The sequence below is a fragment of the Bacteroides xylanisolvens XB1A genome (genome assembly GCF_000210075.1).
GTDB classification, from domain to species: Bacteria; Bacteroidota; Bacteroidia; order Bacteroidales; family Bacteroidaceae; genus Bacteroides; species Bacteroides xylanisolvens.
Genome location: NC_021017.1, coordinates 3,124,967 through 3,182,637, shown reverse-complemented (window position 1 = coordinate 3,182,637; position 57,671 = coordinate 3,124,967). Strand labels below are relative to the sequence as shown.

General features: G+C 42.9%; 36 protein-coding genes (1 of these 36 cut by a window edge). 28 read left to right on the top strand and 8 right to left on the bottom strand.

The window, feature by feature from the left end; all coding sequences use genetic code 11:
• The 17 genes from BXY_RS12520 to BXY_RS12445 form a co-directional block, all read left to right on the top strand.
• On the top strand, positions 1-85 hold the final stretch of the coding sequence (locus tag BXY_RS12520; protein WP_015532090.1) for a glycoside hydrolase family 36 protein. Its footprint begins 2,015 nt before the window's first position; the window shows 85 of its 2,100 coding nt (coding positions 2,016-2,100); the start codon falls outside the window, past its left edge; the stop codon is at positions 83-85.
• Complete coding sequence (locus BXY_RS12515) at positions 82-3,591, top strand: alpha-galactosidase (protein WP_015532089.1); 3,510 nt, start codon at positions 82-84, stop codon at positions 3,589-3,591. The genes BXY_RS12520 and BXY_RS12515 overlap by 4 nt, the downstream gene beginning before the upstream one ends.
• A gap of 37 nt (positions 3,592-3,628) precedes the next feature.
• Positions 3,629-4,942, top strand: a complete 1,314-nt coding sequence (locus BXY_RS12510; RefSeq protein WP_243442491.1) for a leucine-rich repeat domain-containing protein — start codon at positions 3,629-3,631, stop codon at positions 4,940-4,942.
• Between the two features lie 71 nt (positions 4,943-5,013).
• On the top strand, positions 5,014-5,376 hold the full coding sequence (locus tag BXY_RS23585) for a hypothetical protein (RefSeq protein ID WP_015532087.1): 363 nt from the start codon (positions 5,014-5,016) through the stop codon (positions 5,374-5,376).
• 28 nt (positions 5,377-5,404) lie between these two features.
• A complete protein-coding gene (locus BXY_RS12505) occupies positions 5,405-8,644 on the top strand; it encodes a SusC/RagA family TonB-linked outer membrane protein (RefSeq protein WP_008776109.1) in 3,240 nt (1,079 codons plus the stop codon).
• Between the two features lie 19 nt (positions 8,645-8,663).
• A complete protein-coding gene (locus BXY_RS12500; protein ID WP_004310363.1) occupies positions 8,664-10,502 on the top strand; it encodes a RagB/SusD family nutrient uptake outer membrane protein in 1,839 nt (612 codons plus the stop codon).
• Between the two features lie 12 nt (positions 10,503-10,514).
• Positions 10,515-13,547 (top strand): SusC/RagA family TonB-linked outer membrane protein, encoded by a 3,033-nt coding sequence (locus BXY_RS12495; RefSeq protein ID WP_015532086.1) that lies wholly within the window; start codon positions 10,515-10,517, stop codon positions 13,545-13,547.
• Between the two features lie 11 nt (positions 13,548-13,558).
• Positions 13,559-15,331: a RagB/SusD family nutrient uptake outer membrane protein gene (locus BXY_RS12490; RefSeq protein WP_004310361.1), complete on the top strand. Its 1,773-nt coding sequence runs from the start codon at positions 13,559-13,561 to the stop codon at positions 15,329-15,331.
• A gap of 22 nt (positions 15,332-15,353) precedes the next feature.
• Entirely contained in the window at positions 15,354-16,424 is a 1,071-nt protein-coding gene (locus BXY_RS12485) for an endonuclease/exonuclease/phosphatase family protein (RefSeq protein ID WP_004310360.1), read from the top strand.
• A gap of 5 nt (positions 16,425-16,429) precedes the next feature.
• Positions 16,430-17,725, top strand: a complete 1,296-nt coding sequence (locus BXY_RS12480; protein WP_004310359.1) for an acetylxylan esterase — start codon at positions 16,430-16,432, stop codon at positions 17,723-17,725.
• 195 nt (positions 17,726-17,920) lie between these two features.
• The gene (locus BXY_RS12475; RefSeq protein WP_208946814.1) at positions 17,921-21,979 is read left to right on the top strand and encodes a hybrid sensor histidine kinase/response regulator transcription factor; all 4,059 of its coding nucleotides are present in this window, start codon (positions 17,921-17,923) and stop codon (positions 21,977-21,979) included.
• Positions 21,980-22,271: 292 nt separating this feature from the next.
• The gene (locus tag BXY_RS12470; protein ID WP_008776115.1) at positions 22,272-23,807 is read left to right on the top strand and encodes a sulfatase-like hydrolase/transferase; all 1,536 of its coding nucleotides are present in this window, start codon (positions 22,272-22,274) and stop codon (positions 23,805-23,807) included.
• Between the two features lie 159 nt (positions 23,808-23,966).
• Positions 23,967-27,125 (top strand): SusC/RagA family TonB-linked outer membrane protein, encoded by a 3,159-nt coding sequence (locus BXY_RS12465; protein ID WP_008023920.1) that lies wholly within the window; start codon positions 23,967-23,969, stop codon positions 27,123-27,125.
• A 27-nt stretch (positions 27,126-27,152) separates the two neighbouring features.
• Complete coding sequence (locus BXY_RS12460; RefSeq protein WP_004324280.1) at positions 27,153-28,925, top strand: RagB/SusD family nutrient uptake outer membrane protein; 1,773 nt, start codon at positions 27,153-27,155, stop codon at positions 28,923-28,925.
• A 30-nt stretch (positions 28,926-28,955) separates the two neighbouring features.
• Positions 28,956-30,068, top strand: a complete 1,113-nt coding sequence (locus BXY_RS12455) for a DUF5017 domain-containing protein (protein WP_008023918.1) — start codon at positions 28,956-28,958, stop codon at positions 30,066-30,068.
• 227 nt (positions 30,069-30,295) lie between these two features.
• Positions 30,296-31,243 carry a tRNA-dihydrouridine synthase family protein gene (locus BXY_RS12450; RefSeq protein ID WP_008641729.1) on the top strand — a complete coding sequence of 316 codons (948 nt, stop codon included), beginning with the start codon at positions 30,296-30,298 and terminating at the stop codon, positions 31,241-31,243.
• A 54-nt stretch (positions 31,244-31,297) separates the two neighbouring features.
• Positions 31,298-32,557 (top strand): DcaP family trimeric outer membrane transporter, encoded by a 1,260-nt coding sequence (locus BXY_RS12445; protein ID WP_182019691.1) that lies wholly within the window; start codon positions 31,298-31,300, stop codon positions 32,555-32,557.
• Positions 32,558-32,996: 439 nt separating this feature from the next.
• Here BXY_RS12445 and BXY_RS12440 read toward each other — a convergent pair whose 3' ends face one another.
• The 3 genes from BXY_RS12440 to BXY_RS12430 all read right to left on the bottom strand — a co-directional run bounded on the left by BXY_RS12440 (position 32,997) and on the right by BXY_RS12430 (position 38,259).
• The gene (locus BXY_RS12440; RefSeq protein WP_004310350.1) at positions 32,997-36,071 is read right to left on the bottom strand and encodes a chondroitinase family polysaccharide lyase; all 3,075 of its coding nucleotides are present in this window, start codon (positions 36,069-36,071) and stop codon (positions 32,997-32,999) included.
• 36 nt (positions 36,072-36,107) lie between these two features.
• Positions 36,108-36,800 carry a DUF6250 domain-containing protein gene (locus BXY_RS12435; protein ID WP_008641726.1) on the bottom strand — a complete coding sequence of 231 codons (693 nt, stop codon included), beginning with the start codon at positions 36,798-36,800 and terminating at the stop codon, positions 36,108-36,110.
• 115 nt (positions 36,801-36,915) lie between these two features.
• Positions 36,916-38,259 carry an LruC domain-containing protein gene (locus BXY_RS12430; protein WP_008641725.1) on the bottom strand — a complete coding sequence of 448 codons (1,344 nt, stop codon included), beginning with the start codon at positions 38,257-38,259 and terminating at the stop codon, positions 36,916-36,918.
• A 325-nt stretch (positions 38,260-38,584) separates the two neighbouring features.
• Here BXY_RS12430 and BXY_RS12425 point away from each other — a divergent pair, with 325 nt between their 5' ends.
• The 5 genes from BXY_RS12425 to BXY_RS12405 are packed head-to-tail and all read left to right on the top strand — an operon-like array spanning position 38,585 to position 46,917.
• On the top strand, positions 38,585-39,757 hold the full coding sequence (locus BXY_RS12425; RefSeq protein WP_008023907.1) for a HEAT repeat domain-containing protein: 1,173 nt from the start codon (positions 38,585-38,587) through the stop codon (positions 39,755-39,757).
• 5 nt (positions 39,758-39,762) lie between these two features.
• A complete protein-coding gene (locus tag BXY_RS12420; protein WP_015532082.1) occupies positions 39,763-41,238 on the top strand; it encodes a glycosyltransferase family 2 protein in 1,476 nt (491 codons plus the stop codon).
• A 30-nt stretch (positions 41,239-41,268) separates the two neighbouring features.
• Positions 41,269-44,235, top strand: coding sequence for a hypothetical protein (locus BXY_RS12415; RefSeq protein ID WP_015532081.1), 2,967 nt, complete (start codon positions 41,269-41,271; stop codon positions 44,233-44,235).
• On the top strand, positions 44,210-46,363 hold the full coding sequence (locus tag BXY_RS12410; protein WP_134993482.1) for a DUF4838 domain-containing protein: 2,154 nt from the start codon (positions 44,210-44,212) through the stop codon (positions 46,361-46,363). The genes BXY_RS12415 and BXY_RS12410 overlap by 26 nt, the downstream gene beginning before the upstream one ends.
• A gap of 38 nt (positions 46,364-46,401) precedes the next feature.
• On the top strand, positions 46,402-46,917 hold the full coding sequence (locus BXY_RS12405) for a DUF1573 domain-containing protein (RefSeq protein WP_004324271.1): 516 nt from the start codon (positions 46,402-46,404) through the stop codon (positions 46,915-46,917).
• Positions 46,918-46,986: 69 nt separating this feature from the next.
• On the opposite strand, the gene BXY_RS12400 is transcribed toward BXY_RS12405, so the two are convergent.
• Both BXY_RS12400 and BXY_RS12395 read right to left on the bottom strand, forming a co-directional pair.
• Entirely contained in the window at positions 46,987-47,547 is a 561-nt protein-coding gene (locus tag BXY_RS12400) for a hypothetical protein (protein WP_015532079.1), read from the bottom strand.
• Between the two features lie 111 nt (positions 47,548-47,658).
• A complete protein-coding gene (locus BXY_RS12395) occupies positions 47,659-48,942 on the bottom strand; it encodes a DUF2851 family protein (RefSeq protein ID WP_015532078.1) in 1,284 nt (427 codons plus the stop codon).
• 83 nt (positions 48,943-49,025) lie between these two features.
• Between BXY_RS12395 and dapB the strand changes: the two genes are divergently transcribed.
• The 6 genes from dapB to BXY_RS12365 all read left to right on the top strand — a co-directional run bounded on the left by dapB (position 49,026) and on the right by BXY_RS12365 (position 53,847).
• A complete protein-coding gene (gene dapB / locus BXY_RS12390) occupies positions 49,026-49,790 on the top strand; it encodes a 4-hydroxy-tetrahydrodipicolinate reductase (protein WP_015532077.1) in 765 nt (254 codons plus the stop codon).
• 35 nt (positions 49,791-49,825) lie between these two features.
• Complete coding sequence (gene lepB, locus BXY_RS12385; RefSeq protein WP_008023887.1) at positions 49,826-51,310, top strand: signal peptidase I; 1,485 nt, start codon at positions 49,826-49,828, stop codon at positions 51,308-51,310.
• Between the two features lie 42 nt (positions 51,311-51,352).
• Positions 51,353-52,294 carry a signal peptidase I gene (gene lepB / locus BXY_RS12380; RefSeq protein WP_015532076.1) on the top strand — a complete coding sequence of 314 codons (942 nt, stop codon included), beginning with the start codon at positions 51,353-51,355 and terminating at the stop codon, positions 52,292-52,294.
• An 80-nt stretch (positions 52,295-52,374) separates the two neighbouring features.
• On the top strand, positions 52,375-53,013 hold the full coding sequence (locus tag BXY_RS12375; RefSeq protein WP_015532075.1) for a WbqC family protein: 639 nt from the start codon (positions 52,375-52,377) through the stop codon (positions 53,011-53,013).
• Positions 53,014-53,188: 175 nt separating this feature from the next.
• Positions 53,189-53,344, top strand: a complete 156-nt coding sequence (locus tag BXY_RS12370; protein WP_015532074.1) for a hypothetical protein — start codon at positions 53,189-53,191, stop codon at positions 53,342-53,344.
• Positions 53,344-53,847, top strand: a complete 504-nt coding sequence (locus tag BXY_RS12365) for a DUF6169 family protein (RefSeq protein ID WP_015532073.1) — start codon at positions 53,344-53,346, stop codon at positions 53,845-53,847. The genes BXY_RS12370 and BXY_RS12365 overlap by 1 nt, the downstream gene beginning before the upstream one ends.
• A gap of 113 nt (positions 53,848-53,960) precedes the next feature.
• On the opposite strand, the gene BXY_RS12360 is transcribed toward BXY_RS12365, so the two are convergent.
• The 3 genes from BXY_RS12360 to tnpC all read right to left on the bottom strand — a co-directional run.
• Complete coding sequence (locus tag BXY_RS12360) at positions 53,961-54,449, bottom strand: hypothetical protein (RefSeq protein ID WP_015532072.1); 489 nt, start codon at positions 54,447-54,449, stop codon at positions 53,961-53,963.
• A 793-nt stretch (positions 54,450-55,242) separates the two neighbouring features.
• Positions 55,243-56,052 carry a Fic family protein gene (locus BXY_RS12355; protein WP_134993487.1) on the bottom strand — a complete coding sequence of 270 codons (810 nt, stop codon included), beginning with the start codon at positions 56,050-56,052 and terminating at the stop codon, positions 55,243-55,245.
• A 717-nt stretch (positions 56,053-56,769) separates the two neighbouring features.
• On the bottom strand, positions 56,770-57,671 hold a 902-nt coding region (tnpC, locus tag BXY_RS23580), incomplete at its 5' end, for an IS66 family transposase (protein WP_151936888.1).

The window sequence follows — 57,671 nt, the reverse complement described above, 5'->3', positions numbered from 1 at the left end:
TCAGTTGCCACTGATCCTCGAAAAGCCACATAGTTCCTTATTACTAAAATATAAAGTTACCAACGAAAAACCGAATAAAGAATGAAAAAAAGAATACTATATTATCTATTCATTCTGCTTCTGTTCCCTCATAATGGAACAGGACAGACGGTAGCCCGCATGAGCGACCGCCCGGTAAACACCAGCCAATGGATAACCACCCACTTTGCCCGCGGTGTGGTCCCTCCTTTCTCTTTCGAATATGGAGGTAAACCTTCACAGGAATTTATCAAAAGCTGGTCTTATACGGCTACGCGTCAGAAAAGTGACGATCCCAAGGTTCTGAAATACCTTTATACTTATCGTGAACCATCCGGAGGATTAAAAGTCGAATGTGAAGTGAAAGGCTTTACCGACTTCAATACGGTGGAATGGGTACTCCGTTTCACCAACCAGGGAAAGAAAAATACGCCGGAGATTGCCAACATAAAAGTGTCTGATATCACATTCCGCTACCAGCATCCGGGAGCATTCAACCTTCATCATTCCGAAGGCAGCCATGCATCCAAATCAGATTTCAGCCAGCAACTTACAATCTTGTCTCCGGGTGATAATCTTTATATGAGACCGGAAGGTGGACGCTCTTCACAAATGCGTATGCCATTCTTCAATATTGAATCTCCGGCTAATCAAGGAGTTATCGTAGCCATCGGATGGACAGGAACCTGGTTTGCCGATGTGCGCTGTGCAGACCAGCAAAGCGTAGCGCTTACCTCCGGAATTGAACGTTTGAAAACCTATCTGTATCCGGAAGAGAGCATCCGCACTTCCAGTGTATGCCTGTCATTCTGGAACGGTTCCGACCGGATGAAAGGACACAACCAGTTCCGCCGTTTCGTGCAAGCCCACCACACTTGGAAAGTAGGTGGTAAACCGACCGTATATCCAATATCGACCAGTTTCAACTACGGTGATCCTACTCCCTGTAATGAATATACCTGCCTGACTACAGATTATGCCATTGCTATGGTGAAACGGTATGAACAATTCAAATTAGTACCCGAAGTATTCTGGCTGGATGCCGGATGGTACAATCACTCTGCAGATGTAGCCAATCATAAGAATTGGGCGAACACCGTAGGAAACTGGACCGTCGACTCTATTCGTTTCCCCGAAGGATTACGCCCCATCGCCGACGAAGTGCATAGAGTTGGTTCCAAGTTCATGGTATGGTTTGAACCGGAGCGTGTTATGAAAGGCTCAGCTTGGGCACTGCAACACCCTCAATGGATGTTGGATGCCAGAGGAAAAGCCAAACAGGAAGACTGGACAAAAGATGGTGAGCACGACTCTTATCTATTCAATCTCGGAAATCCGGAGGCATGTCGATGGATGAGTAAATATATCGGAGACTTCCTCGAAGAAAATGGCATAGACTACTACCGCCAGGATTTCAATATAGAGCCGGAAGGTTTCTGGGCTGCCAATGATGAACCTGGCAGACAAGGTATCTGCGAAATCCGATACATTGAAGGACTTTATTCTTTCTGGGAATATCTGCTGAACCGCTTTCCGGGCTTGCTGGTTGATAATTGTGCCAGTGGCGGACGCCGTATTGACCTCGAAAGTATCTCACGCAGTGCACCGATGTGGAGAACAGATTACAGTTATGGAGAACCAATCGGCTATCAATGCCATACTTACGGATTGAACTTATACCTTCCCCTGCATGGTACAGGAACTGTGAGTGCCGATAAATTCACTTTCCGTTCCAGCCTCGGAACCTCTATTATCTACAACTGGAAAATAACCGAAGCTGGACAATCCATCTATGATATGCGCGACCGCCAGGCAGAGTTCAAAGAACTCCGCCCCTATTTCTATGAAGATTACTATCCGTTGAGTGGAATAAACAACATTACTTCGGAAAATATCTGGCTAGCATACCAACTTTATCGTCCGTCGGATGACAGCGGATACATCGTAGCTTTCCGCCGCAAAGACAATCCGGACAAGAGCTATACTGTCAATTTATCAGGGCTACACCCTGACCACACTTATATACTCACCAATAAAGATACAGGAGAAGCTATAAAGAAAACCGGTAAAGAACTGGCTAACGGCTTCACGCTGACACTGGATAACCCGCAAAGTAGTCTGATAATCAAATACCAAAGTTCAACAACTGCCATACAGAAACTTTCTGTAGGAAAGAAAACCGGTGTAAAGCTCCGTGCTATAGGTGCAGAACTAGATCCCCACTTTCTCTCACAAAATGTGACCCGCAATGATGGAGCTAAAGCTGAAGACTGGGATCGCATCGTTGTGAAACGTGTCAAAGAAATGGGACTGCAAAGCTTACGGGTGATGGTGATGCCACAATGGTATGAGCCAAAGAATGACAATCCGGATGCATCCAAAATCGACTGGCATAATTTCACTTTCAACTCTGTAGAAATGCAATCACTCTACAAAGTATTGGATATGGCACAAGAACAGAAAATGGAAGTCACCCTTGTACTTTGGGGAGCCCCTCCGGGACATTTCCTGACCGAAGGGAATTATGGTAACTGGGTAGTAGCCCCGACTAACTATGAAGAATGGAGCGAAAACTTTTCCGCACTTGTACAACACCTGCTCAACAACAAAAAATACACGTGCGTCAAAGAGATTACTCCGATCAACGAACCAGATTGGTCATATATCATCAAAGGTAAAGCTGCTCCCACCGCCGACTATATTGAAATGTGTAAAGTACTCGACAGACGTTTCAAAGAGGATGGAATAAGAAATAAAGTACATTTCAGCCTTTCTGACAATTCAGACGGAGGTACAGGAACGCATAAATATCTGGCAGCCTGCACGAAAGGACTGGCGAACGTTGCTGACGTATTCAACTCCCACACCTATATCTTCGGCTACGAAACTCCGAACTCCACAATTCTGGATTGGGAAAAACAAAACTCTCAATTGGCCTCTTCAGTTGGGAAAGCCCATTTCATCGGTGAATTCGGAGGTAATCAATGCGTAGGTGCCACCAGACAAAAAGATATCGACTTGTATGAACGAGGAGTACTCATGACACGCATAGCCATCAATCTACTCAATGCAGGAGCAAGCGGTGTTAGCTATTGGAGCCTGATAGACCAATACTATGGTAAGGATGCAGACTACGGAGCAATGCAGCAACTGGGTTTATGGAAGTATGTAAAGAAAACATACGCTTCGGAACCATACTACAACGATATCAAAAGTGATTACGAGGTACGCCCACAGTACTATGCCTATTCTCTGTTGACACGTTTCATACGCCCGGGAGCTGAAATCTATCCGATAGCAACACCGGAAGAATGGTATGCAGGAACTGCTGTTCGAAACACAAATGGCAAATGGGTATATGTTTTCGCCAATGGAATGGACCAGGAGAAAGCAATAAGCCTCATCAACCAACATACGCAAACCAAAGGGAATTATCAGGTTTACCGTTATATCAAAGACGGTTTACCTACCACAGACCAAATGTTGGCTCCGGACGCCCAGCCTCTCAAAGTGAACGATAAAATTCTATGTTTACTTCCGGCTCATTCTGTGATCGTCTTAAAACAAGAATAACTATGTACTCTATTTATTCATTAAACAAATAGTATTTATGAAAACACATTTCTACATTTTATTAATGCTTGGAATGGTATTCCTTTTGGGATGTGAAGACGAAAAGTTAGGCACAGACCTAGGAGTAACCAATGTAGTGCTTCCGGATATTTCGGAAGAATCCCTGGGCACAGAGATTACCATTCAGGGAAATGGCTTTATCGACTGTGATGTACTGGCTCTTTCTCCCCTTTCAGGAGGAACCGAACAGCCCATCTACATGGAAACCAGAGAAGTACAATCCGATCATATCACGGTACTTTACCCCTCTACGGCCACCAAAGATTCTTATGGACTTGTATTGGTACGCGGTAGCAAAATGCGAACATTAGGCGTCATCAACAGTACTGTTGGAGTTATGCCCGACGAAAACCTGCGTAATGCCTTGTCTGCTCTTTTCCCTGATATATTTAAAGGAGAAAAGATATCTTCCAGTGCTAAATATGTCACTTTCACTGATGGCACACTAAATATCAGCGATAAAAATATCACTTCTCTGGAGGGACTCGAATATTTCAGCAACATTCGGAAACTGATCTGCAACAATAATGATATCAGTGAAATTCCTGCAGAAGTACTATCCAGACTGTCTGAACTGACTGCACAAAACACTGGTCTGACCAAACTGGAACTAGCCACTTCGGAACAGCCGAACACGACATTGGTATCTCTCAACATAGATGGAAGTACCAAACTAGAATCTGTCGACCTGTATTATTGTTATAACATTGAGAAGTTCTCTGCTCTAAACTGTAAACTGGTATATCTGGATGTACGCAATTACCACAGTATCTATGGCGGATGTCTGAACTACAACAGCACAGACTTCAAATTTACTTTCAGCGATGACGCAAGTAAAGAACGACTCCTGAAAATGGAATCCTGGTGGATGGACTCATACTACAGCAATAGCGGTTCTATCGTAGATGCCATCAATAATGGAGTGACAGTGGAAGGGTACGACTGGATGCACGACTATCCCGATGGAAACAACAACTATTATTACAGTTACGGAAAATATCAGAAGACAATGAAAAAGTACGGAGAAATTCCTGATATCAATCTGCGAAACGCACTCAAAGCATTGGTTCCGGATGTATTCGATGGAGATAAAGTTCTGACAGTGGCTGCTCTGAATACTGAATACTTCAGGAATAACAGACCCTTGATCTTAGCAATAAGGGAATCACTAATCTGGAAGGACTACAATACTTCTGCGGATACAAAAACCTCATTCTGGATGGAAATAATCTGGGAGAAATCGATCTTAGTAAATACGCAATCAGTACCAGCTACACGGCAGGTCCGGTAGATGAGAAAGGAATTCAGACTTTCAGTGCCAAGAATGCAGGATTAACCAAATTCATTTCTGGCGATCAGTATATGATAACCTCTATAGATGTGAGCAACAATCCGGGATTAGCATATCTGGATATAAACCGGTGCAAATCCATCACATCACTAAATGCATCCGGTTGTCCGCTCACTTATGTTGATCTGCGTAATCTGGCAGGTACTTATTCCGTACTAGGTTACTCCGGTGGAGCTGTAGATGCCTCAAAAGTTCAGTTCTCATTTACCGACAGCTCTTCAACTCAAAGGAAGCTACTAGTAGAAGAATGGTGGATGGATAGCCCATGGAATGGCACAAGCCCATGTATTACCGCAAAGAATCAAGGTGTCCGGATAGAACGCTATGAATACATAGGATACGACAAGGATAAAATGTTGAGTTCATTTAATTAGACAGAAAACAATCTTAAACGTTATAGTTATGAAAAAAAGTTATTGGCTATACAAAATGTGCCTGTTGCTTGGGTTGGGAATCTGTATTCCCGTTACAGGAAATGCATCGGATATCGGAGATGCTACCCTGACACAGCAACAGTCTAAAATAACAGCCTCTGGAGTCGTCGTAGACGAGTCCGGTGAAAGCCTGATCGGAGCTTCCGTCATAGAAAAAGGAGCAGCAACGAATGGTACTATTACAGACATAGACGGTCGTTTCTCTTTATCGGTTGCCCCCAACGCTATACTGGAAATCAGTTATGTAGGTTATCAAAAGCAGGACATTCCTGCTAAAAAAGACATGCGTATCATCATGCATCCGGACGTAGCGAACCTGGAGGAAGTTGTAGTGGTAGCTTACGGTACCCAGAAAAAGGTTTCTGTCATCGGTTCCGTAGCTTCCATTGATCGAAAAGATTTGATGAAATCCTCATCGCCCAACCTAAGTTCCGCTTTATCCGGAAAACTCCCAGGATTGACAACTATCCAGACCTCCGGTGAACCGGGACGTGACGAAGTCACCATGTTCCTGCGTGGTGCTGCCACTACAAACGGAACAAACCCATTAATTATGGTAGATGGAGTAGCTGTAGACGATATGCGATCTATCGACCCGAACGAGATTGCTAATATCTCCGTATTGAAAGATGCTTCCGCAACAGCAGTATTCGGAGTACGTGGTGCCAACGGAGTGATAATGATTACCACTCGTAGAGGTGAAAAAGGAACTGCCCGTATCAGTGCCAATGTAGAATTCAGCATGCAGGAAATCGCTTTCAAGCCCGAACGTCTGGATTCATGGGACTGGGTCAGACTTCGCAATGAAGCACTCGTGAACGACGGAAATTCCGCTGAATTCCTCGGGCCGGACATTGATAAGTTCGACTCATGGAAAACAGGTAATCCTGTAGACCCGGATTTTTATCCGAATAATAACTGGCAAGATATCTTGTTCAGAGATTATGCTCCCATGACCAGAGCCAACATGAACGTTTCGGGAGGTTCGGACAAACTTCAATACTTTGTAAGTGCAGGCTATCTGCATCAGGGAGGTATGTTCAACGTAGAACCTAAATCCAGGTTGGGATACAATGCCCAGTCTTCATTAGACCGCTACAACTTCCGCTCAAATATCGACTACAAAGTCAATAAGTCGGTAAAGATTAACTTAAACGCTTCCTCTTATCTGGAACGGATCAACGGAACTTCCGCAAGTATGTCAAGTGTATTCAACAGCGCTTTGACCTCACGCCCTACTTCCATGTATCTCACCCCGGAAGGTGCATACGCTACTGATGCTATACGTACTTTCCCTATTGGTGCCGGATTATCCGTAGAAGATCCCGCCAACAATTCATTGAGTGCATATCCGCTAATCAACCGTTCGGGCTATCAACTGGAAACCAGATCGGGAATCAATGTTATCGGAGGAGTAGAAATAGATTTGGGATTTATCACTAAAGGGCTCTCTGTCAAAGGCCAGGTATCTTTCGACTCCAAAGGATTTGGGAAAACAATCGGAAAACGTTCCTATACCTGGTATACGTATCAGACATTAGCTTCAGGAGAGCATTTGTTTATCAATCGCCATCCTAGCCTGGAGGACGAAGACGGCCCGATTGAACTCACAAAGTCTTCCGAATCTTATTGGGTTATGAACTTACAGGGACAAATCAACTATAACCAGACCTTCGCCGGAAAGCATAATGTCACTGCTATGTTTCTAGCTCAACGGGACATCAAAGAATCCAAAGAAACATCCGGTGACCTACTGCTTCCTTACAACGTCATCGGTATTGCCGGACGTGCAACTTATGACTATGACAGACGTTATTTTGCAGAGGTCAACGTAGGTTATAACGGCTCTGAACAATTTTCACCGGACAAACGATTTGGTCTCTTCCCGGCTGCCTCTTTCGGTTGGCTGATTACTAATGAGGGCTTCCTTCAGGATAATCCGGTTTTGACCAATCTGAAGTTAAGAGCTTCTTGGGGAAAAGTTGGTAACGACGCCTTCGGTTCAGCCCGTTTCCTTTATCTGGATAATATCAGTCAATATTCCGTAGTCACCGACAGTAAAGGAGATCATTGGTTATCCCCAAGCTTGGGATATGCTTCCAATGGTTCCGGTTGGGGACAAGGTTACAAGATAGCCGAAAACTACATAGGAAACAAAAGCATCACATGGGAAACAGCTGAAAAACAGAATTATGGTATAGACATATCCTTGTATCATGATCTTTCCTTCTCATTTGACTACTTTGTTGAAAAAAGAAAAAATATTCTGATTATCCCGCAGACTACTCCTATGATTCAAGGTCTTCCCTCATCCGCTCTTCCACTGATGAACGATGGTGAAGTAAAGAATCAGGGATTCGAAATGGTCCTCGGATATCAGAAACAATTCAAAAACGGGCTATCTGTTTCTGCTAATGCAAACTTCAGTTATGCCAAAAACAAAGTATTGGAATATGACGAGCCACTATTAGGTAAGGATTATGCTTATCGCACCCGCACCACCGGCTTCTCATTAGGACAAAACTGGGGATATATCATCGACCACAGCTATGATCCTGAAAAAGGGCGTGACGGCACAGGATTCTTCTATAGCGACGAGAGTATTGCCAAGAGCGGACTGACTTATGAAGGTGTAGGAACACCGGAACCCGGAGACTTTATTTATAAAGATCTCAACGGAGACGGTGTCATCAATGACCGTGACAAGGCTCCCATTGGCTATTCCTCCCTATTGCCTCGCATCAACTACGGTTTCTCTTTATCTGCCAACTGGAAAGGATTCGATGTTTCTATCATGTTGCAGGGAGTAGGCCAATACAGCAAGACTTATTCAGGAGCCGGTATTTATGAAAGCAGCGGCAACTTTTACAAGATGCACATGGAACGTTGGAGCGAAGAACGCTATAATAATCACGAAAAGATTACGTATCCTCGTCTGTCCAGCAGTGGCGGCCCGAGCTTGCAGCCCAACGACTTCTTTATCATGGATGCCTCATATATACGTCTGAAAAATGCAGAAGTAGGATATACATTACCGGAAAGCATCAGCAAGAAAATCGGTGCTTCCAATGTACGTTTCTATTTAAGTGGTAACAACTTGTATACATGGACTCACCTGAAGACTGACAGCTTCGATCCCGAACAAAACAGTCCGGCAGCCTATCCAACAATGCGTACGTACAATGTAGGTTTAAATATTACATTTTAACGGCTAAAACAAAACCGATATGAAAAAAAGATTGATTTATATATGCATGTTTGCTTCCTTGCTCACATTCAGTTCTTGTAATGAAGCGTTGGATGTAGCTCCCGACGGAAGATTATCACTGGACGAAGTATTCCAAGATCCCGATCTGACTAAAGCTTATTTCAGTACTTGCTTTGACTATCTGCCTAAAAAGAGTTTACGATATCATTTCTGGAGCAACTATCCCGTAGCACTTAGTGATGAAGCGTGGGATTGCACGGATGGTTCCGGTGCCGGCTTTGCACATGCCGCATCCGGCAACTGTACCACCACCGACTTCTATCTCGACGTTCGCAGAGATATGGGTGACACCTACTCAGAAGGAGGATACTGGCAGTTATACTGGGGGCAAATCCGTATTATCAACACATTCCTCCAACGGGCAGCCACCGCCGCCATACCAAGAGAAAGCGACCGTGACCGTTGGGTAGCAGAGGCTCATGTACTCCGTGCTTATTTCTATATGGAGTTACTGAAATGGTATGGTCCTGTGCCTATTGAGAAAGAGCCATACGGTTTAGACTATGATTATTCAACTCTATCACGTCCTACTTTCGAAGACTGTGCCCGATTCATTGTAGATGATTGCGAAATAGCTTTGCAATCCAGCAACCTCCCTTGGCGACTGACAACACTCAACGAGAAGATCAGAATGACCAAAGGTATCGCAATGGCTATCCGTTCCGAAGCATGTCTATTCGCAGCCAGCACTTACAACAATGGCGGCAAAGATCTTTGGGAATGGGCTTACACAATCAACAAAGACTGTCTGGAACAGCTGAAAGCCAATGGATATGAATTGTATACTAAATGTGCGGATACTGAAAAGTACTATAACAATGCTTATATGGAGTACTTTACGCTCAATAACTATATCGGAACAGATCCCAGTGATAAAGAAACAATCTGGCAAAGTACCGAAGGCTATTGGCCCGACCCATACACCAATCCTTTGTATGACGTTATCGGAGCTCCGGTATTGGGAAACGCTCAATTAACTATTGTTCCTTCCCAAGAATTAGTAGACGCCTATGATATGCTAGCAACAGGAAAGCCTGTACTGGATTTATCGAAACCTTATAACGATGAGAAGCATCTGTCACCTAATTATAACCCTAATAGCGGTTATGACCCAGCCAACCCTTATAAGGGACGTGATCCTCGTTTCCAGGCTACAATTTTTTATAATAACAGTCCTGTGCTGTTAGGAAAGGAACCGGCAGTAGTAGAAACGTACGTGGGAGGAAATAGCGAAATCCGTACAAGTGGAAATACGAATACACGTACCGGTTATTATTGGAGAAAAAGAATGGTAAACGGTAACTGTAAGGCAGCCGGAGTGGCTGGATATGATGGCCGTTTCCGTTTTTACCGATTAGGCAAAATTTATCTGAATGCCGCCGAAGCCGCTATTGAAAGCGGACACCTTACCGAAGGCCTGGAATGGATCAATGAAATCCGTCATCGCGCAGGTTTTGATCCTTCGGTTGATCTGTCGACAAACGACAAGAACGAAGCTCGTTTATTGGTACGCCACGAACGCCAGATAGAGCTGGCTTGTGAAGAAGACAGATATTTCGATATCCGCCGTTGGACACCCGCCAATGAGAATATGGAAAATGAGAAGTTTACCACAGGTATGAGAATCACCAAAAATGGAAACTCATTCTCTTATGAAAGAATCAATCTAGGAACAGACGGCAGCAAACCGAGCAAAATGAGTTATGAAAAGAAATGGCACGTATATCCTATCCCTGCCAATGAAGCAGCCGTATTGGAAGGCACGACAGGACAGACGTGGCAAAATGCAGGATGGTAATCATAAAACAGAATGTATATGAAAAACAGAATAATCACACTTTTGTGCATCGTATGCCTGTTCACAGGCAATGAAGTATGCCGGGCACAAGTGCAAGAAGTTATATCCGGTGTGGTGCGGAATGAGAGCAACGAACCTTTAGACGGCGCAATCATTTCTGTCCCGGACAATCCCGAATACACCACAAGCAGTGATAAAGACGGAAAATTCATCATGGAGATTCCGTCGGGAGCCAGTATGGTCATTTGTAAGATTCCGGGATATCGGAACCAGACAATGAAATTCACTCTGAATAAACCGGTAGAGTTTTGTCTGATATCAGACATCGCCGGTCAGGATACATCTCTCGAAGTAGCCATGCTGCAGAAAGAGAGAAAAGGAGGTTATACAGGAGCAATCTCTACCGTTCAGGGAGAAGAGTTAGTTAAAACACCTAATAGCGGATTTTCAGCTACGCTGACCGGACGCTTGGCAGGATTGACTTCTATCCAATCCACCAGCACACCAGCCGATGATGCAACAACGATGTATATACGTGGTCTGAATTCCATAAACGGTAATTCACCTTTGGTTGTACTCGATGGAATTCCGGCTCCATTATTCGATATGAATACACTCGATGCCAACACTGTAGAATCTGTCAGTATTCTGAAAGATGCCGCAGCTAAAGCATTATATGGTCCGCGAGCTTCTTCCGGAGTAATTCTTATTACTACAAAAAGAGGCGAAATAGGACGTACTAAAGTAAATGTGAACATGGACTTCTCCATACAACAGGCTACCCAGCGTCCTAAAATAGTAAGTACCGGTGAATACGCACAAATGCGTAACCAGGCCTTACTCAATGACGGTGGCACTCCACTCTATTCTTTATATGAAATAGCCGGGTTTACAGATGGAACTATGCCGGGACACGACTGGTATGACACTTTTATGAATGATGCAGCCAGTATGCAACGTTACAACGTAAATATCAGCGGAGGTAACAACCGGGTTAAATACCTTGTTAATGCCGGTTATCTTCACCAAAACAGCCTGATTGATGCAGAGAAGAATGATAATTATAATCCTGCACTCAAATTGCATCGCTTCAACATTTTAGCTAATGTGGACGTCACTCTGCATCGTTATCTAAACTGTTTCCTTAACACAAATGTCACTATCGACCGGATGAATCAAGGATACAACGGGACAGGAGATATCATGAATTCGATCTATCAGATGGCCCCCACCGTACCTGGACCTATCACCGAAGACGGAAAAGTGATTACTGCAGAATACAATGAATATCCTACTTACGGACTTATCAACCGCTCCGGATATAGCCATCAAACAGGTATCAATCTGAACGTCGCTTATGGAATGAATCTGGATCTGGGATTCCTGACTAAAGGATTGAGCGTAAAAGGAATAGTAGGTTATGAAGCAAACTATGACGGAACAATCTATGGTTCTACTGACTACGCACGTTATGCAGCCAATGGCAGCGGACTTTTCGGTACTCACACCACTCTTCCTCTAAGTTTAAGTAAGACCGCTAATATGCGCTACTTTATCAACTTCCAAGGATTCATCAACTATAATCGTATTTTTGGAGGCAAACATGAAGTAGATGCATTTGTCAGCTATTTCAATGAGAATATGATGAAAAACGGTGATCTCCCATACGATCGTTTGTCATTAATGGGACATGTGAAATACGGCTATGATTCACGGTACTATATACAGGGAGACTTTACCTATGATGGCACAGAACAGTTCAAACCAGGTAACCGTTTTAAATTCTTCCCGACAGTATCTGCCGCTTGGGTGGTATCCAACGAAAGTTTCCTGAAAGACACAGATTGGTTGTCCTTCCTCAAAATACGCGCATCTGCCGGCTGGCTGGGTAATGACCAGATATCTGACACCCGTTTCCTGTATGCTACAGATGTACGTTATAAAGATGCAGGTTACTTACTAAGCAACTACTATGGCTTTCATACTGTAGAAGGTATGCAAGGTAATCCGTATATCCATTATGAAGAATCTTTCCAGCAAAATTACGGAATAGATGTTACCTTATTCAACTCACTAGGTATCACATTTGATTATTGGAACGTGAAACAGACCCAAATGGCTATCCAAAATAACAGTGTATCTTCTGCACAAGGTATCGCCAGTGAAAATCTGCCATTTGAAAATCTGGGTAAGATGAACAACAAAGGATTTGATCTTGAACTATCTTATATCAAGAATCTGAAATGTGGATTAAGAATGACTATCAGAGGGAATATGGGATACAATAAAAATGAAGTAACTGACATAAAAGAGTTGAACCGTACCGCCAGCGGATATTACTATCCATATCGTAAAACCGGCTATTCTGCAGGACAACAGTTCGGATATCTGATTGACTATTCCAACGGAAACGGCTACTATAATAGCCAGGAGGAAATAGATAAAAGCGGTCTGCGATTCTCTGGTGCTTCTCCGCGCCCAGGTGATTTCATTTACAAAGACTTAAATAACGACGGAAATATAGATGAGCGTGACCAGGCACCGATGGACAAAGCCCAGACACTACCTACACTTTCTTATGGTGGTTCTATTCAACTGGAATACAAAAACTTTGACTTGTATGTTCAGTTACAAGGTGTATCAGGTACAGCAGCCTATTACAGTGGATGCGGTATCTTCGATAATGCTTACCAAGGAGTGTACACAGACCTGCACCGTAATGCCTGGACAGCAGATCGCTATGCGGCAAATGAAAAAATCAGCTATCCGGCTTTGACCACAGGAAGCTCTTCAAGTCTCCAATCGAATGAATTCTTCTATTCCAAAAATAACTATATGAGATTGAAGAATGTAGTATTAGGTTATACACTTCCTAAACGTTGGAGCAGTAAGCTGAAACTGGAGAAAATGAGATTCTATATCAGCGGAGCCAATTTGTTGACCACCTCATCTCTCAAGTTCGATAATCTGGACCCGGAACAATATTCCTACTCTGTATACCCCATTTACAGAACATTTAACATAGGACTTAACCTGAATTTCTAAAGACTGAAGTTATGAAAATAAATAAAATCATATCAGGAGTATTCTCCTTGCTCATATTATCCTCATTCATAGGATGTACTGAAATTGAAGATCATCCGGACGGCCGTACGGATTACAGCGATTTGTTTACCACGAACCGTAAAACGTATACTTATATGAATCAATGTTATGGATGGATTCTGAATTACGGAATGAACTATAACTATACCATGCTAGCTGGTTGTACGGATGAAGCCAAAGATTCCTGGGAACTACAGAACGGAGTTACCCGCAAATGGAATGAAGGACAATTATCTCCCTTCAGCAATCCGCTGGAGGGCATCGAAGGAAATCCGGAAAACTACAATTATTATTATCAAGGGATTCGTGCCTGCAACATCTTTCTTGCCAATATCCCTACTGCCAGTGTCTACTCGGAAGATATACGTAACAGTTTCAAGGCACAGGTACTTACATTACGCGCTTTCTATTATCTTCAATTGGTGAAACGTTATGGAGGTGTTCCCATCATAACAACTCCCGACTACGATTATACCAAGGTTAAAAGAGGTACATTTGGCGAGTGTGCCCGCCAAATATTAGCTGATTGTCAGGCTGCTATTGATATTCCCACTGTTGAAGAATGGGGATGGCGTTCCTTAGATAAGGAGAATTACCGTCACGTTATGACAAAAGCCATCTGTGCAGCCATCCGTTCACAGATATCACTCTATGCAGCCAGTCCTCTGTACAATGACGGAACAATCACTTGGACAGAAGCCGCAGAAATTACTAAAAAGTCTCTGGATGACTGTCTGGCGAACAATTATGAACTTTATAAGAAACAGCCGAATGCTACAGCTGGTTATTCTCCTTATGATGTGTATTTCTATTCGCGCACTGACTTGCCGGTAGTTAATGACAAAGAAACCATTATGGAAGTTGGACAAATGTATATGTGGAATTATGCTGGCCTGCCAACTACCGACGGCCAGACAGATGCCGGTGCGTGTCCGTCGCAAGAGCTACTTGATGCCTATGAAGTTGTGAACGGTGACATGACAGAATCTTATCCTCTGCTCAATTTAGAGAGCCCTTATCTAGATGCCAATCATCTGCAGCCTAACTTGAATTCGGCTGTTGAAGGTCTCTACAATCGAGCCAAACCGTATGAGAACCGTGATCCGCGTCTTAAAGCTTCTATTTATTACGATGGTTCCAAACTAAACCTGGAAACCGGTGCACTACTCTCAACCAAGACAGGAGGAAACTGTGCACTTGATCCCAGTAACGCACGTTACACCTGTACCGGCTATTATACGCGTAAGTTCTCACATTATAAATCCGGACGTTCCGGCAATCTGGATGGTTACTTCAAAGAGTTCCGCCTGGCTGAATTATATTTGAATTATGCAGAGGCAGCTAATGAAGCATCTACTACCGGAACTGTACCCAATGATGCCGTAGACGCAGTCAATGCAGTACGTTCCAGAGTAGGTATGCCAGGCATTCCTTACGGATTATCCTGTGATCAATTTCGTCTGCGAATCAGGAACGAAAGACGCGTAGAACTTGCTTTTGAAGAACACCGTTTCTTTGATGTACGCCGTTGGAAGATGCTGGATCAAACAGATAAAGTAATTACCGGAATGAAGGCAAACTCAGATGGAAGTTACTCCCGTTTTGTAGTAGATAATAACCGAAAAGCATATAGTGAAAAATTCCTATTATATCCAATACCGGGTGACGAAGCGATCCGGTTACAGAATGCTTCAGGAACTAACTGTCAGAATCCGGGCTGGTAATCAAATCTAAAAAATACAGATTATGCAAAAGTGGTTATTAACTATTATTATTGCCATACTTCCTGTTATCACTGCATGTTCTAAAACCGATACGGAAGTATCTGTACCGGAAGAAGAAACAGGAAAGAAAACAGAGATTAAGTTCCTTCAACTCAACTTATGGGTGGAGTGTACCAAGGTGGAGCATGCTCCGGAATATCTGATAGAACAGATTGCTACCCTACAGCCAGACATTGCTACATTTTGCGAATTATATAAAGGTCCACAAGACGATCCCGTGATGCCTAAACTAATGCAAGGGCTTAAAGATAAGGGACTCATCTATTACGATGCACGAATAGACGGAAGAGCGGTCATATCAAAATATCCGATCAAAGAGACAGAACGCATCAACAAATGGATGTTCAAAGCGATTCTGGATGTCAATGGGAAACGAGTGGCCGTTTACCCGGCACATTCAGAGTATCGTTACTACACCTGTTACTATCCCCGGGGATACAATGACGGTAGCGTTAATTGGGATAAACTTCCGGCTCCTATCACTGATGTAAACAAGATACTTGCTGTCTGCGAAGAATCAGACCGTATAGAATCCGCCCAAGCTTTTATCAACAACGCTGCCAAAGAGCTAGAGCAAGGAGCACTCGTATTTTTTGCCGGAGATCTGAATGAGCCTTCTTATCTGGATTGGCAGGCCGATACAAAAGATCTATTCGATCATCGCGGATGTATCGTCAATTGGGGAACTTCCAAATTGTTGGTTCAACGGGGATATAAAGATGCCTACCGGGTAATTCATCCCGATCCGGTGAAATGTCCGGGATTCACTTTTCCAGCAGACAATAAATCAGTCATTCCAGAGAATCTCTCATGGGCACCGGAGGCAGATGAACGCGAACGAATTGATTTCGTTTACTATTATCCAAATAAAAATCTACAAATAAAAAGTGCCCAGATAGTAGGTCCAACAGGCTCTATTGTACGCGGACAAAGAATAGAAGAACAAACCAAAGATCCAATCATTCCGCCCGTAAACAATCAGTGGCCAAGCGATCATAAAGGAGTGCTGATTACGTTTTATATCAAAGAGTAATTACAATGATTAACAGGATGCAAAAGTGGATATACGTCATTATACTCCTGACCGGATACTCAATAAGAAGTTATACACAGAAGACCATAAATCTCAATATTCCTGTTGAGCAAAACTGGATGTTCGATAACGAACATCCAGTACGCTTCATGCTGGAATTGACATCTGCACAGTCAGGTTTTTCGGATAGGATACGCATGGACATTGCAACAGATTTCGGCAATGCTGTATCGTCTACCTTTATAACCTACTCTTTCGGAACAGATTCGATAGCTCCCGGTGGAGGCTTTCGCAGTCGTGCATCAGTCACTCTCACGAATCTCACTCCCGGATTTTACCAGGTTTGTTTCATTGCCGGCACCGACACTCTGAAACATTTCTTCTTTGGATACGAAGCCGAACAGATTTTATCCAAACCGGATGGTCCCCCTAACTTAAAAAGATTTTGGAATAAAACCATCACCGAACTTAAACGTGTACACCCTGCCTATAAAATGACACGTCTACCTGAATCTTCGAAGCCAGAGCGTGATGTTTACGAAGTAGAAATGCGCTCGCTTGAAGGAGAAATCTTACGGGGGTATTGGGCAGTCCCTACAGATGGTCAGAGTCATCCGGCCGTAGTGGTTTATCAAGGTTATGATGCCGTCACCTGGATTCCCAGTCCCGACGACTATCCCGGTTGGTGTATCTTGGTCATTCCACCCCGTGGACAAGGCCTCAACAAACCTTATAACCGCTTTGGTGAGTGGATTGCTTTCGGACTGGATTCACCCAAACATTACTATTACAGAGGTGCTTTTGCTGATACAGTCCGCAGTATTGATTTTATTTTTGCTCAGCCATGCTTTGACGGACAAAACCTTTTTGCTACAGGTATTTCGCAAGGTGGAGCGCTCACATTAGCAGCAGCGTCACTCGACCATCGTATTTCCGCAGCTGCGCCTATCGTACCCTTTCTGTCAGACTATCCCGATTATTTCCGTTTGGTTCACTGGCCTGCCAACTTGGTATTCGAAGGAGCTGCCCGGCAGAATATTGACAAAGATAAAATATTCTCATTACTAACTTACTTTGACTTGAAGAATCTGACCGGATGGATCAAATGCCCAGTATTAATGGGATTCGGACTTCAGGACAACATTACACCACCACATACAAATTTTGCAGCATACAATCACATCCGTACACCTAAACGCTGGATATGTTACCCTACATCAGGACACTTTGCAGCTTATGAGAACATGGACTCATGGATTGCTGAAAGTACTCGTTTTTTCAATCAGTATGTAGTGTGGTAATAATCTGAACTGATAAAAACGAAACAGGCACAAACACTATAACAAGAGGTTAGTTAGGTTAGAAACCGGAAGAGTAATTCTGTTAAATAGAATTCTCTTCCGGTGTTTTATAGTTACTTTCTTCTAATAAGATTCACTGAAATCGAATAAAAACAATATATTTGCATAGATGTAAACACCTTAAAAAATAAATTAGTGAGAAAAGTAATTCTTTTATTTCTGCTATTTTTAAGCGTAGCTGGAGTCCGCACACAAGGTCAAAACATCACTTTTAGCCACTTGACCACGGACGACGGACTCTCCCAATTTTCTGTCAATAGCCTTTATATTGATGAACGGGGGATTATATGGATTGGCACGCGTGAAGGACTGAACCGGTATAACGGTAACGATATCAAAAGTTTCAAACTTAATAAAAACGATCCGAACAGTTTGTTCAGCAATACAGTGCTGCGTATCACCGGAAACAAAAACGGGAAGGTATACCTGCTCTGTACGGACGGGGTAGCAGAGTTCGATCTGACCACACAAAGATTCAAAACGTTGCTGCAAGGCAATGTGGATGCTATTTATTTCAACGAGAAATTATATATCGGGAAAAGAGAAGAAGTGTTTGTATATAATGAAAGTACCGGAAACTTCGATCTCTACTATCATCTTGCCGGAAAAGATATCACCCTCTCCTGCCTCCACCTGGACGAAAAGAAAAATCTGTGGATGGGAACTACCAGTAACGGACTTTACTGTTTATCGGGAGACAAAAAGATTTCCCAACCTGTCACAAGAGGTAATATTGCGAGTATTTACGAAGATTCGTCTAAAGAATTATGGATCTGTACTTGGGAAGAAGGACTCTACCGGATAAAAACAGACGGTACCATCGAGAACTTCCGTCATGATCCCAAAAATCCAAACAGTATTTGTGCCGACTTCGTAAGGAGTTGCTGTGAAGATAATGCAGGAAATCTGTGGATAGGAACCTTTCACGGGTTAAATCGCTATGAAAAGAGCACAGGTAAATTCCAACTTTACACTGCCAACGCGAACAAACCCGACGGACTTACCCACTCCTCCATCTGGTGCATCGTCAAAGATGAACAAGGAACAATTTGGCTGGGTACTTATTTCGGAGGTGTCAACTATTTCAATCCGGAATATGAAATCTATACCCGCTACAAGACAGGAGATACAGAGAAAGAAGGTCTAAGTAGCCCGATTGTCGGCAGAATGACTGAAGATAAAGACGGAAACTTATGGATTTGTACCGAAGGCGGTGGCGTGAATGTGTACAACCGGAAAAATAACACCTATCGGTGGTATCGCCACGAAGAGGGCAAAAATAGTATTTCCCATAACAACGTCAAAGCAATCTATTACGACCGGACTAATGAAATCATGTGGATAGGTACACACTTGGGAGGATTGAACAAACTCGACCTGCGTACCAACCGTTTCACAGTCTACCGGATGAAAGCCGGAGATCCAACCTCGCTACCTTCGGATATCGTCCGAGACATTGTACCTTATAAAGACAAGCTGGTTGTTGCCACACAAAACGGTGTTTGTCTTTTCAATCCGGCAACAGGCGCTTGCCAACAACTCTTCAAAGAGACGAAAGAAGGAAGAGGTATTGGCATGGTAGCCAGTCTTTATATTGATAAAGACGGTACACTGTGGATTGCGGCTACCGGGGAGGGTGTTTATTCTTATCGGTTCGACAGCGGTAAACTTACTAATTATCCACACAATCCCGCTAATCCGAACAGCCTTAGCAACAATAATATCAACAGTATCATGCAGGACAGTAATGGTAATCTATGGTTCTGCACCTCCGGAAGTGGTCTCGACCGTTACCGCAAGGAAAGTGATGACTTCGAGAACTTTGACGTACAGACAGATGGTTTATCCAGCGACTGCATCTACGAAGTATGCGAATCGTCCATACAGAAAGGAGACTTATTGCTGATTACCAATCAGGGATTCTCACAGTTCAACTATCCAAGCAAGAAATTCTATAATTACGGTACGGAGAATGGATTCCCGTTGACTGCCGTCAATGAAAACGCACTATTTGTGACACATGACGGAGAAGTATTCCTTGGCGGTATTCAGGGAATGATTTCTTTCTGGGAGAAAAAATTACATTTCACTCCCAAATCATATAATATCATTCTTTCCCGCCTGTTTGTCAACGGAAAAGAAGTAGTTCCGGGAGATGAAAGCGGCATCCTGGAACAGTCGATCTGTCATACTCCGGAAATCAGTCTGAAAGCGAATCAATCGATGTTTAGCATCGAATATGCCACTTCCAACTTCATCCCTGCCAACAGAGATGAAATTCTCTATCGCCTGGAGGGTTTCTCAGACGAATGGAACCATACTTACCGGAAGCAAACGCTGATTACTTATACAAACCTGAATCCGGGTAAATATACCCTTGTCATCAAATCACAGAGGGAAGGAATAAAAGAGGCCAGACTGCTGATTATCGTACTCCCTTCATGGTATGAGACATGGTGGGCTTACCTGATTTATACCATTGTCACTATCAGCCTGTTATGGTATCTTATTCAGAACTATAATTCGCGCATCAAACTCCGTGAGTCTTTGAAGTACGAAAAGAAGCATATTGAAGACCTCGAAGCATTGAACCAGTCGAAACTCCGTTTCTTCACTAACATCTCGCACGAATTCCGCACACCGTTAACGCTGATCGTGGGACAAGTGGAAACTTTGTTGCAGGTGCAGACATTTACGCCTAATATATATAATAAGGTATTGGGAATCTACAAGAACAGTCTCCAATTACGGGAACTGATTACGGAACTACTTGATTTCCGTAAACAGGAACAGGGTCACATGAAGATCAAAGTTAGCCAGCACAATCTGGTTAACTTCCTGTATGAGAATTATTTGCTCTTCCTCGAATATGCGAGCAGTAAACAAATCAACTTCAAGTTCAACAAACAGAAGGATGACATTGAAGTATGGTATGACCAAAAGCAGATGCAGAAAGTGATAAACAACCTGCTGTCTAATGCAGTGAAGCATACCAAGGCCGAAGATACAATTTCGATTAATGTATCGCAGGAGAAAGACCATGTCATCATTGAAATAAAAGATACAGGTACAGGTATCGCCGCTGCCGAAATTGATAAGATATTCGACCGTTTCTATCAGACCGAGCATCTCAACTCGCTGAATACCGGAGCCGGTACAGGCATCGGACTGGCACTGACGAAAGGTATTGTGGAACTTCATCACGGCACAATCCGGGTAGAAAGCGAACCGGGCAAAGGAAGCAGTTTCATTATCACCCTCAAACTAGGCAAGGAACACTTCACAGAAGAGCAAATAGCGAAAGATGATACGGAAACCATCCAGCAAACAGAGACTATTGTTCCTTCAGTAGAAATAATCCCTGATTCGGAATGGAAAGAAGAAGATAACAAGCGCATCGAAGACGCCAAAATGCTGATAGTGGAAGACAATGAATCTATCAAACAGATGTTAGTCGGTATTTTCGAAACATTCTATCAAGTCAGTACGGCTTCCGACGGAGTAGAAGCATTAGAGATGATACAGAAGGATATGCCGAGCATCATTTTAAGTGATGTCGTAATGCCACGCATGTCGGGTACGGAACTTTGCAAACAGATCAAGACGGACTTTAACACTTGCCATATTCCGGTGGTATTATTAACCGCACGTACTGCTATAGAGCACAATATCGAAGGTTTGAAGATTGGTGCGGATGATTATATCACGAAACCGTTTAATACCAATCTTCTGATTTCCCGCTGCAATAACCTAGTTAATTCCCGCCGGCTATTGCAAGAGAAGTTCAGCAAACAACCACAGGCTTTTGCCCAAATGTTGGCTACCAACCCGATGGATAAGGAGATGCTCGACCGCGCGATGGCCATTATCGAACGTCATCTGGACAATACGGATTTCAACGTTAATATCTTCGCCCGCGAAATGGGTATGGCACGTACGAACCTATTCACTAAACTGAAAGCAGTTACAGGCCAGACCCCGAATGATTTCATCCTAAGCATACGTCTCAAAAAAGGCGCTGTCATGTTAAGGAATAACCCGGAGCTGAATATCACGGAGATCTCTGACCGGATTGGGTTCTCCTCCTCCCGCTATTTCAGTAAATGTTTCAAGGAGATTTATCACGTCAGTCCGCTGGCTTATCGTAAAGGAGAAGAGAGCGAAGAAGAAGGGGACGGAGAAGAAACAGATTAGCAGGCAACTATACAAGCACTCTTGCAAAATAATCTTATATTATTAGGCACGGATCACACGGACTTCACGGATTAAAAAACGATGAGTATGAAAACAACAGCGTTAATCCGTGTAATCCGTGCCTAAATTTATGATATAAACGGTTTCTTAGTCCGGACATCTTCGCCCGAATAAAGAAGGTAACCTCTTAAGTGTACTATTTTGTACTTCACTTGTACATTCCTACTCATTCTTTTTCTTCCATTCGCTTATCTTTGTGTTCATTACATTATTTCCTAAAACATTCAGCATTATGAAAAACGTTTCGCGTCTACTTCCCCTATTGTCCGGCATCGTCACGCTGTCAGGATGCAATCATGCACCCCAAAAGAACAATGGGCAGAATAGCCAAAAGCCTAACATTATTTATATATTTGCAGATGATCTCGGCATTGGTGATTTAAGTTGTTATGGAGCAACAAAAGTGAGCACTCCCAACATCGACCGGTTGGCAGGACAAGGAGTACAATTCACCAATGCTTATGCAACTTCTGCCACCAGCACCCCTTCCCGTTTCGGACTCCTGACAGGTATGTATCCTTGGAGACAGGAAAACACAGGAATCGCTCCCGGCAACTCTGAACTCATTATCGACACTACCTGCATCACCATGGCAGATATGCTGAAAGATGCAGGATACGCAACCGGTGCAGTAGGCAAATGGCATCTGGGACTCGGTCCGAAAGGTGGAACCGACTTTAACAACCGGATTACCCCTAACGCACAAAGCATCGGGTTCGACTACGAATTTATTATTCCGGCTACCGTAGACCGTGTACCTTGTGTATTTGTAGAAAACGGACATGTCGTAGGACTTGACCCCAATGATCCTATCACCGTAAACTACGACCACAAAGTAGGCGACTGGCCTACGGGAGAAGAGAACCCAGAGCTCGTCACTTTAAAACCCAGCCAGGGACACAACAATACAATTATCAACGGCATTCCCCGTATCGGCTGGATGACCGGAGGAAAATCCGCCCTTTGGAAAGATGAAGACATAGCCGATATCATCACCAACAAGGCCAAGAATTTCATTGCATCCCATCAGGAAGAACCCTTCTTCTTATATATGGGTACGCAAGACGTACATGTACCACGCATCCCCCACCCACGTTTCGCAGGCAAAAGCGGACTCGGCACTCGTGGCGACGTCATCCTGCAACTGGACTGGACCATCGGTGAAATCATGCACACACTGGACAGCCTCCACATCGCAGACAACACCATCCTGATCTTTACCAGCGATAACGGTCCTGTTATCGACGACGGCTATCAAGACCAAGCTTACGAACTTCTCAACGGGCATACTCCGATGGGGATCTACCGTGGTGGGAAATACAGTGCTTACGAAGCGGGGACACGCGTTCCATTTATCGTCCGCTGGCCTGCCCGAGTAAAGCCGAACAAGCAACAAGCTCTTTTCTCTCAAATAGATGTGTATGCATCGCTCGCCTCCCTTTTGGACCAACCTTTACGTAAAGGAGCTGCTCCCGATAGTCAAGAACATCTGAACGTACTCCTCGGCAAAAATAATACAAACCGTGAGTATGTCGTTCAACAGAATCTCAATAACACACTTGCCATCATAAAAGGTCAATGGAAATACATCGAACCGAGCGACGGCCCCGCTATCGAGTATTGGACGAAAATGGAGTTAGGCAACGACAAACAGCCTCAACTTTACGATTTATCCTCCGATCCATCGGAGAAAACGAATGTATCAAAACAATACCCCGACATAGTGAAAGAATTATCTGAATTACTAGAATCCGTAAAAGAAAAATAGTTTATGAGAACAGGAAAATTGTATGATTTTGCACCAATCTTGAATAATTCTATCCATATTAGAATATTCAATCCATCTATCTTTGCAAGCGTAGATTCAATAAAATCACTTAATTTTTAATATATGAAAAAACATTTATCCACTCAAACTAGAAAAAGGATGCTCTCCTCCATCGGACTGATCCTGTTTTCTGTTTCTTTTGTACTTGCACAGGTACTTGTTAAAGGTACAGTGAAGGATAACTTAGGAGAAGGAGTGCCGGGAGCCAGTGTCCAGGTAAAAGGTACTTCGCAAGGAACAATCACTGACCTTGACGGTAAATTTGCTTTTAACGTGCCCAATAAAAATTCGATATTGGTTATTTCTTTCATTGGTTATGTCACAGTAGAAATGAAGGTGGACACTCAAAAGCCAATGGTTATCACATTAAAGGAAGACACAAAGACATTGGACGAAGTGGTAGTAGTCGGCTATCAGGAGATACGCAAGAAGGATCTGACTGGCTCTGTTGCCAAAGCCAGTATGGCGGAACTACTTAGCACTCCGACTGCTTCTTTCGGCGAGACATTGGGCGGACGTATTGCCGGTGTCAACGTAAGTTCGGGCGAAGGTATGCCGGGCGGACAGATGAACATCGTCATCCGTGGTAACAACTCTTTGACACAGGACAACTCTCCTCTTTATGTCATTGACGGTTTCCCGGTGGAAGACCCCTCCATAGCCGCAGCCATTAATCAGAACGATATCGAGTCACTCGACTTCCTGAAGGATGCCTCTGCTACCGCTATCTACGGTGCCCGTGGTGCCAACGGTGTCGTGATGATTACAACCAAGAAAGGAACAATCGGCCAACCTAAAATTAAATACGACGGAAGTTTCGGTATTCAGCATATCACCAAAACGATCCCGATGATGGATGCCTATGAATTCGTCAAACTACAGGCAGAACGTAGTCCCAAAGATATGGAAACTACCTACTTCATGAATTATGACGGTAAGAAATGGGGACTGGAAGATTATAGAAATATCCCGCAATATAACTGGCAGGATGAAATCTTCCGCAGCGCATGGATGCAAAGCCACAATGTCAGCCTGACCGGTGGTTCGGAAGGAGTTCGCTACAATGCTTCTTTATCTTATTATGACCAGGACGGTATCTTGTTGGAATCAAACTACAAACGTGTACAAGGCCGTATGGGTACTACCATCCAAAAGAAGAAACTGAAAATCTATCTGACGACCAACTATTCCAGTACTACAACTACCGGTGGTTCTCCTTCCCAGAACTCATACAGTGGTATGAATAACCTGTTCTATAGTGTATGGGGATATCGCCCTGTGACCGAACCGGACAGACCATTAAACTCGTTGATGGATAACATCATGGACGACGCGATAAACAATACCAACGACTATCGTTTCAACCCTATCATGTCTTTGAAAAATGAATATCGCAAGACGTACGCGAACTATATCCAGTTCAACGGATTTGCAGAATATGAATTTATCAAAGGATTGAAGTTGAAAGTTTCCGGCGGTTACACATTCGATACCCGCAAAGGGGAAACATTCAACAACTCGAAAACTCGTTATGGTAATCCGAAATCATCCGATAAGGTGAATGCAGAAATCTACCATTCTCAACGTGCAACGTGGTTGAACGAAAATATTCTAACCTATCAGACCAATATCAAACGGAAGCATTTCTTTAATAGTATGGTAGGTGTAACTCTGCAAAATTCTGACTATGAATACTATTCATACAAGACAGTGCAAATTCCAAACGAAGCACTCGGGATGGCAGGAATGAGTGAAGGAACTCCCAGTACGACCAAATCATTAAAGAGTTCCTGGTCTATGCTCTCTTTCCTGGGACGTTTGAACTATAACTACAAATCATTGTATTATGCAACGGTTTCTTTCCGTTCCGACGGTTCTTCCAAATTCCGTGGTGATAACCGTTTCGGCTATTTCCCTTCCGGTTCATTGGCATGGGGATTCATGGAGGAAGATTTCATGAAACCATTGAAGTCTGTTGTTTCTTCCGGTAAATTAAGAGCAAGCTGGGGATTGACCGGTAACAACCGTGTAGGCGAGTATGATACGTATGCTTTATATCAGATATTAAAAGATAAAGTTGGAGATTTTATTTCGATCGGTAGCCTACCGAGTGGTGTATATCCGTTCGAAAACAGCCTGACAAGTGTAGGTACAGTGCCCACTTCCTTAAGAAACAGAAAACTGAAATGGGAGACTACCGAACAGTGGAACCTAGGCCTGGACTTAGGCTTCCTGGACGAACGCATCGGATTAACCGTAGACTGGTATCGTAAAACGACTCGTGATTTGTTGCTGAATACTGCACTTCCCACCTCTTCCGGTTATTTCAGTGCCATGAAGAATGTAGGAAAGGTACGCAACCAAGGTATCGAGCTCACATTGAACACAACCAATATCAAGAACCGTCATTTCTCATGGACTACTAACTTTAATATCGCATTCAACAAGAACAAAGTATTAGAATTGGCCGAAAACCAATCTTCTCTGTTGAGTGCAGCCAAATTTGACCAGAACTATAACTCTCAATACAGCTACATTGCCAAAGTGGGTTATCCGATGGGAATGATGTACGGATTCATCTACGAAGGTACATACAAATACGAAGATTTCGACAAAGTAGGTGATACATATACACTGAAACGCAATGTTCCGTATTTCTCTTCCGAAAGTAATACACAACCGGGTATGCCGAAATACGCAGACCTGAATGGTGACGGTATCATCGACGATAACGACCGCACTATGATCGGTAACGGTATGCCGAAACATACGGGCGGATTTACCAACAATTTCGAATACAAAGGATTTGACTTGAGCATCTTCTTCCAATGGTCGTATGGAAACGATGTATTGAATGCCAACCGCCTGTTCTTCGAGAACAGCAATAAAACACGTGACTTGAACCAATACGCAAGTTACGCAGACCGCTGGACACCGGAAAATCCGGAAAGTAATATTCCGAGAGCTACCGACTCCGGTTCTAACAAAGTGTTCTCTACACGTATTATCGAAGATGGTTCGTTCCTTCGTCTGAAGACCGTGTCTTTAGGATATACACTGCCGAAACAACTGACCAAGAAATGGAAGATAGACAATGCACGCGTATTCGTTGCCGGTCAGAATCTATGGACATGTACAGGGTATTCCGGTTACGACCCGGAAGTATCTATCCGTGAAGGCGCACTGACTCCGGGACTGGACTTCTCCGCTTATCCGAGAGCCTACTCTATCAGTTTTGGTATAAACTTAGGTTTCTAATCAATCATCCTTCAAACAATTACGTATATGAAAACAATAAAAATAATCATCATATCACTTCTTGTCGGACTTAACCTGACTTCCTGCGATTTCTTGGAAAAAGACCCGACATACACCACTCCTGAAAACTTCTTCAAAAATGAAGCGGACGCTACCTCTTGGCTGACAGGAACCTATGCCATTCTGGGACAAAGTTCCTTCTACGGAAATGAGTTCTTATACCTTGTAGGAGGTGACGATCTGGGACACTATGGTGGTGCCAACCGCGGACCTAACAAAAGTGGGTTGATCTGTAACAATGCCAACACAAGTGATCCGGCCGTTGCAGCATTGTGGTACACATTATACTCCGGCATCAACAGAGCCAATATTTTCCTGGAAAATATTGATGCAGTGCCCGATATGAACGACGATACCCGCAAGCAGTACAAAGCCGAAGCCCGTTTCTTACGCGCATTCTATTATTTTACTTTGGTAGAATGTTGGGGAGATGTACCTTTCAAGACTACTTCTACAGAAGATGCCTATAACCTCTCCATTCCACGTACGGACAAACAGACGATTTATGATTTTATCATCAAAGAGATGTATGGTTCTGCCGAGGATCTCAAATCTGCTCAAGATTTGAACTATTTACCGGGACGTGTTTCCAAATCGGCTGCTTGGGGAATGTTGGCGCGTGTATATATGTTCCGGGCCGGTGAACCTAAACGTGACAAGGAAGTGGGTTTGGCTAACAACACGACTAGTGCCGAGATTACAGAATATTTCAAAAAAGCAAGTTACTATGCACAGTTAGTCAAGAATGAGGGTCATTCACTAACTGCCAAATATTGGGACTTCTTTATCGACATTTGTTCTGATAAGTATAACACTGCTCTCAATAAGGATGGTGCCAAGGCTAATGAAAGTATTTGGGAAGTAGAATTTGCAGGTAACCGTTCGACGGATGTACGTGCAGAAGGTAGAATCGGTAATATTATCGGCATTCAGGGTAAGGACCTTTCTTCCAAAGCATCCATCACTGGTAAAGGTGATCCGGGCTATGCATACGCTTTTATCTGGAATACTCCTAAACTGCTGGAATTGTATGAAGCAAACGATGACATTGACCGTTGCAACTGGAACATCGCTCCATTCACTTACACCCAGTCAGCAGGAGAAGGTACTCCGGTAGACGGTCGTGAATTTGTAAAAGGAAAAAGAGATGAAGTGGAACAACAATACTGGGATAAATCCTTCAGCTATGGTAAAACAGAGCCGGGGTCTACTTACGGTGATCGTGAATCGAAGAACGATGCCAATAAGAACCGCAACAGGGCTGCCGCCAAATATCGTAGAGAATATGAAGCAGACAAGAAGAGTAAAAACGATACTTCCATCAACTTCCCTCTTCTCCGTTACTCTGACATTCTGCTAATGATTGCAGAGGCAGAAAATGAAGTCAACCATGGCCCTAATGATTTGGCGTATGAATGTATCAATGCAGTAAGAGAACGTGCAGGAATCAAAAAACTTGCAGCAAATCTGGATGAAGAGAGCTTCCGCAAAGCTATCAAAGACGAACGTGCAATGGAACTCTGTTTCGAGTACACACGCCGTTTCGACCTGATCCGTTGGGGAGACTATTACAAACTGATGCAGGAACAAGTGGACAAGGCACAGGCTGACGAATCCTGGAAGTTCGGAATCAATGTATATACTTACTTCAATATTCCGAAGTCTTACAACTATTTCCCGATTCCTGCCAATGAAATTGGCTCGAACGGTGCTATCAAAACAAATAATCCGGGTTGGTAAATCACTTATTAACTTTAAAAAGAAAAGGATATGAAGACAATATATAAAAGTTTGATGACTATCGCTTTTGCCGGACTGTGTCTCGCTTCATGCGACAAGGAATTAAAAGAAGAAACAGCAATGGAAGTGGGTGTGGTGACAGACAACAATGTCAGCTTTAACGGTAACACTGTAACTGTCAAAAAAGGCAGTCCGGTAACGTTCAGCTTTAATGGAGACCCTGACTTTATCACTTTCTTCAGTGGAGAAATAGGTCATGAATACAAACATCGAAACCGTACAGAAATGAAAGTAGAGGATATTGAAAAGTGTGAACTTAGTTTCCGCATTTGGTATAGATATGGAAACGCAAGCACAATTAAAGGCTCTACTCATGTACTCGTTTCCGACCAATTTAATGGCATAAACGGCAGTAATGTAGATCAAGATAAACAAACTGTAGAAAACTGTGAATGGACAGAGGTATTTGCACAGGAAGAACTTCCAACCAAACCGAACAGCACTAGCGAGACAGCAGAATCCAGCAAAACTTTTACATTCGAATTATCTTCTTATCTTGCTAAAGAAATAACAATAGCGGTTCACTATAACCCCATTGATAACTCAAATACAATGCCACAGCTCAACATCATGGATATGAATATTGACTTGATGTTCACAAACGGCAAAGGGAATACGGTTAATGCAAAAGATTTCGGTTTCTCACCGCTAAATCTCGTATATGATTTAACGAAGCTAAATGACAGTCACAAAAAAGTTCTTAAGAAGGCATTGGGAAATGAGAAAATGCCGGATGAGGACCTAAACAGTGAAGAGAACATAAAAAAATATCCATATTTGCTTGTTGACGGACAAATCCCTGACTTCTGGAGTACCACCACACCTACCAGAATACAAATCGCAGGAGGAAGTAAAGGAACAACAAAAGCAGACACTTGGCTTATCTCGGCTCCCGTCTTGCTGGGTACTTGCTATCCGGATGCAGGACAAAGCATCAAGAATATCTCGCAAACATTAGAGATATACTCACATACCTACGAAGAAGCCGGGACATACACCGCTACCTTCGTAGCCAACAATGCAAACTACGTCCATCAAGGTGGTCAAGTAGTACGTGAACTGACTATAAACGTTGTAGAATAATAGTATATCCCCCAATTTTTCTAACCTTCAATCATAGAAAACGTTTATAAAAATCAGACTTTAATCAATTTAACATTAAAAAGAGAGGGTCCGCGAGGTTCCTCTCTTTTACTTTTACCATATCTTTTCACCCTCTTCCCTTTCTTCTCTTCCGAAAAAACATTTTTCTTTACTCAACTAGCGTATAAATCAACATTTATATATAAGTTTGCACAAAAATAAAAACAATGCAAAAGACTCTTCCTATTCATTTTGCCCCATTACAAGGTTATACCGACGTGTTTTACCGTAATGCTCATGCTGCCTGCTTCGGAGGTATAGATACTTATTATACCCCATTTGTACGACTCGAAAAAGGCGGATTTCGTCATAGAGATGTCCGAGGAATCGAGCCCGGAAATAATCAAGTACCCCATCTGATTCCGCAACTGATAGCTCCCTCTTTTGACAAAGCAGACAAAATCTTATCCCTATTCATTGAAAAGGGATATAAGGAAGTCGATATCAATATGGGATGCCCTTTTCCCATGCTGGCTAAACGCCACAATGGTTCCGGTATTCTTCCTTATCCCGAAGAAGTGCAAGCGTTACTTAGCCTGCTGATTACGGAATATCCGCAAATAAGTTTTTCTATCAAAATGAGGTTGGGTTGGGAAGATCCGAAAGAATGTCTGAAACTGGCTCCGATTATCAATGAGCTCCCCCTACGACAAGTGGTTATGCATCCCCGCTTAGGAAAACAGCAATATAAAGGAGAAGTCGACCTTAAAGCGTTTGAAGCCTTTCAGGGAGTCTGCAAACATCCGCTCATCTATAATGGGGATATCAATAGTGTGGAAGATATTCACCACATTCAGGAACAGTTTCCCGGATTAGCCGGAATGATGATAGGACGAGGACTACTTGCCAACCCGGCATTGGCATTGGAATATAGACAAAACCGTACACTTGAGCTTGATGAAATAAGAGAAAAATTGCAATCGATGCATAGATGTGTATACAATCAATATGCAGAACAGTTAGAAGGAGGAGACGAACAGCTTCTGAACAAAATGAAAACTTTCTGGGAATATTTAATGCCGCAAGCGGACAGAAAATTACTGAAAGCAATTCATAAAAGCACAAGCCTCAACAAATACAATCAGGCAATCCTTGCCTTTTTTAATCAACGATAAACTAATAACCAGTAATTTTACGTAATTTTGCACCCGTTTACAAATATGCACATTATGAAAAAGTACATTCTCTTATTTCTTTGCCTGATAATCGTATCGGGCAGTTTCGCACAAATGCAGGATTTCAAGTTCAAATTCTACGGACAGATTCGTACTGACTTATATTATAATAGTCGTGCTAATGAAGAAACCGTAGACGGATTGTTCTATATGTATCCGAAAGATAAGGTACGTGATCCGGATGGGAATGATTTGAACTCAACGCCCAACAGCAATTTCTATACCTTGTATTCACGTCTCGGAGTAGACGTTGCCGGTCCGAAGCTGGGGACGGCCAAGACATCTGCCAAAGTAGAGGTTGACTTCCGTGGTACAGGTACCTCTTATTCGGTCATTCGACTTCGCCATGCTTATTTGAATCTGGATTGGGGAAAATCGGCTGTATTGCTCGGGCAGACTTGGCATCCGTTATTTGGAGATGTGTCTCCACAGATTCTTAATCTCTCCGTAGGAGCACCGTTCCAACCATTTAGTCGTGCACCTCAAATTCGTTATCGCTATACAAACAAGAATTTCCAACTTACCGGAGCAGCAGTATGGCAATCACAATACACTTCACAAGGTATCAATCCTGACAAACCGAAAGAGAGTAAAAAAAGTCATGAATACTTAAAGAATGGTTGCATCCCGGAGATATATGTAGGAGCTGACTACAAGAAAGACGGCTTATTGGCAGGTGTCGGCATTGAATTATTATCATTAAAGCCACGCATACATGCTTGGGGAGCGAACGGAGATCAATATAAAATAAACGAACGCATAACTACCCTTTCTTACGAGGCCCATGCGAAATATACTCATAAAGCCTGGTTCATTGCCGCAAAAAGTGTATTAGGTTCCAATCTTACACAAGCCTCCGGATTAGGCGGATTCGGCATTAAGTCAGTTGACGAGCACACCGGAGAACAAAAATATACTCCCATACGTTTCTCCAGCTCTTGGTTGAATGTTGTCTACGGAAAGAAATGGAAACCTGGAATTTTTGTAGGTTATGCTAAGAATTTGGGAACAAGCGATGCACTATATGCTCCAGATGGAACTGACGCTCAAGTGTATGGAACGGGAACAAACCTCGATCAGTTAGTAACAGCAGGGGCAGAACTGACCTACAATGTTCCCCACTGGAAATTCGGTTTGGAATATACCTTAAGCTCTGCATGGTATGGTTCACTCAATGCCTCCAACGGAAAAATCAGAGATACTCATGCCGTATGCAACAACCGCATTGTTGCTGTTGCCATGTTCATGTTCTAATCTCTCTCTACACAATTCTTTTGATTATATATCTGTCACCTGTCACCGATTACTACCTAATGATTTGATTATAAACGATTAGCATTGTGACAGCAATCGGTGACAGCATTGTGATGACAATATTGCTGTCACCGAAAACAGCAAACTACATTTCATTAATCGGAGACATTCATTACGGGAGCCCCAACAGTCATATTTACTTCACTTATATACAACCTTTGTTTCATTACGGGAAACGATTAGTTTCACACCGAGAAACCAATCGTTTCGCTATTTGAAACTTTTGGTTTCCTTACTTGAAACTAGAGTTTCATACGCTTGAAACCAAAGTTTCCCTTTGTAGAAACTAAAGTTTCTGCGGCTAGAAACAACAGTTTCAAAGCTTTGGAAACCACGCTTATACAAAGGGAAACAAAACATTTTCTGACTGCCTGACTTCTTATCTCTTTAGTTCCACTTCAAAGCTAGCACCATCTTTGCAACTGAATTGCAAGATTGTTTGCTTTTCATTGGAGGAGACTACCGTACAATAGGGAGTTTCTTCCACATTCCATCGGCCTTTTATGGTCACAGTCAACGGTATTTCACTACTTCCATTATTAACCCACGGACGAGAGTAGATACTACGTTCAATCCGCTTCCCGTCTTTGTCAAACGCTTCGTCACTTGGACCGCGATACAAAGCCAAATCAGGTTGTGCTACCGTCAGTTTAATCTTATCAGCAGATTCTTTATGAGTCATAACCAGGCAGGAAGTATCCACACGCTGCAACAGACCACCCGGCAACGTTGTTTCAGGAGTTTCAAACAATACATAAGAAACAATCTGCTCGGAAGCGGACGCTACAATATGCGCCTTCCGGTCTTGCTGCAATACTTTATAAGTTGGCTTTTTCGCAAACTTCTTCATCGCGGTTTCATTCGTTTGAGGCAAAACAGCATATTCATACCTTCCGTTTTTCGGCGCCTTTCCATGATCTACTACCAAAGAAACCCAATCACCCTTTGTTTCCTTTCCCGTATTCTGCATTCGCGAATGTTGAGGGAAGTTTTTCTCAAACCGAATGGCTGTCGGAACATAATAACCTGTTCCCAAATGATCTACCCATACTTTCTTATCTTCCTGATAATTTTTCCAATAGTCATGTCCCGCCTTATCTGTGACTGCCAATTGGAAGATAGTCGTTTCAGTGGGGAATTCCGTATTTGTATTTTCAATATCCGATCCAAGGCAGACAATCATTCCATCGATGAAATGGTAAGATTTACGTGCCCGGTGCGATCCGTTATACTTGTCGTGCTCGTGCAACTTCATTCCGAAGTTACCATTCATCTTCTGTTGAGACAATCCGCCTGCAAAAGCTTCATCAGAATAAAGCATCTCTTCCATTCCTGAATAACGGTCTACATTGAGTACTTTAGCCTGCAATTGTTCCAACGGCAAATGAATAGATGTAACTCCCGGGATACGGTTCCAGTCAAAACCTTCCTGCTGCCAACCACTAGTGGCCGGAGTCACTGTCTGCCCCGGTGCAGCAGTCAATATCTGCAAACTGCCGTGTGCCAGATAGCGACCATATAAATTCGCTCCCAAATAATGTTCAGCCGCCCATAAATAACGGGAATGTCCACGGGCCACGGCAGACCAGTTACTGCGACGTTGAACAGAGATACAACCATAACCCATTGCTATATTCCCCTGTGGGTCCGGTTCCGGACGGAAACCTTTCTCTATCAGAAGCTTTGCCGCTTTGCGTTCTTCAGCATTTGAAACTTTGGGCATATATTCGGGAGCATCATTCTCAACGCCCGAATTTGAAATCAAACGAAGATAAGAAGAAGCCATTTCACTATCATATTCCGCCTTTCCATCGGGAGAACCGGCTAAAGCCATCATGGCAAAATGCATAGGAACCAGTTTACCTTTTCCATCCGGATGACGACCGGACATAGAAAGAGGGAAATTCAGTTTATTGCAATAAAAGCGCATGGTCAGCAATACATTCTTCACCGTTTCATGAGCCAACTTGGAAACTGCAAATTCCGTCCGGCTAAGAAGATAAATCATGTTTGTTGCCCCATCCAGTCCGCCTACGGCATAAGCCGGATAGTTATTGCGATGATGGAAAGCACCTCCGTCCACTTTAAATGAACCGGACAGCCCCAGTGCAGGACGGCAACCATAATCAATCCAACGAGAGAAAGACCGCAAGTATTGCAGTTTCTCCGGTGTATCTTCCATCATTAGAATACTGGCAATACGCCCTGTGGTCTGTGTATTGAAAGAGTCCATATCAATTCCGTCAACTTCCGGTTTGGGATACACTTCGTTAGTAATCGCATACCAGCGTAATGTCCGTTCGGCTTCTTGGAGTTTGCCTGCTTCCCTAAGCACATCTTTCATCAAGAAATATGCCAGATACAGGCCGCGAACACTATACCCGTAATGATGGATATTTCCCCAACAACTACCATAAGCCACGCCCTGATCGGTTATGTGATCGTACATTGCCAAGAACTTCTTCTTCATTTCTTCCCGAATCACCGGTTTCGCCGTACTATTATTATATGCAACAGCTATTCTTTTCATCAGATCGAAATAAGCACGCATTTCCACACCCATCTTAGTGAGCATATCCTTGTTCCAATCCGGAATGATTCGTTCATAAGCTTCGGCGGCACGTACCATATAGATAGGTACTCCCGAAACCTGACCGTTTTTGTAAGTGATCTGATAGAAATCATATTTCTTGCGAATATTTTCAACCTCTTTATCTGTGATCTTGCCTTTCGTGTAGATCATATCACGAAAACGCTTTTCCAACAGTTGCATTTCTGCTCTTTGCTTATCGTCTACAGGAGTCAATTCAATATCCGGTTTCAAAAGCGAGTGTTGATAGACAACCAGCCAATGGTTGGTGGTTCCGGCATTGACAAAAGGGACTTGCAGATCGGCCGTCTGTTGACGTGCATCAACCTTAGTAGCCGTAATCAAATGATCGATGAAAAGGGTTCCTTTTGAATTTGGAGCAATAATTCGGAGTTCATTCATGCCTTCTTCCGGTGTGCCTTGCATATCACGTTCATAGCAGACCCATGCAGCGCGCCAACCACTGAAATTAATACCAAAAGGGAAAGATGTGCATCGTTTGCCGTCTTTCAGAAACTGAAACTCAATAGTCGCATTCTGAGGCACTTCATTATAAACCCACACAATAAAAGCCGAAAGATATAAATCCTTGCCGGTCGGATCTTTCTTCTCAAACTTCAGGTCTTTCTTGAGTTCCAATATACCACCCGGTTCAAATGTCCATTCCAACGAATGTTTTCCATCTTTATAATGCAGATCTGATACCGACAGGCGGGAATGGGTAGCGGTGATACAATCCGGTATTTGCGGTTTTTCAAAAGAAAACATCCGCTCATCTGTTACGACTTGCGCATGAAGGAATGTTGAACACAAAAGAGAAAATAGAGTTGTCACTCCAAATTTAATAAAAGGTTGTTTCATCATGGATATATCGTCTTATTAGGTTTTTCAGTATATAAGTCAGAGAGTAGTCACTTTAAAATCTGTAAACAGGACATGATTCTGCAAGAGACGAAGACCGAAGTGTCCGTCACCTTCGCCGCCTGTAAGAACATAGCGGAACAGTTCTTCACCATTCACAGAATAAGTCGTGATTCCTTTTTCCACTTTAATGCGAATCTGATACCACTGATTGGGAACAAGCAAGTGAGAGGCATCAGTATATTCTTTCAATAAGGGTTTCACCTTGTCATCTGCTACTCCATAATATTCTCCTCTGTAACGACGGAAACGAGTCGTCGAGTTATCATTTCCCCCGTATCCAACGTAGAAAAGGTTTAATGTGTTGTAGTTTTTAAAGATGCCGTCGCGCCACTGACTACGAGTGAAAAGATCATCTGGGTATTTAGGGTCATTGGCAGCCCAAAAACAATTCAAGTCACTCAAGCGATCGTACTTCCCTCCTTGCATCACCATACAAGTGCGGTAACTAACCTCATAATTCCCCGCCAATCGCTGCTGATACCACATAGTCAATCCATCCGGCACGATCAATTCTAATGTATCTGTACGTTCTATCACCTGCAAGGCATGGGATGCATCTTCTATCTTCCATTGTTGTGCAAACGCATTTTCGCATTGTGCAAACAGCACTACACTATCCAAGAGAAATAAAGTAATCAAACTGTAGCTAATAAAAAATCGCTTCGTCATTACGGTATTAGTTTAAAGATAATTCTTCCGGATACAAAGAAACCCCTCTTTTCGAAAAAAGAGGGGCTCAAATTGTACAAAATATCTCAAATAATGTATTGACCGGGATTTTGTATTACCAAGCTTCTACCACTTTTTCAGCAGCCGGATGCAAATACCAATCCTTGTTATCAGCTCCATTGCTAGTCACCCAAGCACGGAATTCAGGATAAGCGTTATCAAAAAGCACCTTTTCATAAGCATGTTTTACGCCAACAGGAACTTTAATTCCCCAAACAAAACCATTCTTATTACAATATGGAACACCTTCCATCATTTCACCGGCTGAATCAGCTTCGTAATTAGTATAAAGATAAGAAGGTCTATAGCCTTTCATGTGAATCTCTTTATTCGTATTTGTCACAATAAAGAAATTCTGATTATGAGTATCAGTAATAAGAGCACGATAAGCTTTCAATTGATCCAAATCTTCAGTAAGACTAGTACGAACCTTAGCTCCCAAAATAATTTCTGCACGCAACATGCCTTGTCCCGGATTTATAAAACCTTTTGTAGTCTGGAAGAAATTAGTATTATCACCCAAAGCACTCAAACCATCCATTATGATAACCGGACTACCGTGTTCCGTGTCTACCGTAACTTTACAAAATTGCGATTTTCCAAAGAGTTGCTGTTGAGGCATTTCTGCTTTCATTTCCCCAGTAGCAAGTTCGGTTTCTTTTCCTTGTCCTTCTTTCAAAAGAATACGGGTTGCAACAGTCTCTATATACTTTTTATCCAAGCCACCTAATACTACACCTAATTTAATAGGATATCTACCGCCTTTAGCACGAATATCCAAAGTCAACTTCAATCCTTCTTTATATCCCTGACCAGCTTCGAACCATTTTTCAGCCTGACATTCGGTTACTTTCAAATCGTACTCAAAAACAACATCGTTCAAATCATTGTCTTGACCTGGTTCAATCGGCCAATTGTCTTCAAACATAGCAACGCCTGTATTATGATAGAAAAACCATCCATCATCTTCCTCACTAGTTACCGCCACCGCATCTTCAGGTACAGTTATTGCTACAGTCTCGCCACTCCGAGTCACGCTATTTATCGGAAATGATGCTGTTTTATCTGTTCCATCAGAATACTTCAAATAAATATTGGCACAGTGAATAGGCACATTCAATTCCAAGTCTTTCTCTCCATCAACAAGCAGGCCACTCACCAACAAACTTCTTTCCTGATTTTCTGAATCCCAATACAAATCAACCGCTACAGGCTTACTTGAATAAACTTTAGCAGAGACAGTACGACTAGTTGCAAAATCAAACCCTGCCGGAATAACATACTGCGGGGAATCATCTCCTCCTCCATTATCCACTATTCCTTCTTCATTGTTACTGTCTGTACAAGCAACAACCAACATCGTCCCCATAAGGACATACATCAAACTTTTAATCTTCATTTTAATCTAATTTTTAAATTTATTGTTTGTTTCAGTTTCCTATGAAAGCTCTACCTTATCGCACCCATATCCGAGCCCTATATGTTAACTTATCAAAAATATAATTAACGCTTAATGGCATTTTACCTGCCTTTATTTGTAATTTCAATCCTTTCCATCGAAAATAATCACAAGAGCTCAAATATGGCTCAAAAGCCCTGTTCATAAACAATGGATAATATATACAAGTTATTTAGTATATTTGCATTAGACAGAACATTCAATACAACAAATATAGAACTTTTGTTTTGAATATACAAGTTTTATAGATTAAATATCAAGGGAAATGGATCAAGTACTGTATGGTATAGATTACATAGAATATTATTTCTATTGGATATATTACAAGTTTATTGGCTATCCTTTAATCATAAGAATATGCTCAATTGCGGTAATGTTTTGTATTATTGCGTACTTGTTTCTCCTATTCCATATTATATATGGTATATTCAAAAGGCGGAAAGAGAAGCGAAGATACAACAAAGCTTTCGACAAATATTACGAGGAAATGAAATCTATCTCGCTAGATTCTAACACATTAAGTGAAGAGGAAATCGCAGACAGATTACAGTATGATACGAAAAAACGTCCCAAGCCTAATGAATTACGTATTATCACTCAACTATTAACAGAAATCAAGAGTGTACATGAAGATGACATCCATGAACTAAACTATCAAACGATTCAAACCGTATTCCAGATCACGCGTTTCCTTGAACGCGAACTTCAATTCGGCTCCAAAAGAGCAAAGATACAAGCGCTGAAACTTATTCAATCCATCAACGGATATGCCTCTGAAGCGGTATTGGTACGCTTCCTCTATCATCGTGAAATAGAATTGAGGAACTCTGCACGCTACACTTATATGTGGCTAAGCCAGGGAGATCCGTTCCGTTTCTTCGACGAAGACATCGGCATGAAGTTGAGACAATGGGATATGATGGAATTGCATGCCATTTTGGAACACCGCAAGAAGGTGGGATATAACACACCGAGCTTTATAAAATGGGTGAATACTTCGGCCGAAGAGAATGTTAAGATATTCTTTATCAACGAAATCCGGTTATATAATGAAACCGATAGTGCTCCCATTCTGGCTAAACAAATCAACGCACGCTCTACCGAAATCCGGGGCGAAGCGATCAGAACTTTAGGAAAGCTAAAATATAAAGAGATCGAGCCCAAGCTGATTGAAATGTATCATGTGCAACCGGAAGAAGTCAAGCGACAAATCATTTCGGCTGTTGCAGACCTGAAAACAGATAAGGCATTAGGATTTCTTTACAATGCTTATGATGAAGCAGACAACTGGGGGACAAAACGTATCATCCTGAAAGCCCTCTATGAATACAGTGCAATGGGAAGAAAAACATTCGATCAATTGGAGAGAAAAGCAGATTCCCACACAGCTATATTGTTTGCCCATACCAAGCATCCGTTAATCAACCAGTTAATTTAGAGAATATGAGAGATATAATATTTACATTCTTCAATTATTTCGTATTCTTTTATACGAGTATGCTGGCGATATTCTTCGTCACATTCGCCTTCCTCTCTTTCATTTCTCTGAAACGGAGAAAAGATTACTATGTGGAAAGCTATATGCGGAAAACAATTAAGGAATCCCCCTATACACCGGGTATTTCGGTAATTGCCCCTGCTTTCAATGAAGAAAAGACAATCATTGATAACGTGAACTCTATGCTCGCATTGGAATACCCGCTTTTCGAGGTGGTGATCGTTAATGACGGAAGCACGGACAGTACGTTGAAGAAGATGATTGAACATTACGAACTGATAGAAGTGCCCTATGCCTATATTGAGCGAATCAAAACCAAACCGTTCAGAAGACTCTTCAAATCTACCAGTCCGAAATACAGTCGACTCATCGTTGTAGACAAAGAGAATGGAGGAACCAAGGCGGATGCATCCAATGCAGGTATCAATGTTTCTTCATATCCTTATTTCATCTGTACGGACGTAGACTGTATCTTAGAGAAATATGCTCTTTACCGCTGTATATCGCCCATTATATCTTCCGATAAACAGGTAATCGCAGTCAGCGGAACGATGTTGATGGCAAACGGATGCGTAGTGAAAGACGGGCAGATAGTAGACGTGAGAACTCCGCGTACTCCGATTCCGCTTTTCCAGAACCTCGAATACATGCGTTCCTACCTGATTGGTAAAATGGGATGGTCTGCAATCAATGGTATGCCGAATGTTTCCGGTGGATTCGGTCTTTTCGACCGTTCCGTAGCCATTGCAGCCGGAGGATACGACGGTACTTCCTTTGCAGAAGATATGGACCTCATTACCCGCATGGTAGGATACATGTGCGACTTCTCCCGTCCTTATAAGATTATTCAGATTCCTGATACTTGCTGTTGGACGGAAGGACCTCCCAACTTGGCGATGCTTTACCGTCAACGTACCCGTTGGGCACGAGGATTGTTCCAGACACTTAGTATCCACCATAAGATGATCTTCAAGAAAACATATAAACAGATGGGATTGCTGACTCTGCCTTATATGTTCGTATTTGAGTTTCTGGCGCCCATCATCGAGCTTACCGGTTTGATCGTATTTATCTATCTGGCCTTTACAGGAGCGGTCAACTGGAATACGGCGTGGATGATTTACCTGACGATCTATACGTTCTGCCAGTTCCTTTCCATCGTCGTTATTACCTACGACTATTACGTCGGGATGCTTTATAAAAGAGGATACGAATACCTGTGGATTATCATAGCGTCCATATTGGAGCCCATCTTCTATCATCCCATCATCACTTTCTGTTCATTGAGAGGATACCTTAGTTATCTGACCAATAGAGACTTCAAGTGGAAGAATATGGAGCGTAAAGGATTCAAGCAGAAAGAAGAAAATACGGATGATGCTGAAACATCGGCTATGAAGCCTGAACCGGCTACGATTTAAACAAGAAAGAAAGATTAAAGACAAGATAGAATGAACAGAGAATTTCTCCATAAGATCACCTTATTAGGTTGTCTGTTTTTGCTGATAACCTCTTCCTCCGGAACCGATAATGGATTCCAGACGCCGGAGCAATATGCCCAGATTGTGCAGGAGCATTTTGCGAACGAGGAATGGGAAGCAGGAAAAGAGCTGTTGGAGGAGGGCCTTCAGAAATACCCGAATGTTTCTGACCTTGAATGGCTCATGGGCAAATACTGGTTTCACGAAAAGAATTATGACCAGTCGCGTTATCATCTTGTTAAAGCAATAGACGACAATTATAACAACGTCAATGCCAAACACCTGCTGGTAGACGTGGAAGATATTACCGAAAACTACTCCAGTGCCATTTGCTACGTTAATGAATTGCTGGAAGTGAATCCGTATTGGAGAGGCTTATGGCGAAGGAAGATTGAACTATACCGCAAGCAGAACAACGATGTGGAAGCGGATCGCCTGTTGAAACGAATCAATCAGATTTACCCGAACGATACCATTCTAAGGAAAGACTACATCTACAGCATGGAAGTAGGCTACCAGCAAATGAAAAAAGGCGGTAACCGGAAAGAAGCGATCGAGAAACTGACGGAGCTAATCAAGGTATCTCCTCAAAACGAAGAATATTACCTAGACATCATCAACCTGCATTTACAGGAAGGAAACCGGGAAGCAGCTCTAGGCTGGTCATCCAACGGTTTGGCTGCCATACCGGGAAGTGGTGCCCTCATCGTCAAAAGGGCAAGTATCCTCAGTGAATTGGCGCGTTATCCGGAAGCATTGGTATTTATACGCGAGCAAATGAAGAGAAACAACAGTCCTGCCATACGGCGTATGTACAACGACTTATTAATGGAAGCTGCCCGTGCAGAGAAACAGCGGGATCCGTATGTATTATATGGCATGGCCTACGAAGGAGGCAACAAGAACAAGGAAGCATTAGACTACTTATTGAACACTTCCGTCACCCGCGGATATACCGACGACGCCCTCTTCTATATCAGAGAAGCTAAAAAACAATATGGCAACAATGATAAAGGAATTCTCTATAAAGAATATATGCTTTATCGCCAGATGAATGAGGATGATCTTGCCTATTCAACGCTGAAAAAGATGTACGAGATGTATCCTGATGATTATGACATTACGCTTGCCATGAGCGCGCAGCACATGAAGAAAGCTGAAAAGCTGATGGAACTCGGTCTGTATGCGGAAGCATTGCCGCACGTATTGTTTGTATCTCAAAAACATATAGACAACGACGTGAACGGTGCCGCATGGGAAAAAACCTTGAGTTGCTATATCAATATGAAACGTTACAATGAAGCACTTGCCACATTGGATACCATCACCCTTCACTTCCCGGATTACGAGAATGGTACGTTGAAAAGGGCCTTTATTCTCGATAAAATGGACAAAACCGAGGAGGCTTTGCAACTATATTTGTCTGCCATCGAGCAGAGCGACGAGGATATGCGTATCTTCTACGTCATCGGATACGAGGAACTGGCAGTGCCCTACATCAAAAAGTGCATGGAAGCCGGAGCTACGAAGAAAGCATACGAAGAAGCCATCAAACTGGTCAGCCTGAATCCATCGAGCGATCTTGGATTACGGTATGCCATTAACTCGTCCGGTTTACTCGGAAAATACGATGAATTCGAGAAATATACAGCGCAAGGAATCAATTACTATCCTGAAGAACCGTTCTATCAGGCAAAGAGGGCTACTGTTCTTGAACGCGACAAGAGATACGAAGCTTCTTTGGAATTCCTGAAACCGATACTCAATAAATACCCGAGCAACAAAGAGATTATAGGCGCATTCTCACAAAGCAGCGAATATCGTGCCCTGCAACTGACAAAGGCGAAAGAACCCGAAAAAGCTCTCGCTGTTCTTGATACAGCTTTGCTTTACGACAGCCAGAACAAGTCGTTGAAATACACCAAAGGCGTGGTATATGAAGCCAACAGACAAGCGGATTCAGCCTATTATTATCAAAAGTATTACGAGCCTTCCATCATGGAATACCGTTCTTTCCAACGGCACTTATCGGGCCTTAGAAGCATGATGCTCAAGAATGAGATCGCTTTGACCTACCTGCGTGCACGCTACGGAGAAGAAGACATCATTACCTCCGTTGCCACCGCCGAATACACCCGAAAAGGCCAGAAGAACAGCTACACGGGACGTCTCAACTATGCAGGACGAAGCGGCTCGGCAAGCGACAGCATGGAGGCTGAAGAACAGACACCGGGAGGGGTCGGCATCCAGGTACAGGGAGAATGGACGCATCACTTCTCACCGAAGTGGAGCACTACGGTCAATGCCGCCTTTGCTACCAAATACTTCCCGGATATTACCGCCGATGTTGCCGTACGGCATTATCTCAAGAATGACTGGGAAATAGGAGCGCATGTGGGATACAGACGTGTAGCTGCCTATACGAAACGTTATGAATGGAACGACGAATTCTTTGCAGGAGGCACCGGAGATAACGGTTATCTATTTACCGGCTGGAATGAGTCAAAGACCAACCTGCTCACCGTAGGCGGAGAATTAGCCAAAACTATCGAAGTCGTTCGCCTCAACACGAAGATAGATATGCATTTCTTCAATTCCAACTTCTACTACAATGCACAGATTGGTGCCAAATACTTCCCGGCTAATGACGGAAAGACGAATATCAACGCCATGGCAAGTATCGGATCGGCCCCGGAAACGGCTGTATTGGATTACGCGCTGCCCGGCTCTTTCTCACACACCAATACAATGGTAGGACTGGGAGGCCAATACATGGTCAGTCCTAATATTACCATAGGTCTGATGGGTACCTGGAATACCTATTATAACCAGACCAACACCGTGCGAGGGAGCAGTCCGCTCAACCCGATAGAATCCATATCGACACGCTATAAAAATTTATATAACATCTATGCACAAGTCTATATTTCATTCTGACACGCTTTGCCCCATATTGGCAGGAATGATATGTATTTGCTGCCTTTTATCCGGCTGCCGCATGCAGGCACGCACGGAGATGTTCCCATCTAAAGAAGGATACCTCATCACAATCGGCGAAGATCCGACGGACAGAGATACCCGATGGGCCAAATACCTGTACGAGCACCTCAAGAAACGTGCAAACGACGATGAAATGGTCGCTTTCGGTGTCTCCGAGATGGATATGTGGCGTATCATCATACAGATAGACCCGACATTGCAGAGAGGATTCAAAGTAGCCTGCAAAGGTTCGGATATCAGACTGACCGCAAGTGACGACAAACAAATGTTATGGCTGCAATACCAACTGATAAAGAAGATCAGCAAAGAAGACCCGCGCATAGACGGTTCGGATCTTCCTCCCGCCCTTATCAACCTTAATGATACTTGCGGAGCTTTTGCATTTGACTATCAAAGTATTTATTCTCCATACGGCCTGAACGCCGATCATACAGGCGTTATCGGCCTGAACAACTTTGACGACAGCTGGGGAATATGGGGACACAACCTGCGAAAAGTACTGGGAAAAGATGCAGAGAAAGTATATGCCACCATTCACGGGAAAACAGATGACTCACAACTGTGTTTCTCTTCCGAGGACATGTATCGCCAGATAGAAAATTACATCGTAGATAACTTCGGTGAAAAGGGGAATTCCCGTTTTGTAATCTCACCGGATGATACTCCGTACGCCTGTACGTGTGCCACCTGCACCGCATTGGGAAATACAGAGAAGAACGCAACTCCCGCCGTTACGGAACTGATCCTCCGCCTGTCGCAGCGTTTTCCCAAACACACGTTCTTTACGACTTCCTACCTGACCACGCAACAAGTCACAGACAAGCAGCTCCCGTCCAACGTCGGGGTAATTGTCAGCGCTATCGACTACCCGCTCCGCCGGACAGACGGCAAGGACGAGCAAGACAAGAAATTTGCGGAACAACTCGACAACTGGAAGAAAGTAACGAACAACATCTATATATGGGACTATATCAACAACTTCGACGACTACCTCACTCCTTTCCCCATATTAAAGATAGCCCAGCAAAGACTCCAACTTTTCAAACAACACGGAGCCAGCGGCATATTTTTCAACGGAAGCGGCTACAGCTATTCTTCTTTCGATGAAATGAGGACTTTTGTATTATCAGCCCTTCTTATCAACCCGGAACTTCCGGTTGATGAATTAATTAAAAGCTATTTTAATCAGGAATACTCGGTATCCAAAAAATGGCTGTACGATTACTACACAGAGCTAGAAAACAACGCCCAATCCGGTAAGCGGCTCGGACTTTACGCCGGTATCAGAGAATCGGAAAAAGGATTCCTCTATCCGGAGAAGTTTATCAAATTCTATGATGAAATGGGAAATTTTGTATCCGAAGCAAAAGGGAAAGAGCGCAAAAAGCTGCACGAGCTTCAAACCGCTTTATCTTTCACGCGCATGGAATTAGCACGTGACCACGGTTTCGACGCTTACGGATATGCCAAGCGGAATGGAAAGGATATTCAGCCGCTCCCCCAAACCCGTGAATGGATCGCCCAACTCAAAGAGCATAAAGCATTTGCCGGAATGGAATATTATAACGAGTCAGCCTATGAGATTGACTATTATATAAAGGAATGGGAACAATATATACTTGCTTCCGACATAAAGAAAAGTTTGTTTCTGGGAATGAATCCTTCCACAACCCCTAAACTGAATAAAAATGATTCAAAGAAACTGACCGACGGCACTCACGGTTTACCCGGAGACTATCATTGCGGTTGGGTTATCATTCCGGGAGAAGAATGTACCATCAACCTGCCAGTTAAAGGACTCAATGCATCAGGAACATTCTATATCAGTTTTCTGAATCTTCCCCGCCACCGTATCTATGCTCCACAGCAAGTTCAACTGTTGAAAGACGGAGTAGCCTATAAAACAATAGACTTGAAACCGGAAGACTCCCCAGAAAAAGGAGAAATGATGAAAGCCACTATTCCGGCAGACCTGAACGGAACAGAACAATTAAGCATAAAAATCAGTTGTTTAAAGAAACCGGGAACGCAAATGGGTATCGATGAAATTGCATTCATCCCTTAGATGCTGAAAAAGTGATATAACAAAAATAAATGGCAACAATGAATAAATCTATATTCTATATTTTACTACTGACGGCACTTCCGCTCTGCTTTACAGGGTGCAGGAAGGAAGTACGTCCCACCAGCATGACGATAAAAGATTCCGTCAGGCACTATTACCCTATCAAGCAAGGTCAGCAACTCGATATCATGTTTACCATCACCAATACGGGAGACGCTCCGTTAATCATTTCAGAAATGCAACCTTCCTGTGGCTGTATCATTCTGGATAAAAGTTCGCATATCATCATTCCAGAAGACGGTATCAGGCAATTCAAGGCAACCTACAACAGCATCAAGAATGTAGGCGAAGTGGTTCACCGCATCCGGATTTTCGGCAATATGCTCCCAAATGGAAAAGCAGAACTGAAATTTGATGTTAACGTAGTCCCCGACGCAGATTATACACGTGATTATGAAGAACTCTATCAGGATTTCAACACTAAAAACGGCATTGTCAGGGAGATGGTGGACGGAAAAGAATCGGAGTTAGGATATTATGTAGGAGAACCCTAATAATAAGTATCAAGTATTAAGTATTAGCCAGTCATTTAATACTGAATACTTGATACTTAATACTTATCTCTACGGATGTATTTCTTTGAATGTGGTATTTTCTTCTTTCACATTCTGGATGGTTTGTTTTAACTCTCCAATCGGCAAGTCATATCCATACCAGCCTGTATAGCAATCCACCACATACCATTTCCCGTCAGCCTGCAATTCGAACTCGACACGCAAATCCACTTCGGACTCTTCATAGCCCGCTTCAAAGATTTTGTGTTTCGGTTCATTCAGCGTAAACTTGGAGACATAAATTCCCCCTTCTTCCTGGGTGATACGTTCTTCCTTCATAGTTTCGCTATCCAGCAACGGCCATTTTTCCTTGGTGAAAGGGAACGTTTTTTCGGTTTCGCCGTCATCTGCCAACAAAGTAATCGGGGTCTTTAATGGGAACTTGATACGAGTATACTGGAAGGCTGCACTAGAAGTAAATTTATCCAGAAACGATTTGAAATCTTCACCGTCTTGCGTAGTCAGTTCACTATCGGCTTTTGCCTTGGAACTATTACCGCAGGAGATAAACGAAACACCGGCGAGCAGCAGCATAGCCAGCAAGCAGCATACAAACTTTTTAGCTCTCATAACACTATACAAATTAAGAGTTTAATTGACGGCGCAAAGATAATGACAAGTTTGGCATCTTGGTTATTTTAAGAACTAAATATTTGCGCCTATATAATCAATTTCCCGAATCTATGTATGTTTCAGATATTCATAACCGAAGCGACAGTACAGACACTTTCGCTTATCACAATACTCTTTTTGCAACTGTATCAACGCCTGACTATCCGCCGCACTGACAACCGGAAGCCCAGCATCGCTCCACGAACGGATAATATGATTGCTCTCCGCCTTCAATTCTTCCAGAAAACGTCCGGCACGTTCACACATTCGTTCATCTGCCTTATGCAAGCCGTATGTATAAAGAAAAGGAACCACTGTATTTATGATTATCAAATCCTTGGAACGCTCTCCCATCGCCTTCTCCTTTTGTGAAGAAAGTCGTCCGAATAAATAATGATTTTCCCAATAGGGAGACGTACGGGCATCCAGCAAGGTTCTCACATCTGCCAGAGTTTCCGCTTCCAGCAAACGTGAAAACAACTTATCCCCTTTCTGATAGAGATAAGCCAACTGCGCCAGGCGAATATGCGGAAAATTTTCCGGACGAAGCCGTAGAAAACGCCATAACGTAGCATCCATCCCCTGCCCGATTTCAAACTTCCGCTGCAAATAACGAAACTCCTTGCAAAGACGGAGACTATACTCGTCTTCCTGTTCCTTTTTCAGAAACGTTTCTTCCAACAATCCCGCCAAGCCATAGAAAAAAGCCTCTATCTGAAACAAATCATTCCGGTGCTTATCCATCGCACGAAACGGTAATAATCCCGCCCACGTTTCAAAAGCATCTCCATTCAAGCCAAAACCGAAATTACGGGCAAGGGTGATAAAGAAAGCATCTTCCCAATTACTGTTACAATGTTTGAGACGCTGTGTGATTAATTGCGCTTTCTGCTCCAAACGTTCCGTTTGCAAAGCGGTCAGCCAGGAATGAATCGTCAGTTTGGGAAGAGAGACAAGGATGGGATAACAAGCCGGATAATGATCCGCGACACAAAGTTCGTGGTAATGTAATTGCACATTTTCCGGACAGGTAAGTAACAGTTGCGGTATCTGTTCACCGTTAGAACGGGTTATTTCCGTATCTGCTTCGCTCACTACATGAAGAATCACAGAGTCGTATGTTTTGTCAGAATGATGTCCGTGGCGGAACCAGTCGGAAGAATGTGTATGTATTTCGATGTTTCCCACCCATAAGGCGCCGTCAATCTTTAGTTTCGCGTTGAAAAAGTCGGGACCGGCGTTGGGGTTTTGCAGACCGGGGTCAATCACTTCTACCGGTAAGCCGTTGGTGGTTTGCAGTACTTTCAGGGGAAATAATTTATGCTTCCACACGTAGTGGAGAAGATGTTCCATGTTAACAAGACGTTAATGTGCGCTGCAAATGTAATAAAAATCTTATCTTTGCGACTATTATTTTGAATATAAGTCAGAAAACAATGAAAATAGCACTGATCGGTTACGGAAAGATGGGCAAAGAGATAGAAAAGGTTGCCCGTAGTCGCGGACATGAAATCGTCTGCATCATTGACATCAATAATCAGGATGACTTCGAATCGGAAGCATTCAAATCGGCCGATGTGGCCATTGAGTTTACCAATCCGATGGTAGCTTACAGCAATTATATGAAAGCGTTCAAAGCCGGTGTGAAACTGGTATCGGGCAGTACCGGATGGATGACCGAGCACGGCGAAGAAATCAAGAAGCTCTGTACGGAAGGAGGCCAAACACTCTTCTGGTCGTCCAACTTCAGCCTGGGAGTCAGCATCTTCTCCGCTCTCAACAAGTATCTGGCTAAAATCATGAATCAGTTCCCTGCATACGATGTCACCATGAGCGAGACACATCATATCCACAAGCTGGATGCCCCCAGCGGAACAGCTATTACACTGGCGGAAGGTATTCTGGAAAAGATAGACCGTAAGGACAAATGGGTGAAAGGGACTTTCCTTGCGCCGGACGGAGCCATTAGCGGAACCAACGATTGTGCTCCTAACGAACTTCCTATCAGCTCGATCCGTGAGGGCGAAGTTTTCGGACTTCATACCATCCGTTATGAGTCCGATGTAGACACCATTTCTATCACCCACGATGCCAAGAGCCGCGGCGGGTTTGTATTGGGAGCCGTATTGGCAGCCGAATATACTGCCACACACGAAGGTTTTTTGGGTATGAGTGATTTATTCCCGTTCTTAAATGACTAAAATATCAGAAGCTAGTTCTAAACAAATATAACATTATGAGACAAGCCACACGCGCACAATGGATCAAATGTGCCACTGCTATTCTACTTTACCTCATCTTCCTAATCTGGGTACGGAGTTGGTGGGGATTAATTGTTGTTCCTTTCATTTTCGATATTTATATCACAAAGAAAATTCCCTGGTCTTTTTGGAAGAAGTCGAAGAATCCGGCTGTCCGCAGTGTCATGAGCTGGGTAGACGCCATCGTGTTTGCGTTGGTTGCTGTCTACTTCGTCAATATCTACATCTTCCAGAATTATCAGATTCCTTCTTCTTCGCTGGAAAAATCATTGCTGGTAGGCGACTTCCTGTATGTGAGCAAGATGAGTTACGGTCCCCGCGTACCGAACACTCCCCTTTCCATGCCGTTGGCGCAGCATACATTACCTGTCTTCAATACTAAATCATATATCGAGTGGCCACAATGGAAGTACAAACGGGTACCGGGTTTCGGCAAAGTGAAACTGAATGACATTGTTGTCTTCAACTTCCCCGCAGGAGATACGGTAGCAGTGAACTACCAACAGACAACGGACTTCTATACGCTGGCTTACGGCGAAGGACAACGCATCTATTCCAAACAGATTGAAATGGATAGTCTAACACGCGCCCAGCAACGTGCCATCTATGATTTGTACTATGCTGCCGGACGTAAACAGATAATGAACAACCCGCGCACTTACGGTGAAGTCCTCTGGCGTCCGGTAGACCGTCGCGAGAATTATGTGAAGCGTTGTGTCGGCCTGCCCGGTGACACCCTTCAAATTGTAGACGGACAGGTGATGATTGACGGTAAAGCAATTGAGAACCCCGAAAACCTGCAATTCAACTATTTCGTACAGACCACCGGTCCGTACATTCCCGAAGATATGCTTCGTGAACTGGGTATCAGCAAGGACGACACCATGCTGATAGAAGACTCCGGCTGGGAAAGCGGACTGCTGGAAATGGGACTGGACAGCCGGAATGCACAGGGCAAACTGAATCCGGTATATCATTTCCCGCTAACCAAGAAGATGTATGAAACGCTTTTGGGCAACAAAAAGCTAATCAGCAAAATAGTAATGGAACCCGAAGATTATGCCGGACAGATGTATCCGCTCAATCTTTATACCAAATGGAACCGCAACAATTACGGTCCGATCTGGATTCCTGCCAAAGGAGCTACCATTACCCTCACAGAAGACAACCTGCCTATCTATGAGCGTTGCATCGTAGCCTACGAAGGCAATAAGCTGGAAGTGAAACCGGACGGTATCTACATCAACGGTGAAAAGACCAACGAGTATACCTTCAAAATGGATTATTACTGGATGATGGGTGACAACCGTCACAACTCCGCCGACTCCCGTTATTGGGGTTTTGTACCCGAAGATCACGTAGTGGGCAAACCGATTGTTGTATGGCTATCGCTTGACAAAGACCGTGGATGGTTCGACGGCAAGATTCGCTGGAACCGCCTCTTCAAGTGGGTAGACTGATAAGTGTACGGATAGAATAGAGTGATAAGGTGATAAAAGTTGATGAACATTCGTAAATTCAAATGGATACTAGCATTTGCCGGAGCAGTAGTCGTAGTGCTTCTGCTCCGGGGATTTGCTTTCACGTCCTGCCTTATCCCTTCCACCGGCATGGAGAATTCCATTTTTCAGGGTGAACGTATCCTGGTCAACAAATGGAGTTACGGGCTGCGGGTTCCTTTCATGTCGCTTTTTTCTTATCACCGCTGGTGCGAGAGTCCCGTGCGTCGGCAAGACATCGTAGTATTCAATAACCCTGCCGGAATCCGGCAACCTGTCATCGACCGTCGGGAAATCTATATCAGCCGTTGTCTCGGAGTTCCGGGAGATACGTTGTTGGTCGATTCTCTTTTCTCCGTTATTTCTCCGGAGGCACAGTTTAATCCGGATAAGAAAAGACTTTATTCATATCCCGCTTCAAAAGAAAATCTGATTACGTCACTCATGCATACTCTTTCCATCACCAACGACGGATTGATGGGAAGTAATGACAGCACCCATGTGCGCAGTTTCAGCCGTTACGAATATTATCTGCTGGAACAGGCCATGAATGGGAAAGAGAGTTTCGTTCAACCTTTGTCAAACAAAGAAGATGCCGAACCAAATCCGCTGATTGTCCCCGGAAAAGGGAAATTTATCCGGGTCTATCCCTGGAACATGACCTTGCTGCGGAATACCCTCGTGATGCACGAAGGCAAACAGGCAGAAATAAAGAACGACACTCTCTACGTGGACGGAAAACCCACACAACACTGTTATTTCACCAAAGATTACTATTGGATGGGGTCTAACAATACCGTCAACTTCTCCGACTCACGGCTCTTCGGATTTGTCCCGCAAGACCATATCATCGGAAAAGCCTCCATCATTTGGTTCTCTAAAGAAAAAGAAACAGGTTTGTTTGACGGATATCAATGGAGGCGTTTCTTCAGAACAGTAAAATAATCTTCCGGATCATCAAAGAAACAACCCCTTCATAATATCTCATAATATCCTTAATAACAGAGCCTCCTAAACGAATTAAAATGAAAGAAATGAACATCGCTTATTTATCTTCAGCCTATCTCGCTCCCGTTGAATATTATACCAAACTACTGGCTTATGACAAGGTATTTGTAGAACAATACGACCACTATATAAAACAAACCTACCGCAACCGGTGCACCATTGCCGGTCCATCGGGTGAGTTAGCTCTTTCCATCCCAACCGTAAAGCCCGATACATTGAAGTGCCCAATGAAGGATATCCGCATCTCCGACCACGGCAACTGGAGACATCTACATTGGAACGCCATCGAATCAGCCTACAACAGTACTCCTTTCTTTGAATATTACAAGGACGACTTCCGTCCTTTCTACGAAAAGAAATACGAATTTTTAATCGATTTCAACGAAGAACTATGCCGGATGGTCTGTGAATTGATAGATATTCACCCCACTATGGAGCGTACTAGCGAATATAAGATGGAGTTTGCTCCCGGAGAATTCGATTTTCGGGAAGTCATCCATCCCAAAAAGAATTTCCGGGAAGTAGATACAGAGTTTGTTCCACAACCTTACTATCAGGTTTTCGAGTCTAAACTGGGTTTTCTACCTAATTTGAGTATCATAGACCTGTTGTTCAATATGGGACCGGAAAGCCTGTTGGTACTGGGTAAACAATGACCGCTTCAATCTATCATTATCCATACATCAACTTTCTGATACAAGGAATGTATATGTTCTACGGAAATAGGTACATGCATTAAATGTCAAATTCTCTACAACTAATAAATAAATGCTCGAATGTAATTGATTATCAGTGAGAATTTGTTATTTTTGCAGAAAGCAAAGAAAGTATATGATGAAAGCAAAGAAAACAAGAGAAGAAGTCCTCACCAAATTTCAGACTGCAAAGGAGAAGAAAAAGGAATGTCTTGTCCAATTGGAAAAGTCGATGAAAGAGGAATACAAGAAACGTACAGGCAAGGAGGTTGAAAACTTTTTTGCACTATAATGCAATCTCTTTCACTCGAACATATTAACGAGAAATCGTCTTATCAGGTAGAACCGACCGACAAAGATGGATTCTACCAGTTCTTTACCGATGGAGGTGTACATTATTTCATTGGTTTCATGGAAGATGATGTTCTGTTCGTGAAAAATTCATATCAATTAATTATTGCCAATCTTAATAATCACAAATCCCCCCGTGATAGCAAAGTACGTGATACCATTGTTTCCATCGTTGACGAATTCTTCAATCGCAACAATTCTACATTGCTTTATATCTGTGAAACAGGTGATGACAAACAACGTATGCGTAGTCGCCTATTTGAATATTGGTTCTCGACTTACAACCGTAAAGCCCTTTTCACAATGATGTCATCTTCTATTGTGGATGCAGATGGCATTGTGAACTTCGCAACAATCATTCTTCGTAATGACAATCCGCATCTGTCTGAAGTCATCACGGAATTTACAGAATCGATTCAGTTGCTTAGTCAAAAGCCCCAATAGAGCAGATGACTAAGTGATCAAGGTTTAGCGATAGCATCATACATCATAGTGCTATAATCCCGTATCATACTCTCAACTAAACCATAATCACTAAATGAGCTCTATAAAACTGTTTATATCACTACTTCTTCACGATTCTTCTCTTCATTAGATTCTGCCGCATCCAACCGATTCAATAAGTATCGTACATTCTGAAGATGTATATTGTTATTCCGATCCATTTTTTTAAATTGCCAACTGTTTTTAGTGGTATTCAGTATACAATTCATTAACGTTCCCACTGCATCGGCACTCTGGAAACGATTGGTATTGGAGATTTGCGTATTCATCATGTGCGTGCCGAATCCTCTAATCACCTCTTTCACACTTATCGACTTATAAGTACGGATGGCTTCAAAGGCCGCCACATTACTATAAAGCGTATTAGCTAAATCCTCCAGTCTCTTTCGATCTGTTCGTTCCACTAGATAGCTTTCAGGATTCATAAAACAATTGAGGGTCAGATAAAAAGACATCATTTCATCATCGGATGAAAAGATAGCGTGCATGAGTTGCGTCGCGTCCCCCGGACGGGCCTCCTGGTTGCTTAAAACTTCTTCCATAAGAATTTTAATTAAATGGTGAATAAATTAAGTTTAATGGGGCGATACAGAAAGGTAGTTTTAAGGAATAAAAGAAGCGGTTCCGCCTGTCCCATTGCATTCCACTATCCACGACAGCAGTAGGTGCACTAACATCCTACATGGGGGTGCGAAACCGCCATATAGGATTAATGAGACGGACATAAAAAAGCCCGCCACACTGATACGGCAGGTTCTCTGCCGTGGTTTAAAATGGAATGCACTACAAAGATAGAATATAAAATCAGAAAAGAGAAAAGAAAATCAGTATTAATTGAAGTTTACAGCAATAAGCTTAAGACAGAACCTTCTAAAGACTACTTGCAACTATAAGATTCATTTTGAAGGTTCACCGGTTTCACCGTTAGCTGAATGACTATAAATCAAAACCTTATGGTGAAAGAGGATGCAAAATACAGAAAGAACCATCCTTCACCTCCTTCACAATGGCAAATAAAACAATACGGCATCGCGGAGATGCTTACAAAGATAAAAAGCCGAGGGATAAATGACAAGATAGCACTGTGGAGATGCTTACATCATATAAATTAATGAGTGTATACATCCAATTTGTTGGGTATATATCTCCAATGTATTGGGCATATATATCCTGCACGTTGGATATATATATCCTGCGTCTTGGGTATATATGTCCAACAACTCAAGTATTAATAGCCTAAATACAAAGTATTAATAGCCTATAACTCAAGTGTTAATACTTAAAACAACACAATATACAACGGGCGGAAGTCTTATCAAAAGAAGCCCTACAAGATTAAAACATAAAGCTAAATCCTTTATCGTGAAAGTCTTTATATTTTTGAATCTCCAGAGACAGTGATTTTTTCAATTGCACCGCCATGAAATCCAAAAAAGGCTGGCTGGTTTCATCATCTTGTGCTTGTTGTAAAGAAAGGATATAATCTGCCCTATCCTCCTTAAAAATCTTAGCGGGAAAAAGATGATAGCAGAATTGAATGTAGTTCATCAATAAACGAGCTGCTCTCCCGTTGCCATCCACCCAAGGATGAATAGTCACTAAATTGAGGTGAGCATTAAAACTTAGTTCGTATTGTTCACGGAACGTTTCCACATTCTTTTGCCGTTCCTGCAACAGGAGGCAAAGTTCCTCTACTTTAGCAGATACTTTTTGATAACCCATATAAGAACGCCCACCTACACCAGCCGTAACACCACACAAACGAAACTCTCCTCTGGAAGAATCAAAAGAGCCGCCTATTGTATTATGTATCCCCCCTGTTGTCCGCATCAAAGTAGCATTTAACTTCTGCAAGAAAGCAGGAGTTATAGCAGTATTACATTGCGCTTCCTCTTTGGCAAGCTCGTATGCTTTCTTCAGGTCCTCATTCATCAGATGATATACCAACGGCTTTCCTTTAGCTGTTACACCTTCATCAAAAAGAAGCTGTGCATCCATTTCGGTTAGTGTAGAACCTTCAATGGCTGTAGAATGGGTAATAAGAGAATAGAGGTAGTACTTCTCATAGTCCACCGACTGACTGATACCGAGTTGCTGAAACTCCATATACAGTTCCTCTATTTCCTGCCAAATACCCTTTTCCATCATAAGTTACCTTGATTGTTATTTTTCCCAAAATTACTTATGATACAACACTTTACCAAGCGAAACGACTATTTTCTTACTATTTTTTGCAAACACAGAGAAAATGTTGGTAATAAAAAAACGCTAAGTCGATTTGTTACAACCACTTAGCATTTTGCGAATACCCAAACTCGCCGCCATCTCCTTAAAAGAATCTCTAACCAAACATTAACCTATTTCAATTCAAACGGCACAGTACCTTTCACATCTCTGGATGAACTACCGATGATTGTCTCAAACTGGTACACCATTGAGCAATATTAATAAAGCTATTTCGCAATTAGTTTCAACCCTATTTGAAACTAAAAGTTTCAAGCCTTGAAACAAAGTGTTTCAAGCAGGGAAACAAAGTGTTTCACACCGAGAAACGGATTGTTTCAAGCCTTGAAACAATTCTTGAAACTAATCGCTACTGGTGAAGAGATGGTGAAATTGTTGCCCTTCACCCATAAACTCCTTATTCATCGAGGAAACAGAGAAAAGGTGAAAGGGGAGTTGAAAAGGTGGGAAATAAATATCCAGTGGGAAAAATTATTCGATTCTATACGAAACTGGCAAATCGTCCACAGTTTGTGGACAAATTCGATTTTATCCTTTTCTCATCGAACTTAAAGCTACTTGTAAGCGTCTCCGCGATTCTATATAGTGTATTAAAATAAAAAGGCTAATGATCCCTTTTTAGTCATTAGCCTTTTCCCATCTGTCAGGAAGCAGTTCCCTGTATTTTTCAATTGGTGTGTTCGGTTGCCATTCGGCTGTTCTGTTTATCACATCCGTGAGATACTCAAATAGATTCACTTTATGCATCCTACAAGTGAGTGCTATCGTATAGAGTATGGCGCCTCGTTCGGCCCCCTTATGGCTGCCGAAGAACAATGAGTTTTTTCTTGATAAGGATATGTACCGGTTCATCCGTTCAACCATATTGTTGTCCAGATAAGTGTCACCATAATTAAAGATGTCCACCACTGCATTCCACTCATTGCGAAGATAGGTAATGGCTTCCTGCAGTTCGCTCTTAGGTAATAAATCCCCCCGTTCTTCTATTTCATCAAACACATCTTTTATTTCTCCGAGTATGTCCGGCGCATATTTTTTTCGATGCATAAGATTCTGTTCTACCGTCCATCCCTCAACCCCAACTTTATGCTTATGCTCGTTTTGATAAAGTGCGTTTATCAGCTCCACGATCCTTTTTGCATCCGGGTCCTTCTCACCGCAATCTATAAATTTCCGTTTTATATGTTGCAAGCACGGGATGCGTGTGATATTGGGATAAGCATCGCTTTCGAGCTTCCGGTAAGGTGAGTAACCATCACTTTGTATGATACCTTTGCAACTGCCTAATTCGTTAAGAATAACTCTTTCAGACCGGGAGCCGTCATCATAGAGCAAGTATATCATCCTGGTGTTTATGCCGACAACCACCCAAAGGTATCCCTTCCTGACTCCTTTTCCCTTGCTGTTCTTTTCCGGGACGAGTATTTTGTAATAGGTTTCATCGGCTGCCTTATAAGGATCACTCAAAGCTGTCTGCCGGATGCACTTATAAAGATTTTCGAAGAGGTTTGAGGCTTTCT

What these genes read in the sequence shown, in the direction of transcription:
- BXY_RS12445 (WP_182019691.1), top strand. Translation starts at nt 31,298, where the DNA reads ATGAAAAAGTACATTCTCTTATTTCTTTGCCTGATAATCGTATCGGGC.
- BXY_RS12440 (WP_004310350.1), bottom strand. Translation starts at nt 36,071, where the DNA reads ATGATGAAACAACCTTTTATTAAATTTGGAGTGACAACTCTATTTTCT.
- BXY_RS23585 (WP_015532087.1), top strand. Translation starts at nt 5,014, where the DNA reads ATGATAACCTCTATAGATGTGAGCAACAATCCGGGATTAGCATATCTG.
- BXY_RS12425 (WP_008023907.1), top strand. Translation starts at nt 38,585, where the DNA reads ATGGATCAAGTACTGTATGGTATAGATTACATAGAATATTATTTCTAT.
- BXY_RS12435 (WP_008641726.1), bottom strand. Translation starts at nt 36,800, where the DNA reads ATGACGAAGCGATTTTTTATTAGCTACAGTTTGATTACTTTATTTCTC.
- BXY_RS12355 (WP_134993487.1), bottom strand. Translation starts at nt 56,052, where the DNA reads ATGGAAAAGGGTATTTGGCAGGAAATAGAGGAACTGTATATGGAGTTT.
- BXY_RS12420 (WP_015532082.1), top strand. Translation starts at nt 39,763, where the DNA reads ATGAGAGATATAATATTTACATTCTTCAATTATTTCGTATTCTTTTAT.
- BXY_RS12505 (WP_008776109.1), top strand. Translation starts at nt 5,405, where the DNA reads ATGAAAAAAAGTTATTGGCTATACAAAATGTGCCTGTTGCTTGGGTTG.
- BXY_RS12500 (WP_004310363.1), top strand. Translation starts at nt 8,664, where the DNA reads ATGAAAAAAAGATTGATTTATATATGCATGTTTGCTTCCTTGCTCACA.
- BXY_RS12495 (WP_015532086.1), top strand. Translation starts at nt 10,515, where the DNA reads ATGTATATGAAAAACAGAATAATCACACTTTTGTGCATCGTATGCCTG.
- BXY_RS12360 (WP_015532072.1), bottom strand. Translation starts at nt 54,449, where the DNA reads ATGGAAGAAGTTTTAAGCAACCAGGAGGCCCGTCCGGGGGACGCGACG.
- BXY_RS12510 (WP_243442491.1), top strand. Translation starts at nt 3,629, where the DNA reads ATGAAAACACATTTCTACATTTTATTAATGCTTGGAATGGTATTCCTT.
- BXY_RS12415 (WP_015532081.1), top strand. Translation starts at nt 41,269, where the DNA reads ATGAACAGAGAATTTCTCCATAAGATCACCTTATTAGGTTGTCTGTTT.
- lepB (WP_015532076.1), top strand. Translation starts at nt 51,353, where the DNA reads ATGAACATTCGTAAATTCAAATGGATACTAGCATTTGCCGGAGCAGTA.
- BXY_RS12455 (WP_008023918.1), top strand. Translation starts at nt 28,956, where the DNA reads ATGAAGACAATATATAAAAGTTTGATGACTATCGCTTTTGCCGGACTG.
- BXY_RS12460 (WP_004324280.1), top strand. Translation starts at nt 27,153, where the DNA reads ATGAAAACAATAAAAATAATCATCATATCACTTCTTGTCGGACTTAAC.
- BXY_RS12470 (WP_008776115.1), top strand. Translation starts at nt 22,272, where the DNA reads ATGAAAAACGTTTCGCGTCTACTTCCCCTATTGTCCGGCATCGTCACG.
- BXY_RS12430 (WP_008641725.1), bottom strand. Translation starts at nt 38,259, where the DNA reads ATGAAGATTAAAAGTTTGATGTATGTCCTTATGGGGACGATGTTGGTT.
- BXY_RS12465 (WP_008023920.1), top strand. Translation starts at nt 23,967, where the DNA reads ATGCTCTCCTCCATCGGACTGATCCTGTTTTCTGTTTCTTTTGTACTT.
- BXY_RS12365 (WP_015532073.1), top strand. Translation starts at nt 53,344, where the DNA reads ATGCAATCTCTTTCACTCGAACATATTAACGAGAAATCGTCTTATCAG.
- dapB (WP_015532077.1), top strand. Translation starts at nt 49,026, where the DNA reads ATGAAAATAGCACTGATCGGTTACGGAAAGATGGGCAAAGAGATAGAA.
- BXY_RS12480 (WP_004310359.1), top strand. Translation starts at nt 16,430, where the DNA reads ATGATTAACAGGATGCAAAAGTGGATATACGTCATTATACTCCTGACC.
- BXY_RS12395 (WP_015532078.1), bottom strand. Translation starts at nt 48,942, where the DNA reads ATGGAACATCTTCTCCACTACGTGTGGAAGCATAAATTATTTCCCCTG.
- lepB (WP_008023887.1), top strand. Translation starts at nt 49,826, where the DNA reads ATGAGACAAGCCACACGCGCACAATGGATCAAATGTGCCACTGCTATT.
- BXY_RS12375 (WP_015532075.1), top strand. Translation starts at nt 52,375, where the DNA reads ATGAAAGAAATGAACATCGCTTATTTATCTTCAGCCTATCTCGCTCCC.
- BXY_RS12410 (WP_134993482.1), top strand. Translation starts at nt 44,210, where the DNA reads ATGCACAAGTCTATATTTCATTCTGACACGCTTTGCCCCATATTGGCA.
- BXY_RS12515 (WP_015532089.1), top strand. Translation starts at nt 82, where the DNA reads ATGAAAAAAAGAATACTATATTATCTATTCATTCTGCTTCTGTTCCCT.
- BXY_RS12400 (WP_015532079.1), bottom strand. Translation starts at nt 47,547, where the DNA reads ATGAGAGCTAAAAAGTTTGTATGCTGCTTGCTGGCTATGCTGCTGCTC.
- BXY_RS12490 (WP_004310361.1), top strand. Translation starts at nt 13,559, where the DNA reads ATGAAAATAAATAAAATCATATCAGGAGTATTCTCCTTGCTCATATTA.
- BXY_RS12485 (WP_004310360.1), top strand. Translation starts at nt 15,354, where the DNA reads ATGCAAAAGTGGTTATTAACTATTATTATTGCCATACTTCCTGTTATC.
- BXY_RS12370 (WP_015532074.1), top strand. Translation starts at nt 53,189, where the DNA reads ATGATGAAAGCAAAGAAAACAAGAGAAGAAGTCCTCACCAAATTTCAG.
- BXY_RS12450 (WP_008641729.1), top strand. Translation starts at nt 30,296, where the DNA reads ATGCAAAAGACTCTTCCTATTCATTTTGCCCCATTACAAGGTTATACC.
- BXY_RS12405 (WP_004324271.1), top strand. Translation starts at nt 46,402, where the DNA reads ATGAATAAATCTATATTCTATATTTTACTACTGACGGCACTTCCGCTC.